Annotated in this window: 47 protein-coding genes and 1 pseudogene (1 of these 48 running past the window's edge); 23 read left to right on the plus strand and 25 right to left on the minus strand. The window is 69.1% G+C overall.

Annotated elements, in window-relative coordinates:
• A protein-coding gene (locus tag QSK35_RS06940; RefSeq protein ID WP_285743386.1) for a TetR/AcrR family transcriptional regulator crosses the window boundary here: on the minus strand, positions 1 to 341 show its 5' portion. 274 nt of this gene lie to the left of the window's left edge; the window shows 341 of its 615 coding nt (coding positions 1–341); the start codon lies at positions 339 to 341; the stop codon falls past the left edge of the window.
• A 399-nt stretch (positions 342 to 740) separates the two neighbouring features.
• Here QSK35_RS06940 and QSK35_RS06945 point away from each other — a divergent pair, with 399 nt between their 5' ends.
• Positions 741 to 1,514 carry an AfsR/SARP family transcriptional regulator gene (locus QSK35_RS06945; RefSeq protein ID WP_285743387.1) on the plus strand — a complete coding sequence of 258 codons (774 nt, stop codon included), beginning with the start codon at positions 741 to 743 and terminating at the stop codon, positions 1,512 to 1,514.
• Here the strand turns inward: QSK35_RS06945 and QSK35_RS06950 are convergent.
• From QSK35_RS06950 to QSK35_RS06960, 3 genes are read right to left on the minus strand one after another with little or no spacing between them, the layout of a single operon-like run.
• Positions 1,509 to 1,976: a MaoC family dehydratase gene (locus QSK35_RS06950; RefSeq protein WP_285743388.1), complete on the minus strand. Its 468-nt coding sequence runs from the start codon at positions 1,974 to 1,976 to the stop codon at positions 1,509 to 1,511. The two genes, QSK35_RS06945 and QSK35_RS06950, sit on opposite strands and share 6 nt — an antisense overlap.
• On the minus strand, positions 1,948 to 2,394 hold the full coding sequence (locus QSK35_RS06955) for a hypothetical protein (protein ID WP_285743390.1): 447 nt from the start codon (positions 2,392 to 2,394) through the stop codon (positions 1,948 to 1,950). Before QSK35_RS06955 ends, QSK35_RS06950 begins: the two co-directional genes overlap by 29 nt.
• A gap of 45 nt (positions 2,395 to 2,439) precedes the next feature.
• Positions 2,440 to 3,948, minus strand: a complete 1,509-nt coding sequence (locus tag QSK35_RS06960) for a DHA2 family efflux MFS transporter permease subunit (protein WP_285743392.1) — start codon at positions 3,946 to 3,948, stop codon at positions 2,440 to 2,442.
• Between the two features lie 118 nt (positions 3,949 to 4,066).
• On the opposite strand from QSK35_RS06960, the gene aepY reads away from it, so the two are divergent.
• Genes aepY through QSK35_RS06980 form a run of 4 tightly spaced genes read left to right on the plus strand, consistent with a single transcriptional unit; the run spans position 4,067 to position 8,816 of the window.
• Positions 4,067 to 5,188 (plus strand): phosphonopyruvate decarboxylase, encoded by a 1,122-nt coding sequence (aepY, locus tag QSK35_RS06965; protein WP_285743394.1) that lies wholly within the window; start codon positions 4,067 to 4,069, stop codon positions 5,186 to 5,188.
• The gene (locus QSK35_RS06970; RefSeq protein WP_285743396.1) at positions 5,185 to 6,261 is read left to right on the plus strand and encodes a pyridoxal-phosphate-dependent aminotransferase family protein; all 1,077 of its coding nucleotides are present in this window, start codon (positions 5,185 to 5,187) and stop codon (positions 6,259 to 6,261) included. The genes aepY and QSK35_RS06970 overlap by 4 nt, the downstream gene beginning before the upstream one ends.
• The gene (locus QSK35_RS06975; RefSeq protein WP_285743398.1) at positions 6,258 to 8,120 is read left to right on the plus strand and encodes an FAD/NAD(P)-binding protein; all 1,863 of its coding nucleotides are present in this window, start codon (positions 6,258 to 6,260) and stop codon (positions 8,118 to 8,120) included. Before QSK35_RS06970 ends, QSK35_RS06975 begins: the two co-directional genes overlap by 4 nt.
• 12 nt (positions 8,121 to 8,132) lie before the next feature.
• Positions 8,133 to 8,816: a lysophospholipid acyltransferase family protein gene (locus QSK35_RS06980; protein ID WP_285743399.1), complete on the plus strand. Its 684-nt coding sequence runs from the start codon at positions 8,133 to 8,135 to the stop codon at positions 8,814 to 8,816.
• A gap of 161 nt (positions 8,817 to 8,977) precedes the next feature.
• Here QSK35_RS06980 and QSK35_RS06985 read toward each other — a convergent pair whose 3' ends face one another.
• The 4 genes from QSK35_RS06985 to QSK35_RS07000 are packed head-to-tail and all read right to left on the minus strand — an operon-like array spanning position 8,978 to position 13,675.
• On the minus strand, positions 8,978 to 9,418 hold the full coding sequence (locus tag QSK35_RS06985; RefSeq protein ID WP_285743401.1) for a TetR family transcriptional regulator: 441 nt from the start codon (positions 9,416 to 9,418) through the stop codon (positions 8,978 to 8,980).
• Positions 9,415 to 11,364, minus strand: a complete 1,950-nt coding sequence (locus QSK35_RS06990; RefSeq protein WP_285743403.1) for a carbamoyltransferase family protein — start codon at positions 11,362 to 11,364, stop codon at positions 9,415 to 9,417. The genes QSK35_RS06985 and QSK35_RS06990 overlap by 4 nt, the downstream gene beginning before the upstream one ends.
• An 11-nt stretch (positions 11,365 to 11,375) precedes the next feature.
• The gene (locus QSK35_RS06995) at positions 11,376 to 12,590 is read right to left on the minus strand and encodes a cytochrome P450 (protein ID WP_285743406.1); all 1,215 of its coding nucleotides are present in this window, start codon (positions 12,588 to 12,590) and stop codon (positions 11,376 to 11,378) included.
• Complete coding sequence (locus QSK35_RS07000; protein WP_285743408.1) at positions 12,563 to 13,675, minus strand: cytochrome P450; 1,113 nt, start codon at positions 13,673 to 13,675, stop codon at positions 12,563 to 12,565. Before QSK35_RS07000 ends, QSK35_RS06995 begins: the two co-directional genes overlap by 28 nt.
• A 153-nt stretch (positions 13,676 to 13,828) precedes the next feature.
• Here QSK35_RS07000 and QSK35_RS07005 point away from each other — a divergent pair, with 153 nt between their 5' ends.
• The 4 genes from QSK35_RS07005 to QSK35_RS07020 are packed head-to-tail and all read left to right on the plus strand — an operon-like array spanning position 13,829 to position 18,509.
• Positions 13,829 to 14,794 (plus strand): polyprenyl synthetase family protein, encoded by a 966-nt coding sequence (locus QSK35_RS07005; RefSeq protein WP_285743410.1) that lies wholly within the window; start codon positions 13,829 to 13,831, stop codon positions 14,792 to 14,794.
• 1 nt (position 14,795) lies between these two features.
• Positions 14,796 to 15,716, plus strand: a complete 921-nt coding sequence (locus QSK35_RS07010) for a UbiA family prenyltransferase (protein ID WP_285743411.1) — start codon at positions 14,796 to 14,798, stop codon at positions 15,714 to 15,716.
• A complete protein-coding gene (locus QSK35_RS07015; RefSeq protein ID WP_285743413.1) occupies positions 15,713 to 17,296 on the plus strand; it encodes a prenyltransferase/squalene oxidase repeat-containing protein in 1,584 nt (527 codons plus the stop codon). The genes QSK35_RS07010 and QSK35_RS07015 overlap by 4 nt, the downstream gene beginning before the upstream one ends.
• Entirely contained in the window at positions 17,289 to 18,509 is a 1,221-nt protein-coding gene (locus QSK35_RS07020; protein ID WP_285743415.1) for an FAD-dependent oxidoreductase, read from the plus strand. Before QSK35_RS07015 ends, QSK35_RS07020 begins: the two co-directional genes overlap by 8 nt.
• On the opposite strand, the gene QSK35_RS07025 is transcribed toward QSK35_RS07020, so the two are convergent.
• Positions 18,457 to 19,689, minus strand: coding sequence for an MFS transporter (locus QSK35_RS07025; protein WP_285743418.1), 1,233 nt, complete (start codon positions 19,687 to 19,689; stop codon positions 18,457 to 18,459). The genes QSK35_RS07020 and QSK35_RS07025 overlap by 53 nt on opposite strands.
• A gap of 113 nt (positions 19,690 to 19,802) precedes the next feature.
• Between QSK35_RS07025 and QSK35_RS07030 the strand changes: the two genes are divergently transcribed.
• Complete coding sequence (locus tag QSK35_RS07030) at positions 19,803 to 20,696, plus strand: LysR family transcriptional regulator (RefSeq protein WP_285743420.1); 894 nt, start codon at positions 19,803 to 19,805, stop codon at positions 20,694 to 20,696.
• A 21-nt stretch (positions 20,697 to 20,717) separates the two neighbouring features.
• On the opposite strand, the gene QSK35_RS07035 is transcribed toward QSK35_RS07030, so the two are convergent.
• The 10 genes from QSK35_RS07035 to QSK35_RS07080 form a co-directional block, all read right to left on the minus strand.
• Positions 20,718 to 20,912, minus strand: coding sequence for a tautomerase family protein (locus QSK35_RS07035; protein WP_285743422.1), 195 nt, complete (start codon positions 20,910 to 20,912; stop codon positions 20,718 to 20,720).
• A complete protein-coding gene (locus tag QSK35_RS07040) occupies positions 20,885 to 21,784 on the minus strand; it encodes a DUF6282 family protein (RefSeq protein WP_285743424.1) in 900 nt (299 codons plus the stop codon). The genes QSK35_RS07035 and QSK35_RS07040 overlap by 28 nt, the downstream gene beginning before the upstream one ends.
• A complete protein-coding gene (locus QSK35_RS07045) occupies positions 21,777 to 22,427 on the minus strand; it encodes an RraA family protein (RefSeq protein WP_285743426.1) in 651 nt (216 codons plus the stop codon). The genes QSK35_RS07040 and QSK35_RS07045 overlap by 8 nt, the downstream gene beginning before the upstream one ends.
• Complete coding sequence (locus tag QSK35_RS07050) at positions 22,424 to 24,526, minus strand: isocitrate/isopropylmalate family dehydrogenase (RefSeq protein WP_285743428.1); 2,103 nt, start codon at positions 24,524 to 24,526, stop codon at positions 22,424 to 22,426. Before QSK35_RS07050 ends, QSK35_RS07045 begins: the two co-directional genes overlap by 4 nt.
• Positions 24,523 to 25,209 carry an alpha/beta fold hydrolase gene (locus tag QSK35_RS07055; protein ID WP_285743430.1) on the minus strand — a complete coding sequence of 229 codons (687 nt, stop codon included), beginning with the start codon at positions 25,207 to 25,209 and terminating at the stop codon, positions 24,523 to 24,525. Before QSK35_RS07055 ends, QSK35_RS07050 begins: the two co-directional genes overlap by 4 nt.
• Positions 25,206 to 26,135 carry a hydroxymethylglutaryl-CoA lyase-like TIM-barrel protein gene (locus QSK35_RS07060; RefSeq protein WP_285743431.1) on the minus strand — a complete coding sequence of 310 codons (930 nt, stop codon included), beginning with the start codon at positions 26,133 to 26,135 and terminating at the stop codon, positions 25,206 to 25,208. Before QSK35_RS07060 ends, QSK35_RS07055 begins: the two co-directional genes overlap by 4 nt.
• Positions 26,136 to 26,440: 305 nt before the next feature.
• Complete coding sequence (locus QSK35_RS07065) at positions 26,441 to 26,869, minus strand: lasso peptide biosynthesis B2 protein (RefSeq protein WP_285743432.1); 429 nt, start codon at positions 26,867 to 26,869, stop codon at positions 26,441 to 26,443.
• Positions 26,866 to 28,635 carry an asparagine synthase-related protein gene (locus QSK35_RS07070; protein ID WP_285743434.1) on the minus strand — a complete coding sequence of 590 codons (1,770 nt, stop codon included), beginning with the start codon at positions 28,633 to 28,635 and terminating at the stop codon, positions 26,866 to 26,868. Before QSK35_RS07070 ends, QSK35_RS07065 begins: the two co-directional genes overlap by 4 nt.
• A 44-nt stretch (positions 28,636 to 28,679) precedes the next feature.
• Positions 28,680 to 28,787, minus strand: a complete 108-nt coding sequence (locus QSK35_RS07075; RefSeq protein WP_285743436.1) for a lasso RiPP family leader peptide-containing protein — start codon at positions 28,785 to 28,787, stop codon at positions 28,680 to 28,682.
• Positions 28,788 to 28,976: 189 nt separating this feature from the next.
• Positions 28,977 to 30,785 carry a discoidin domain-containing protein gene (locus tag QSK35_RS07080; protein WP_285743438.1) on the minus strand — a complete coding sequence of 603 codons (1,809 nt, stop codon included), beginning with the start codon at positions 30,783 to 30,785 and terminating at the stop codon, positions 28,977 to 28,979.
• Between the two features lie 865 nt (positions 30,786 to 31,650).
• Between QSK35_RS07080 and QSK35_RS07085 the strand changes: the two genes are divergently transcribed.
• Together QSK35_RS07085 and QSK35_RS07090 are read left to right on the plus strand one after the other, a co-directional pair.
• A complete protein-coding gene (locus QSK35_RS07085) occupies positions 31,651 to 32,910 on the plus strand; it encodes a lipase family protein (protein ID WP_285743440.1) in 1,260 nt (419 codons plus the stop codon).
• Positions 32,911 to 33,032: 122 nt separating this feature from the next.
• Positions 33,033 to 34,109 carry a hypothetical protein gene (locus tag QSK35_RS07090; RefSeq protein ID WP_285743442.1) on the plus strand — a complete coding sequence of 359 codons (1,077 nt, stop codon included), beginning with the start codon at positions 33,033 to 33,035 and terminating at the stop codon, positions 34,107 to 34,109.
• A gap of 233 nt (positions 34,110 to 34,342) precedes the next feature.
• On the opposite strand, the pseudogene QSK35_RS42685 reads toward QSK35_RS07090, so the two are convergent.
• From QSK35_RS42685 to QSK35_RS07110, 5 genes and pseudogenes are all read right to left on the minus strand, one after another.
• Positions 34,343 to 34,594: pseudogene (locus tag QSK35_RS42685) on the minus strand (pyridoxal-dependent decarboxylase); the annotation flags it as partial.
• 257 nt (positions 34,595 to 34,851) lie between these two features.
• Positions 34,852 to 35,700, minus strand: coding sequence for a fumarylacetoacetate hydrolase family protein (locus tag QSK35_RS07095; RefSeq protein WP_285743444.1), 849 nt, complete (start codon positions 35,698 to 35,700; stop codon positions 34,852 to 34,854).
• A 3-nt stretch (positions 35,701 to 35,703) separates the two neighbouring features.
• The gene (locus QSK35_RS07100; protein ID WP_285743446.1) at positions 35,704 to 36,615 is read right to left on the minus strand and encodes a 3,4-dihydroxyphenylacetate 2,3-dioxygenase; all 912 of its coding nucleotides are present in this window, start codon (positions 36,613 to 36,615) and stop codon (positions 35,704 to 35,706) included.
• A gap of 1 nt (position 36,616) precedes the next feature.
• Positions 36,617 to 38,095, minus strand: a complete 1,479-nt coding sequence (locus QSK35_RS07105) for an aldehyde dehydrogenase (protein WP_285743447.1) — start codon at positions 38,093 to 38,095, stop codon at positions 36,617 to 36,619.
• On the minus strand, positions 38,092 to 38,898 hold the full coding sequence (locus tag QSK35_RS07110) for an acetoacetate decarboxylase family protein (protein ID WP_285743449.1): 807 nt from the start codon (positions 38,896 to 38,898) through the stop codon (positions 38,092 to 38,094). Before QSK35_RS07110 ends, QSK35_RS07105 begins: the two co-directional genes overlap by 4 nt.
• 129 nt (positions 38,899 to 39,027) lie before the next feature.
• Here QSK35_RS07110 and QSK35_RS07115 point away from each other — a divergent pair, with 129 nt between their 5' ends.
• Genes QSK35_RS07115 through QSK35_RS07140 form a run of 6 tightly spaced genes read left to right on the plus strand, consistent with a single transcriptional unit; the run spans position 39,028 to position 43,753 of the window.
• Positions 39,028 to 40,506, plus strand: coding sequence for an aldehyde dehydrogenase (locus QSK35_RS07115; RefSeq protein WP_285743451.1), 1,479 nt, complete (start codon positions 39,028 to 39,030; stop codon positions 40,504 to 40,506).
• A complete protein-coding gene (locus tag QSK35_RS07120; protein ID WP_285743452.1) occupies positions 40,503 to 40,655 on the plus strand; it encodes a hypothetical protein in 153 nt (50 codons plus the stop codon). Before QSK35_RS07115 ends, QSK35_RS07120 begins: the two co-directional genes overlap by 4 nt.
• Positions 40,652 to 41,332: a gamma-glutamyl-gamma-aminobutyrate hydrolase family protein gene (locus tag QSK35_RS07125; protein WP_285743454.1), complete on the plus strand. Its 681-nt coding sequence runs from the start codon at positions 40,652 to 40,654 to the stop codon at positions 41,330 to 41,332. The genes QSK35_RS07120 and QSK35_RS07125 overlap by 4 nt, the downstream gene beginning before the upstream one ends.
• On the plus strand, positions 41,329 to 42,675 hold the full coding sequence (locus QSK35_RS07130; RefSeq protein WP_285743456.1) for a glutamine synthetase family protein: 1,347 nt from the start codon (positions 41,329 to 41,331) through the stop codon (positions 42,673 to 42,675). The genes QSK35_RS07125 and QSK35_RS07130 overlap by 4 nt, the downstream gene beginning before the upstream one ends.
• Before the next feature lie 54 nt (positions 42,676 to 42,729).
• Positions 42,730 to 43,587 (plus strand): helix-turn-helix domain-containing protein, encoded by an 858-nt coding sequence (locus tag QSK35_RS07135; protein WP_285743458.1) that lies wholly within the window; start codon positions 42,730 to 42,732, stop codon positions 43,585 to 43,587.
• Positions 43,562 to 43,753, plus strand: a complete 192-nt coding sequence (locus QSK35_RS07140; protein WP_285743460.1) for a DUF397 domain-containing protein — start codon at positions 43,562 to 43,564, stop codon at positions 43,751 to 43,753. Before QSK35_RS07135 ends, QSK35_RS07140 begins: the two co-directional genes overlap by 26 nt.
• On the opposite strand, the gene QSK35_RS07145 is transcribed toward QSK35_RS07140, so the two are convergent.
• Positions 43,724 to 44,233: a MarR family winged helix-turn-helix transcriptional regulator gene (locus QSK35_RS07145; RefSeq protein WP_285743461.1), complete on the minus strand. Its 510-nt coding sequence runs from the start codon at positions 44,231 to 44,233 to the stop codon at positions 43,724 to 43,726. The two genes, QSK35_RS07140 and QSK35_RS07145, sit on opposite strands and share 30 nt — an antisense overlap.
• Before the next feature lie 1,375 nt (positions 44,234 to 45,608).
• Here QSK35_RS07145 and QSK35_RS07150 point away from each other — a divergent pair.
• The 5 genes from QSK35_RS07150 to QSK35_RS07170 all read left to right on the plus strand — a co-directional run.
• On the plus strand, positions 45,609 to 45,941 hold the full coding sequence (locus QSK35_RS07150) for a type VII secretion target (RefSeq protein WP_285743463.1): 333 nt from the start codon (positions 45,609 to 45,611) through the stop codon (positions 45,939 to 45,941).
• Positions 45,938 to 46,402, plus strand: a complete 465-nt coding sequence (locus tag QSK35_RS07155; RefSeq protein ID WP_285743465.1) for a YbaB/EbfC family nucleoid-associated protein — start codon at positions 45,938 to 45,940, stop codon at positions 46,400 to 46,402. Before QSK35_RS07150 ends, QSK35_RS07155 begins: the two co-directional genes overlap by 4 nt.
• Positions 46,396 to 51,297 carry an RHS repeat-associated core domain-containing protein gene (locus QSK35_RS07160; RefSeq protein WP_285743467.1) on the plus strand — a complete coding sequence of 1,634 codons (4,902 nt, stop codon included), beginning with the start codon at positions 46,396 to 46,398 and terminating at the stop codon, positions 51,295 to 51,297. The genes QSK35_RS07155 and QSK35_RS07160 overlap by 7 nt, the downstream gene beginning before the upstream one ends.
• 9 nt (positions 51,298 to 51,306) lie before the next feature.
• On the plus strand, positions 51,307 to 51,660 hold the full coding sequence (locus tag QSK35_RS07165; protein WP_285743469.1) for a hypothetical protein: 354 nt from the start codon (positions 51,307 to 51,309) through the stop codon (positions 51,658 to 51,660).
• On the plus strand, positions 51,660 to 53,066 hold a 1,407-nt coding region (locus QSK35_RS07170), incomplete at its 3' end, for a hypothetical protein (protein WP_285743470.1). The genes QSK35_RS07165 and QSK35_RS07170, both read left to right, overlap by 1 nt.

Below are 53,066 nucleotides of genomic sequence, written 5' to 3' on the forward strand. Positions count from 1 at the left end.
GCGTCGCCGGCCGTCCGGCCGAGCACGACCGGGGAGAGCGGGTCGTCGTAGAGATGGTCGACCCAGGCGATGACGCGGGCTCGCTCGCGCTCGTGCCAGGTGTCGCCGGCGAACTCACGGTTGGTGGCCGCCTCTTCGAGCCGGTCGTAGAACGCCGAGATGATCGCGCTCAGCAGACCGCTGCGGGTGCCGAAGTAGCGGTACGGCAGGCCGACGCTCACCCCGGCCCGCCGCGCCACGGCGGCCACCTCGACGTCGCCGGTCTCGGCCATCTCCTCGGCCGCCGCCGCGAGGATCCGCTCCCTGGCCGCCGAGCCGCGGGCGGACCACTGCTGTGTCATGGGCGCCAGTGTAAGTTGAGCTCAACTCAACACACAAGTGCGAGCATTCCGGAAACAGCTCAGAAACGACACGCATAAGTACATTAATTTGTACATTTGGCCCACCCGAAAAGGTCAACTAAAGCGCCACTAAAGCACGGCTAAAGCGAAACAGGACTTGTTGTCCACACAAGGACACCCGGCTCAAGTCCATGTCAAATCAACCGTGGCCGACTTGACTGTGCTACGCACGTCAAGCAGACTCGGACGCCTGGGGCTCGGGGGTTGTTCACACGTTTACGCCGGTTGGGGAACCGGCGGCGAACGTGTTCTGGGGATGAGTAACTTGCTGGACTTCCGGCGCGAGCCGGACCTCCGCGCCCCGTCACCACTGCTTGACACAACAGAGGGGGCGAAGGGGTGCACGTACGAATACTCGGTCCGCTCGAGCTGGCGACCGACGAGGGACGGTCGCTCACACCGAGGGCGTTGAAGCTGCGCTCACTGCTCGCGTTGCTCTCGGTCAACTCCGAGCGCGTGGTCTCCGCGGACACGCTCATCGACGCGCTCTGGTCCGGCGCTCCCCCGCGGACCGCCGGCACGGCGTTGCAGGTGTACATCTCCAAGCTGCGCAAGCATCACGAGGACCTGGCCAGCGACCTGCAGACCAAACCTCCCGGCTACTTGTTCGACCTGCGGTCGCACCAGCTCGACCTGCGTGACTTCGACTCACTCATGGCGCGGGCGCGGCAGGCCGAGACCAGCGGGCTGACCGAGGAGGCCGCCGAGCTCCTGCAGGCGGCTTTGGACCTGTGGACCGGTCCCGCGCTCGCGGACATGCGGTCGCTGCCGGTGCTGGACAGCTTCGCCCGCCAGCTCGACGAACGGCGCATGGTCGCGCACGAACGGCGGTTCGAGCTGGAGCTGACGCTGGGCAGGCACAACACCATCATCAGCGAGCTGCACGGGCTGATCAGCGAGCACCCGATGTGGGAGAACCTGCACTACCTGCTGATGCTGTCGCTGTACCGCAGCGGCCGCACGGCCGAGTCGCTCAAGATCTACAACCGGGCGCGGACCACGCTGGTCGAGTCGCTCGGCATGGAGCCCAGCCTGCGGGTGCAGCAGCTGCACCGGGCCATCCTCGCCAGGGCGGCGTGGCTGGACAACCCATCGCTGCTGCACGCGTCATGACCGGGTCTTGAGGAAGTTCAGGACGGTCAGCCGGAGTACGACGACATCGTCCTGGTTGACCATCTCGGCGAGCGTGCGGACGAGTCCGCGGTCGGGCTTGGACTCCGACCGCCGCGTCTCCAGCACGGTGACGCGAAGACCGAGCACGTCGCCGGGACGCACCGGCGCGAGCCAGCGCAGCTCGTCGACGCCCGGTCCGCCGAGGCTCGCGTTCTTCGACAGGTAGTGGTCCGCGAACAGCCGCATCATCAGCGCGGTCGTGTGCCAGCCGCTGGCGATCAGCCCGCCGAACGGGCCGGTCGCCGCGGCCTCGGCATCGACGTGGAACGACTGCGGGTCGAACTCCTCGGCGAACTCGATGATGCGCTGTTCGTCGACCTTCACCGAGCCAAACTCGTATTTCGCACCGGGCACGTAGTCCTCGAAGTACCGGTCATCGATCGGCACGGAAAAGTCGCTCACGACGACGCCCTCTCGCCGGAATCAAGACCGGATCGATGTTAGCAAATTGCGCAATACCGCCTCCGGAACGCCGCAGCAGAATTGCCATCGCGGGACCGGTCATCATCATCGTCACGACCGCCATGACGACCATCAGCGAATAGAGCTCGCCGTCGAGCATGCCGAGCTCCGGCCCGACCGCCAGAATCACCAGCTCGGTGAGCCCCCGCGTGTTCATCAGGGCGCCCACACACCGTCCACTTGAGACGGACCGCTCGACCGCCGCGCCGCACGCACGGCGAAGTGGTCCCAGATGGTCGGCCAGAACCCGGAGACGTCGTCGACCGGCCAGCGCCAGGGCGCGCTCGGTTTTCAGCCAGTCCGAACAGGTGCCGATGCGCGAGTCCTGCCCCGCCGGCTCCCCCAGCTGATCAACCATGTGTCTCAGTGTGCCGACGGACGCTTAATCCAGAACAAAGCCGAGCTATCGCCCGGACCTGGTCAGCAGCCCGGCCGCCGCGCCGACAAGTCCCACGACGCACGCGACGGTCAGCGTGAGCGACATACCGCTGACGAACGACGAATGCGCGGCCTCGGCGACCTTCGCCGCGACATCGCTGGGCAGCCCCGCGACATCGGGGATCCGGCCGACCGACACGGCGTCGGAGGCGTCGGGCAATGTGGGAGCGCCCGCCTCCGCGAGCCGCCCCGGCAGCACGGCGTCGACGCGTGACCCGACGATCGCGCCCAGCGCGGACGTGCCGAGGCTCGCGCCCACCTGCATCGCGGTCTGCTGCAGTCCACCCGCGACGCCGGCGTACTCGGGCGGAGCGTTGCCGATGATGCTCTTGGTGGCGCCGATCATCACCGGGCTGAAACCGAAGCCCAGCACCAGGAAGCACAGCCCGATCTGGAGCACGGACGACCGCGCGTCGAGCTGTGCCATGCCGAACGTCGCCGCCGAGGTCGCGAGCATGCCGCAGACGACCGGGATGCGCGTGCCCACGCGGTTCATCCACAACGCGACCAGCGGCGCGCCGACGATCATCGTCACGGTCAGCGGCAGCACGACGACACCGCTGCGCGACGGCGACAGCCCGAGCACGTTCTGCAGGTAGAACGTGAACACGAAGGACGCGCCGAACATCGTGAACGCCATTGTGATCATCAGCACGACCCCGGCCGACAACGGGGCCGACCGCCAGAGACCGGGCGGCATCAACGGATCCGCCGCCCGCCCCTCCCACAGCACGAACCAGGTGCCGAGAACGACCGCCGCGCCGAGGGTCGCCACGGTGCCCGCGTTGGTCCAGCCGTGGTCGCTCGCCGCGGTGAGTCCCCAGATCAGGGTGAACAGCGCCCCGCACAACAGAAAGACGCCCAGCACGTCGAAACGTCGCGCGACGTGCTGGTCGGCCCGGTCGCGTACCACGAGGAGCGTCAGCACGATCGCCAGCAGGCCGAGCGGCGCGTTGAGGAAGAACACCGACTGCCAGCTGACGTGCTGCGCGAGCAGGCCGCCGATGATCGGGCCCGCGGCGGTGGACGCGGCGATCACGCTGCTGCGCACCGCGATCGGCATGTTCATCCGGTCGACCGGGAACACCGCGCGCAGCAGCCCGAGCGTGGCGGGCTGCATGACCGCGCCGAAAACACCTTGCAGGACCCGGAAAACGAGCACCCAGCCGATGTCGTGCGACAGCCCGATCGCGACCGAGGTGGCGACGAACCCCGCCGTGCCCACCAGGTAGGTGGTGCGGTGGCCGAACCGGTCGCCGAGCTTCCCCGCGGTGATCAGGAGGGTGGCGAGCGCGAGCAGGTACCCGTTGGTCATCCACTGGATCTGGGTGAGGCTCGCCCCGAGGTCCGCCTGCAGCACGGGCTGCGCCACGGTGACGATCGTGGTGTCGAGCGACACCATCATCGCGCCGATGGCGATGGTGACCAGCGTGAACCAGGGGTTGCTCAGCCGGGTGCTCGTGGTGGTGCTCATCCGGTCAGTGTGCCGTGCCCGCCGTGGTGGGTTGCGGGGTTTCGCACAACCGTGTTCGCCGCTAAAGGCCGGCTAAACATCGCCATCACGTCACCCCGGCCGGAGGTAGGTTCGCCGGATGCAGGCTGGAAGTGTGACGGCCGCCGTCGACCCGGCCGTGCTGGTGGACGCGCTGCTGGACAACGGCTTCGGGCCGTTCACCGGCGTGCCGTGCTCGTTCCTCGGGCCGGTCATCAGCTGCCTGGAAGACCGTCACACCGGCACGTACGTGACAGCGGCCAACGAGGGCGAGGCCGTCGCGATCGCGGCGGGCACGCGGCTCGCGGGCCGGCGCCCGGTGGTGATCCTGCAGAACTCCGGACTGGGCAACACCGTGAACCCGCTCACGTCGCTGTGCCACACGCTGCGCATCCCGGTACTGCTGCTGGTGACGTGGCGCGGCGAACCCGGCCGCCCGGACGAGCCACAGCACGAGCTGATGGGCCGGATCACCCCGGACCTGTTGTCCGCCATGGAGATCCGGCACGAGCCGTTGCCCGGCGAGGTCTCCCTGCCCGAACGCCTGGCGGTGGCGACCGAGCACATGGAGGCGACGGGCCTGCCGTTCGCGTTCATCGTCCCGAAGGGATCCGTCGCGCCATATCGCGACGGCCCGGCCTCGCCGTCGCGCGGCACGGGGACGATGCTGCGGGAGGAGGCGATCCGGCACGTCATGGGCGGCCTCGGCCCGCGGGCGCTGGTCGTCGCCACGACCGGCAAGACCGCGCGCGAGCTCGAGCGGGACTGGGACCGGCCGGAGAACCTGTACGTCGTCGGTTCGATGGGCTGCGCCTCCAGCGTGGCGCTCGGCGTCGCGCTGGGCGCGCCCGACCGGCGGGTCGTCGTGCTCGACGGCGACGGTGCCGCGCTCATGCGGCTGGAGGCGATGGCCACGATCGGCCACCGCCGCCCGGCGAACCTGCTGCACGTGCTGCTGGACAACGAGGCCTACGAGTCGACCGGAGCGCAGGCGACCACGTCGGCGTCCGTCGACTTCGCCGCGATCGCCTCCGCTTGCGGCTACGCCAGCACCGCGGACGTGGCCGACGCCGCCGCGCTCCAGGCAGCGGTGGCGAGCCCGGCGCCCGGTCCGCGGCTGATCCGCGTCCGGATCTCGGCGGGGTCCTCGCCGTCGCTCGGCCGTCCGGCGCTGGCCCCGCCCGCGTCCGCGCAACGCTTCCGCCGGGCGGTGACCTCATGACCGAACGCCTCGTCCTGATGAACCCCGGCCCCGTGACCACCGACCCACGGGTCCGCGAGGCCCTGGCCGGGCCGGACATGTGCCACCGCGAACCGGAGTTCGGCGCGCTCCTGTCCCGCGTCCGCACCAAGATCACGGCGATCTGCGGCGGTACAGCCGGGCACACCTCGGTGGTGCTCACCGGATCCGGCACCTCGGCGGTCGAGGCCGCGATCGCCTCCGTCGTCCCCGCGGACGGCGGCCTGCTGACCGTCGACAACGGCCATTACGGCCAAAGAATGCACGACATCGCCACCGCGTACGGCATCAAGAGCCACCGGCTGGAGCTGGGCTGGGCCACCCCGGTGGACCTCGCCGCCGTCGACCGGGCGCTGGCCGACCCGTCCCTGACCCACGTCGGCCTGGTGCAGCACGAGACGAGCAGCGGCATGCTCAACGACGTGCGCGCGGTCGCTGAGATCGCGCACCGGCACGGCAGGCGGCTGATCCTCGACGCCGTGAGCAGCGTCGGCGCCGAGGACCTGGACCTCGAGCACGTGGACTGGCTCGCCGGCTCGGCCAACAAGTGCCTGGAGGGCGCACCCGGCCTGGCGTTCGTCGCCGGTCGCCGCGCGGAGTTCGAGCGGCTCGGTGGCGGCCGTGGCTACTACCTCGACCTGCACCGGCACTTCCGCGCGCAGGAGGCGGAGTCCCCCGCGTTCACCCCGGCGGTCCCGGCCTTCTACGCGTTCGACGTCGCGCTGGACCTCGCGCTCGCCGAGGGCGTGCCCGCCCGCGGCGCCCGGTACCGCGCGCTCGCCGGGCGGTTGCGCGACGGGCTGGAAGACCTGGGACTGAAGCTGTTGCTGGCACCCGAGCACCGCGCCGCCGGGCTCACCGCCGTGCATCTGCCCGACGGTGTTGGCTATCCCGAGCTGCACGACCGGCTGCGGGAGGCGGGTTTCGTCGTCTACGCGGCGCAGGAACACCTCGCGGCCGAGTACTTCCGGCTGTCCACCATGGGCGACATGACGGCGGCCGACATCGATCGGTTCCTCCACACGCTGGGCGATGTGTTGCGAGGTGCACGATGACGTTCCGCCTGGCGATCGTCGGTGGCGGGCCGCGCGCGACCTATGCGCTGGAGCGGCTCTCCGCGACCGCGGACCGCCTGCGTGGCCGGGATCTGGAGGTGCGGATCTTCGAGCTGAGCGGCGAGTTCGGCGCCGGGCAGGTGCACAGCGCGCGGCAGTCGAAGACCAGCTACCTCAACCGGATCAGCAGGCAGGTCGGCTTCAGCGCGGACGAGACCGTGACGGACGCGGGCCCGCTGCGCCCGCCCGGCCGGCGGCCGACGTTGTACGAGTGGAGCCGGCGCCGGTTCGCCGAGACCGGCGACCCGGACTTCGACCTGCGCCCGGAGGACTGGCCCAAGCGCTACGTGCACGGCACGGCGTTGCGCGAGATGTTCGCCGAGTTCGTCGCGGACCTGCGGGCGCACGCGACCGTGCACCTGCACGCCGAGGAGGTGACCGACGTCGTCCGGGAGGCGGGCGGCCTGCGCGTGGTCACGCCGCGGGACTCCTACCCCGCCGACCACGTGCTGCTGCTCACCGGCCACTCCCACCACGACCCGCTGCGCTCCCCCGAGACCGCGCGGCTGGCGGAGTTCGCGCACCGCAACGGACTCGCGTATGTGCCGTCCGCATACCCGCTGGAGACGGCGCTTGCGGTGGACCAGGGCGCGGTCGTGGGTTGCGCGGGTATGGGCCTGACCGCGATCGACGTGGCGCTGCACCTGACCGAGGGGCGCGGCGGCCGGTTCGAGAGCGTCGGCGGCGAGCTGGTGTACCGCGCGAGCGGCGCTGAGCCCGCGTCGGTCGTGGCGTTCAGCCAGACCGGTCTGTTCACGTATGCGCGGCCCGAGAACTTCAAGGAGGCCGACCCGGCCCGGTTGGAGCACAAGGGTGTCTTCCTCACGACCGAGGCGATCGACCGGCTGCGGGAGAGCGTCGGTGTGCCGGTCGAGCACGACGGCGGCAAGGTGCGGCAGCTCGACTTCGAACGCGACGTGCTGCCGCTCGTGCGACTGGAGATGGCCTACCTGCACTACACCACGCTGCTCGGTCCCCTGCCGGTCGATGAGGTTCGACCGTCCTATGAGGCCTTTCTCGACGGACGGCCGGCCGATCCGCTCGGCGCGCTGGAGCGAGCGGTCGACGTGACGCCGCGGTTCTCCTGGCACGACACCATAAACCCGATGTCCGATGTGGACAACTATCGTGAGGCCGTGCTGGCGTTCATGCGCCGCGATCACCGCTGGGCGGCCGAGGGCAACCTGGCCAACCCCCACAAGGCGGCGGCCGACGGCGTGTGGCGCGACCTGCGTTCCGTGCTGTCGTATGCCGTGGATGACGGCGGCCTGACGCCGGCGTCGCACCGGGTGTTCCTGAGCACCTACACCCGCCACCACAACCGGCTGGCGAACGGCGCCGCGCTGGTCGTCATGGAGAAGATCCGGGCGCTGATCGAGCACGGAATCCTCGATGTCGGTGCCGGGCCGGACGCCCGCGTCGCGCTCGAGTCCGGGCGCTTCCAGGTCGTCGGCCCGCGCACGGGGTTCCGCCGGCCGGTCGACACCCTGGTCGACGCGCGGGTTCACCCGTTCGACCCACGTCGCGACGCGTTGCCGCTGTACCGCGCCATGCTCGCCGCGGGCACCGTCACGCTGTGGAAGAACGGCACGTTCACACCGGGTGGCCTGAACCTGTCGGACAGATTTCATCCCGTACGATCCGACGGCGTCGTCGATCACCGGATCACGATCATGGGGCCGGCCACCGAGGGGCAGAAGTCGTTCCTGCTGGCCGCCCTCCGTCCGTGCCAGAACCACTACGTCATGCGCGACGTGCTGGTGTGGCTCGAGGACTTCTGGCGGATGTTCGAGGTCTAGGAAGGGATCGGCTTGTCACTCGCGTACTCGGCGCTGCGGATCGTCGCGGTGCCCACCCTGCGTGCTCTTTGGACGTTGCGCGCCGAAGGCGTTGAGCACCTGCCGCGCACCGGCGGCGCGATCGTCGCCGCGAACCACCTCTCGGTGTCGGACCACCTGTTCCTGCCCGCGGTGTGCCCGCGGAAGGTGTTCTTCATGGCGAAGGCCGAGTACTTCCGCGGCACCGGCCTCAAGGGCGCCTTCACCGCGAAGTTCATGCGCGCCGTGGGCCAGATCCCCGTCGAACGCGTCGGCGGCGCGGCGGCGCGGGCCGGTCTCGACCAGGCCGAGGAGCTGATCCGCTCCGGTGAGCTGTTCGGCATCTTCCCGGAGGGCACCCGCTCGCCGGACGGCCGGCTCTACAAGGGCAAGACCGGGGCCGTCCGGCTCGCGTTCGCCACGGGCGCGCCGGTCATCCCGGTCGGCCTGCACGGCACCGACAAGGCTCAGCCCATCGGGGCGCCCCGCCCGCGGCCCGGTCACGAGATCACCGTGAAGTTCGGCGCGCCGATGGACTTTTCGCGGTTCGCGGGCAAGGAGCCGGACCACGCGGTGCTGCGCGAGGCTACCGACGAGATCATGGCGCGGATCCGGGAGTTGAGCGGGCAGACCTACGTCGACGACTACGCCCCCAAGCACGCCACGCTCCGGGACTAGCGGGAGACCGCAACGTCCCGGTGCGCGTTGAGAGGTCATTGGCGCGGTCGTGATGTTGTCCGCGGCGATGGCGCGGTGTTCTGGGGGCAGGGCGCTGCGGTGCTTGCGAGTGCGCTGCCCACCAGACGCGCCACTTCTCGGATCAGCCGAGCTCTTCCAGGTCAGGTGGGCGGAACCGGCAGTGCTGCCACTGCGGCCACGACCCGGCTGATCCGGTCCGCCGCCTGATCTGGATCGGGCTGCCCGACGTCGAGCCAGGCGAGCACGGCCTCGAACGTGACCGTGGGCAACAGCCCGGCGACCGCATCGGAGAACTCCGCCTCCCACACGGCGTGGCGGAACAGCACCCGGAACCCGTCCGGATCAGCGGCAGCCGCCGGCACCAGCCCCGGAACACCGTCCAGCCCTTCGAGACGGGCACGGGCGCGCGCCAGGACCGCCCGGTACAGATCACTCTTCGACGAGAAGTGCCGATACAGCAACGCGCGGGTGACACCAGCGGCAGCGGCGACATCCTCGAGTCCGGTGGCGGCGTAACCGCGGGCAGCGAAGGCACGCGTCGCCGCGCCAATAATCTGCGCGCGACGCTCAGCCCGCTTCACCGGGGCCGCAGCACGAAGAACCGCTGCTGCCACAACTCGATCAGCTCAGGAAGCAACGTAGAGCTGAACCCGAGCTCCCCCAACGACGTCCGACCGTCCGCGCGAGCGAGCAGCTCATACATGCCAAGAGACACCTCGGCACGCGGCCCGGTGGCATAGTCGAGATGGATCTCGTACGTCACCCCGGCGGCGGATCCGCACCGCACCAGCTTGGTGACCGGACGGAACTCCAGCACAAAGTCCGCCAACGACGGAAGTGAACGCTTGCGCACCACCCAGTCCTCGACCACGAGCACGTCGAGGTCGGTCGTGAGAAAGCAGGTGAGAACGTCCGAAATGGACTGCACGATCGGCTCGGCGTTGTTGTTGAACGAAGTGTTGAGCAGCACCGGGGTTCCGGTGAGCTCGCCGAACCGCGCGACCAGCCGGTGAAACCGCGACCCCGCCGAAACGACCTGGACGCGAGCGCTGCCGTCGACATGCGTGACCGCGCCCAGCGAAGAGCCGCGGACCGGCACCACGAACGACATGAAGTCGTGGTAGCCGACCGCATCGGGCAGGTCGAACCAGTCCGCGGCGGCCTCGGCCGTCACCACCGGCGCGAACGGCCGGAAGCTCTCGCGTTTCTTCACCATCGCGTTGATGCGGGTGCGGTTCGACGCGGGCCGCGGGTCGGCGAGGATGCTGCGGTTGCCGAGTGCGCGCGGGCCGAACTCCGAACGGCCGTGTGCCCAGCCGACGACGTTGCCGTCGGCGAGCAGCCGGGCGGTGGTGTCGATGATGTCGTCGGGGCGTTCGAAGTCGACGAGTGCGCTCCACGCCTTGAGCACGGGCTCCGGGTCGCCGAGGCCGGGGCCCAGGCTCGCGCTGCGCAGCCGGGGTTGCGGCCACGCGCGGTCGCCGCGTTCCCACGCGACGGCCAGCGCCGCACCCTCGCTGGAACCCGCGTCGTGCGAGGCCGGGTGGACGAACACCTCGTCGAACAGTCCGGAGGCGAGGATGCGGCCGTTGAGGGTGGAGTTGTGCGCGACGCCGCCGCCGAACGCGAGCCGGTGCAGGCCCGTCGCCCGCGCCCAGTGCCGCAGCACGTGCATCGCGATCTTCTCGGTGGTCTCCTGCAGCGCGGCGGCGATGTCCTGGTGCACCTGGCTGAACGGCTCGCCCTTGCGGCGCGGCGGAATGCCGGCCGCGTGGAACGCCTCCGCCAGCCGGTTGATCACCGGCATGCCCGCGCTCAGCTCGTACCGACCGTCTGGCGCCAGCGTGTAGAGCGTCTCGAAGATCCCGCGGTACACGCCCGGGTCGCCGTGCGGCGCCAGGCCCATGACCTTGTACTCGTCGCCGAACCCGTAGCCGAGCAGCCGCGTGCCGTCGAGGTAGAACAGGCCGAGCGAGGAGCGGATCGGGTACGTGCACAGCTCCGTCAGCTCGGGACCACGGCCGTGGAAGATCGTGATCGAGCCCCGCTCGCCGGCGCCGTCCATGATGACGACCAGCGCCTCGTCCATGCCCGACCGGACGTACGTCGACAGGCCGTGCGCGAGATGGTGTGGCACGTAACGCAGATCGGCGTCGCCGAGCTCCCACCCGAGGTCGGCGCGCAGGCGCTCGTGGATCAGCTCCCGCGAGTACCGCACCGGCACGCCGGGCCGTTCCAGGTAGAGCCGGTGCAGAATTCCGTCTACAAAGGACTCGGGGAAGTAGTAGCCGACGGCGTCGACGTCATGCGGTGTGGCGCCCGCGATGTCGAGACACTCGCGGATCGCGGCGGCGGGGAACTTCGTCGTCTTCTTGATGCGGTTGAGGCGCTCCTCCTCCACGGCGGCGACGAGCTCGCCGTCGCGTACGAGGCAGGCAGCGGCGTCGTGCAGGTACAGCTCCGACAGGCCGGGCACCACGTCGGCGCCCGCGGCGGACAGGTTGCCGTTCAGGCCGAGCACCAGCATGCCGATTCCCCTTACCAGGTAACGGGAATCGCGGTCGCGCCGGAGCCCATGAGCCGGTAGCTCCAGCCCACCTCGCTCTCGGGCACGGCGAGCTCCAGCGCGGGGAACCGGTCCATCAGCGCGGTGAACGCGCACCGCAGCTGCAGCCGGGCGAACGCCGCGCCGATGCAGAACGAGTGGCCGTAGCCGAAGGCGAGATGGCGGTTCGCGTTGGTGCGCTTGATGTCGCACACCTCCGGCGCCTCGATCCAGGTGTCGTCCTGGTGTGCGGACTGCCGGACCACCAGCACGGTCGCGTTGCGCGGGATGAGCACGCCGCCCACCTCGATGTCCTCGGTGGCGAACCGCGGCAGGCCGGTGTAGATCGGGGTCACCCGCAGCAGCTCCTCGATCGCGCCGGGGAGCAGGTCGCGGTCCGCTCGCAGTGCGGCGAGCTGGTCCGGGTTGCACAGCAGGGTGAACACGCCCTGCCCGATCTGCTGCGCGGTGCTGATGTTGTTGCCGACGATCAACGCCATGAACGACAGCACCAGCTCCTCCTCGGAGAGCTTGCCGTCCTCTTCGTCGTGCGCGGCGATGAGGCTGGTGACCAGGTCGTCACCCGGCTCGTCCCGCTTGTACGCGATCAGGGACGCCCCGTACTCCCACATCTCCCTGCCCGCCTCGGCGCGTTCCTCGAAGTCGGCGGCGCTGCTCGTGCCGAGTGCGTCGACACATCGGCGGATCTTGGCCCGGTCGAGCGGCGGGATGCCGAGGAACACGCAGATCGCCTCGACGGGCAGCCGCGTGGCGTAGGCCTCCAGGAGGTCGACCGGAGGGGTCATCGCCGCCATCTCGGCCGCCAGCTCGTGGGCGATCTCCTGGATGGGACCGTGCGCGCGTTCCACCACACGCGGGTTGAGCCCGAGCGCCATCAGCCTGCGCCAGCGGATGTGCCACGCCCGGTCGTCGCTGAACGGGTTGCTGAGGTTGCCGTCCGGCCCCTCGCGCAGCCGGGCCGCCTCCGGCCGGCTGATGTTCGCGCTGAAGCGGCGGTCGGCGAGCACGGCCTGCGCGTCGGCGTACCGCGTGATCAGGTACGCGGGGTCACCGCTGGGCAGCACCACCCGTGGCACGGGGTTGTTCGCGCGCATGTCGCCGTAGCCGTCGGACAGGTCGTTGAGGTGGTTGACGGCGAACGGGAACGGGCACGAGTCCTTCACCATTCGACCGGGAGCGAGACGCATCGCGGCATTACCGTGTTCTTCCACTCGATCTCCTCTGCCGGAACGGCAAGACGCAGTTTCGGAAGTCGTGACAGCAGGGCCGTGAAGCTCACCTGGAGTTCCATCCGCGCGAGCTGCGCGCCGATGCAGTGGTGCGGGCCGTGGCCGAACGTGAGGTGCGCGGCGGCGTTGGGCCGGTCGAAGTCCACGGTGTCCGGGTCGGGGAAGACGGTCTCGTCGCGGTTCGCGGCCCCTGGATCGGCGACCACCGCCTCACCGGCGCGCACCAGCGTTCCGCCGAGCTGGACGTCCTCTCGGGCGACCCTGGCGAACGTCCCGCCCGCCGCACCGAGCGGGACGAACCGCAGCAGCTCGTCGATCGCGCGCGGGATGCGGTCCGGTTCGTCGAGCAACGCGCGGAGCAGTTCCGGCTCGGTCAGCAGGAGGTGGGCGATGCTGCCGATCTCGCTGGCGACGGTCTCGAACCCGGCGGCGAGCAGGGTGGTGCCGAGCTTGACGAGCTCCAGGTGGTTCTGCCCGTCCCCGGCTTGCACCATCGCGCTCAGCAGGTCGTTCTCCGGGCAGGCCTTGCGTTGTGCGAGCAGGGTCGCCAGGTACCTGCCGAGCTGCACGCGGGCCTCCGCGGTCTGCTCTGCGGGTAGCTCTTCGGCGGTCGACAGCAGGGAGTCCGTCCAGCGCCGGAACTCCGCCTGGTCCGCGCCGGGGACGCCGAGCAGCTCGGACAGCACGGTGATCGCCATCGGCACCGCGAAGTCCTCGACGAGGTCGGCCGGCGGGCCGAGGCGTTCCATCTCGTCCAGCAGCTTTGCGGCGATGTCCTCCGCCTTGGCGCGCAAGGACTCCGCCCTCCGGGCGGTGAACCCGTGCTGGACGACGCGGCGCAGCGCGGTGTGCTCCGGCGGGTCCATGGCCAGGATCGAGAGCTGCGTGCCGACCCTCGCGAACACGCGCGGCTCGTCCTCGCCGACCGCGAGCGCACGGCTGAACCTGGTGTCCGCCAGCACGGCGCGCACGTCCGCATAACGGGTCGTCCGCCAGGCCGGTCTGCCGTACGGGAGCTGGACCCGCACCAATTCACCGCTCATGGCGGCGACATTAACCCAGGAATCCGATAACGCCGCTCCCGTCTCAGTCCCGTTGCGTCTCGATAAGACACAACATTCCCACGAATACGGTATCGCCGGTATCGTCGCCTTCCCGCCGTTAATCCGCATGCACAATGACGGATGGAGTTGGTGGTGCTCGACCAGAAAATCAACGACGAGCTGGCGTCTCGCTGGCCGGCCGAGGCCGACCTGCTGGACGGCATCTGCCGCTATGCGCTCATGCCCACCGGCAAGCTGCTGCGCCCGGTACTGCTGGTGGAGTCCGCGCTCGCCGTGGGCGGTCGCGCCGAGCAGGTGCTACCGGCCGCGATCGGAACCGAGTACGGCCACACCGCAAGCCTTGTCCACGACGACATCATCGACAACGACGAGCTGCGCCGGGGCCGCGAGTCGGTGTACCACCGGTTCGGCGTCGCGAACGCGATCGTCGCCGGCGACGCCCTGATCTTCCACCTCTTCCGTTGTCTGGCCGAATGCCGCAATGCCGGGGTTCCGGCCGCACGGGTGGTGACCGCACTGGAGGTCGCCGCCCAGGCGGGAATCGACCTGTGCCGGGGACAGTGCCTCGAATCGGAAATCACCGAGAACTCCTTGCTGGACGTCGACACATATCTGCGGATGATCGAGCTCAAGTCCGCCGCGCTGTTCCGGAGTTCCTGTCAGTGCGGTGCCATTCTCGGCGGCGGCGACGCCGAATCCGTGGCGAAACTCGGGCAATACGGACGCGAGCTCGGAATCGCTTTCCAGATCGTCGACGACCTGTTCGCGTTCACCGGCGACAGTGAGACGACCGGCAAGAAGCCCGTCAGCGACGTCCGCAACCGGCGGCTCACCCTGCCTGTGCTGCTCGCGCACGAGAAGGGCGACGACGCCGACCGCGCGCTGCTCGACGAGGTGTTCGCCGGTGCGGTCGATGCCGAGGAGGCACTCCCCGCGGTCACCGAAGTGCTGGTCCGCACCGGCGCTCTCGATGCCGCCCGCTCGGTCGCCTGGGAGCACGCGACGTGCGCTCAGGAGGCGTTGCTGGAACTGCCGGAGTCGCCGAGCCGCGACCACCTGTACTCGTTCGCCACCCGCGCGGTCGATCGAGTGGCCTGACGTGACAAGGAAACTGATCGCCCACGTCGAGACGTGGCGCCCCTACACCGCGACCTACGTGGGCCTCGTCGGGTTGGCCGGAGCCACCCTGGCCGATGACGGCGCCCCGGCCTGGCGGTTGCTGGGCGCGTGGGCCGTGCCCACGCTCGGCTGGCTCGCGGGCCTCTACGGCGGCGACTACTTCGACCGCGAGCTCGACGCCGTCGCCAAGCCGCACCGGCCCATTCCCTCCGGCCGCCTGCCCGCACGCGAGGCGCTGGCCGCGATGGTGCTGTGCGCGACGGCCGGCGCGGTGCTCGGGCTGCTGCTCAACTGGCGCACGCTGCTGCTGGTCGTCGCGGCGCTGGTCATGGGGATCTCGTACAACACCTGGTTCAAGGCCAGAGGGCTCACCGGCAACCTGGTGCGCGGCGGCCTGACGGCGTTCGCCTTCCTCTTCGGCACCATGACGACCTCCACGTGGCCGCCGGTCGAGCTGTTCGCGGTCGCCGCGCTGTTCTGGCTGCACGACGCGGGGACGAACCTCGTCGGCGCGTTGCGCGATCTCGACGGGGACCGGGCGGGCGGGTACGCGACGCTGCCCGTGCGGCGCGGCGTGTCCGTGTCGCTGGCCTGCGCGGCCGTGCTTTACCTGCTGTGGCTGGGAATCGCGGTGTGGACGCGGATGCATCCGTTGTTGCTCGGCGTCGCGGCGATCATGGGTGCGGTGGCGCTCCTGGTGGTCCTGTGGGCGCCTCGGCCGTTGTCGCGCCGGACCGCGTTGCGCGCACACGAGATCCTGGTGCTGGAACGGGTCGTGCTCGCGTGTGCCCTGCTGAACACGGGTCTAGCCGTGCCGCTGGCGGTCGTGGCACTGAGCTTCACCTGGCTGACCCAGCACTTCATGCGGCACCGCTACGAGTTCGCGGGGGCGACCGCGTGATCGATCAGGTCATCACGCGCGCGATCGACGGCCTCCTCGCCATCCGGCGCGACGACGGGTCGTGGCAGGACACCCTGCCGTCCGCGGCGGTCGCGACCGCGTCGGCGATCGTCGCGTTGCACTTCGCGGACCCCGGCTCGGATCTCATTGCCGCGGGAGCGCGATGGTTGCGCGAGACGCAGAACGCCAACGGGGGCTGGGGTGACGCGGTCGGCGCACCGTCCACATTGAACGTCACGCCGTATGCCGTGGGAGCGCTGCACTTCCTGTCGCCCGAGGAGTCCGTCGAGGCGGTCCGGCGCGGGCTCGAGCGCATCGATCGGTTCGGCGGCATGGCCGCGGTCGGCGACCGCGAGCGGTGCAAGCTCTTCGTGATGTGCCAGCAGTTCCTGGCGTTCGCCGGGCTGTACAACGAGTCACGGATCATGCGGCTGCCGATAGAGGTGATCCTGCTGCCTCGGCGGTTGCGGCAGAAGGTGTCGTTCACGGTCCCTTTCCTGCTGTCGTGGGGCCTGATGCAGGGCCGGACGCGCGTGTTGCGCAGGGTGATCACCCGGCGTGCGCTGGCCTACCTCGACGAGCTGCACGAGTTCGAAGGCCCTGGCGGCGGCTACCAGGAGTCGCCGTTCATGGTCGCGCTGGTCTGCATCGGGCTGGCCAGGGCGGGTCTGCGGCCCGACATCGTGCGGCGGTGTGTCGACTACCTGCGCGCGACCGTGCGCCCCGACGGCTCGTGGCCGGTCAACCGGGACCTGGAGTTCTGCGGCACGTCCTACGTCGCGCAGGGCCTGCAGGAAGCCGGCCACACCTCGGAGCTCGAGCGCACGCGCGACTGGATCCTGTTCTGCCAGCGTGATGTCGCCTTCCCCGCCACCGGTTGCCCGCCCGGCGGCTGGGGCTGGTCCGCGCGCTGCGGCTGGCCGGAGGCCGACGACACCGCCGGTGCCCTGACCGCGCTGGCCGGGTTCGGCTACTACGGCGACCCGGTGCGCCGCGGCGTCGACTGGCTGCGCGCCATGCAGAACCGCGACGGCTCCTGGAGTTGCTTCTGCACCAACAGCTTCGTCGACCTGGACGGCCCGTGCTCGGTGATCACCGCGCACGTCGTGACAGCACTGCGCTCGGTGGGCGCTGCCGGCGAGCCGATCGCCAGGGCCGTCCGCTGGTTCGCCTCCGCGCAACGCCCCGACGGTTCCTTCACCTGCCGGTGGTACAGCGGCCTCACCGCGGGCACTGCGGCCGTGCTGGACGCGCTCGGCGGGCTCGGCCTAGCGGGGTCTCCGACGGCTACGGGATGCCGGAAGTGGTTGCTGGCGAACCAGAATCCCGACGGCGGCTGGGGTTCACCTTCCACCGCCGAGGAAACGGCGTGGGCGGTGCTCGGCCTGCTCAGCGTGGGCGAAACGTCCGCGGCGCGGCGTGGTGTCGCGTGGCTGACCGAGCACCAGCGCCCGGACGGCCTGTGGGAACCAGCGCTGATCGGCGTGTACTTCCTCGATCTCATGTTCTCCAGCGACCTGTTCGCCACCGGGTTCGCCCTCCAGGCCGTCGCCCGGTTCCGGAGGACCGTCGATGCCTGACTACGACGTGCTGATCTGCGGCGCGGGCGCCGGCGGCCTGTCCCTCGCGCACTTCCTGAGCCGGCAGGGCCGGCGGGTTCTGGTGGTGGACAAGCAGTCCAGGCCACGCGACCAGCACAAGGGCGAACTCCTGCAACCGCGGTCCGTGCAGCTGCTCTCCGCGGCCGGCCTGATCGAGCCGCTGACCCGGCAGGGTTCCCGGACCGTCAACCGACTGGTCTGCCGCACCGCGCACGACGCCGAACTGGTGGACCTCGACTTCGGCCTGCTCGACGGCCCGTTCAACTACGGCCTGCTGCACTTCTACCGGGACTTCCGCGAGGTCCTCGGCGCGGAACTCGCCGCGGACTACCGGCAGGGAACAAAGGTCGAAGGACTGCTTCGCTCTTCGGACGGCCGCGTGACCGGCGCGCGCCTGGCGTGCGGCACCGAGGTCAGCGCCGCGCTCACCGTCGCGTGCGATGGCCCCCGGTCCCGGCTGCGTGCCGGAATCCCTTCTTCGCAACGACGATACGGCCACCAGCTGGCGGCGTTCGAGCTCACCGGGGTTCCCGAGCTCGGCACCGACATGACCATGTACCTGACCTCCGCGGGCCTGCGCCTGCTGTTCGGCATGCCCGGCGGCCGGGCCCGGCTCTACGTGCAGCTTCCGGTCAACCGGTTCCGGGACATCGGGCGGGCGGGGCTCGCGGACTGGATCACCACGCTGCTGCGTGAGGTGCCCGCGCTGTCGAAGGTCGAGTCTCCCTTGCGGGCCAACATGCACAGCGTTCAGGTGCTTCCGGCATGGCGTGCCTCGGTCTCGGCGTGGCAGGTGCCCGGCATGGTGCTGCTGGGCGACGCCGCGCACACCGTTCACCCCGTCGTGGGTCAGGGCATGAACGCGGCCATCGGTGACGCGTGGTCGCTCGCGTCAATATTGTCCACTGTGGACGTATTGACGCCCGGTGCCGTCGACTCGGTGGCCGCGCGCTACGAAGCCGAACGGCGGCCGGTCATGGCCTACGTCGCACGGTTGAGCCACGTGCTGGCCCGGTTGTTCACCACCACGTCCGCTGTGGCCACGTTGGTCCGGCCACACCTGCTGCGGCATAACCGCGACAATGCCGCACTGCGGCGGAGAATCGTGCACAACATGGCCGGGTTCGGTTCCGACCCGTTCACCGCGTGGGCGGTGATGTCCGCGGTTCGCGGCCGGTCAGCTTCGTACTGACCAGAGTGATCAGCGCGACCACCGCCATCACGGCGGCGAACACGTAGAACGTCGCCGACAGCCCGATCCGCGTGGTCACCACACCGGCACCGATCACCGGCACCGAGATGGCGAGATAGGCGACCACGAAGAAACTGGCGAGCACCTGCCCGCGCTGGGCGGCGGGCGCCGCCTGGGTCACCAGCCGCGTCCCGCCCATGAACGCCAGCCCGAACCCGGCACCGGTGATCACGTCGCCCAGCAGGAAGAGCGGCGCACTGGTGAGAAAGACCGACAACGCGACCGTGGCCATACCGGTGATCAAAGCGACACAGCCGAGCACAGACGCATCGCGACCGGACAGGTGAGTCAGCGCCAGCTGCGACAGACCCCCGACGCCCTGAACGGACAGGATGACGATCCCGGCCACCAGGTGGTTGTCGATGTGCAGCAACTCCTTGGCGAGGCTGCCACCGAGCGCCAGGTACAGACCGCCGACGGACCACGCGGCGAGCACGCCGAGGCAGCCGATGAGGAACGTCCCGCGCATCGACGCGGGCACACCGATCCGCTGCGGGCGCAGCAACCGGACCTTCTCCCGATGTGGCACCGTCTCGGGAACCTTCACAACGACCACTGCCAGCAGCACCACACCGAGAACCATCAGCAGCGCGTACGGCGTCACGAGCGGCCAGGGCGCCCACTGCGCGAGCGCGCCGGACACCACCGCGCCGACCGCGATGCCCATCGACGTCGACGTGCTGTTGACGAGCGCGGCGATCCGGCTGTCGCGCCGCGGGTGCAGATCGGTCAGCGCGGCGCTCGCGGCGCCGGTGAAGACGCCGGTCGCGAGGCCCTGCACCAGGCGCGCGACGCACAGCCAGACGGCGTTGTCCGCCAACAGGAACAGCACCAGGCTGCCCAGCAGACCCAGCACGCTGCCGATCAACACCGGCCGCCTGCCGATCCGGTCGGACAGGCCGCCCGCGAACAGCAACGTGATGACGACACCGCCGGCGTACAGCGCATAGACGACCGTCAGGGTCGTGGCCGAGAAGTGCCAGCGCGCCTGGTAGTCGACGTAGAGCGGGGACGGCGTGCCGCTGGCCGCCAGGGCGAGCGCGATCGCCGCGGTGACGGTCCAGAACGCGAACGGGGAGCGGGTCGGCTGCGATGTCCGCTCGGCGAGCAGGGCTGTCATGCGCATTCTTCCTTTGTGGGGATTCGACTCGACTTTAGGGCGGAAATGCCGCCACGTCGAAGACCTGCGGCACTATGCTGCCTATAAGCGCTGGGCTATACCTGGGGGAGAATGTGGACGAACTCGACGGCCTGGAAATCCGGCACCTGCGGTATTTCCTGATGGTCGCGAGGGAGGGCAAGATCCTGACCGCGTCGCAGGAGCTGAACATCGCCCAGCCCAGCCTCAGCCAGTTGATCCAACGACTGGAGCGCAGGCTCGGGTTGGTGCTGTTCAACCGCACCGCACGTGGGATGGAGCTCACAGCGGCGGGCGAGGTGTTCCGGCGCGGCGCGGAACGGATCCTGGCCGAGCTCGACGAGGTGCTCGCCGAGGCCGGCTCGACCGCGCGGGTCGTGCGGGCCGGGGTGTGCGCGGGCGTGGTGCCCGCACTGCTCGGCGACATCGAGAACGCGATCATGCGCAATTCCGAAAAGCCGGTCTCCCCAAAGTTCTCGGCGGAGAGTTCCAGCAGGCAACTGGAACTGCTCAGGACCGGCGAACTCGATTTCGCAATCGTGCGCCTGCCGTTCGACGCGGCCGAGTTCGAGGTCGTCACCGTTGCCGACCAGGAACTCGGTGTCGTCCTCCACACCGGCCACCCGCTGGCCGGCCGGACCGAGCTGGAGTGGGCGGACCTGCGCGATCAGTGGCTGCTCTGGTTCGACGCCCGCCGCGCACCCGGCTACGCCCAGGGCCTGCTGGCCTCGCTTGCCACCCACGGCTGGCGGCCGCGGCTGCACACCATGGACAACGACCGGCACGCGCTGTTCACGCACACCCTGCGCTCGGTGCCCGGCCTGGTCGCGCTGCGGCCGCGGTCGACGGCCGCCGGTGATCCGCAGCTCACCTGGATCCCGATCTCCGGGGGCGGGCCCCGCGAACAGCTCGGTCTCGCCGCGCTACGCGAGGGCGGTCACGGCGAGACCCTGCGACGGATGGGTCGTGAGTGGTTTCCGTCGTCATAGCAACGGAAAACACTCACGACCTCACTTGGCGGTGCGGGCGGCGATCGTCTCGCCGGCGATGCCCCAGTTGTCCTTGGAGGTCTCCTCGATGGTGACCCACACGGACTCGGGCTTCGCACCGGTCACCCGCACGTAGGTGTCGGTGAGCTCGCGGATCAGCTCGGCCTTCTGCTCGACGGTCTTGCCGGTCACCTGGTTGACGTTGATGAGTGGCACAGCGGTGTCTCCTGTTCGTGTTTTCCTGGCAGGGCAAGCAGTTTGCCGGGCGTGCCGGCGGTGATCGCGGCGACCCGCGCCGGGGTGAGCCCGGCCTCGGCGAACCACGACGAAGCCAGCCCCAGCCATTCGGAGACGTCGGGCTGCTCGGGCTGCCCGAGGTCGGAGCTGTGGACCACCCGCGGGTGCGCATGCAGCACCTCGGCGAACCGCGGGCCGTCGTGGTGCCCGAGCAGCCGGGTGAGCGCGGTCAGCTCGACGTACACCTGCGGCACATCGGCCAGTGAGGCGAGATCGGCGAGGGTCAGTCCGCACATCGGATGCGTGGGATGGGTCAGCAGCAACCGATCCAGCCCCAGCGAGACCGCGCAGTCCACCACGGTCAGGATCTCGTCGCGAGTGGCGTGACCGGTCGCGACGACCACCGGCAGGTCCCGCGCCGCCCGCAGAATCTCGCGAACCGCGGGCAGCGACGAGCTGACGGACGTGCCGCGCAGCGAAGGCACGTCCAGCAACGGGTGGAACGGAACCCTGGTGAGCCGCGACGTGTGGTGTGAACCGACCAGCGTCGGCAGGTACACGACGAGGCGGGCCGGGCCGTCGTCGCCGTGCTCGAACACGGCCCGCTCCATCGTCCGGACCGAAAGACCGCCGCCGATGTCGTTCAACGTCACCGATCCCGAGACCGGCAGCCCTTCCTGCCTGGCCTCCCACGCGGCCGCGGCGGTCGACCCGAGGTGGCTCTTGACCACCACCCAGCCGCCCAGTTCGGCGTAGACGCGGCCCGTGGCCAGCACCGACCGGCGCCGCCGGTAGAGATCGGCGCCGGCGTGGTGGTGCAGGTCGACGAACCGGGCCAGCGGTTCAGGCATGGGCCCAGGGAGCGGCGTACCCGTGTACCGAACGGGCCTCGTCGAGACGGCTGCCCGCGGCGACGGCCGCCGCGATGCGGCGCTCGGTGCCCTCGACGCGTTCCGCACGGTCCGCGACCTCGTCCGCCAACGACGCGGGGATCACCAGAACTCCGTTGTCGTCGGCCAGAATCACGTCGCCGGGCCGCACGACGGTGCCGTGCACGTCGACGTCCGCCCCGACCCCGGCGAGCTCGACCCGGTTCTTGCCGCTGACCATGGTCACGCCCGTGCTGAACAACGGGTAGCCGGCCGCCCGGACCTCGGCGATGTCGCGCGCCGAACCGTGCATCACGGTGCCCCGCACACCCCGAGCCTGAGCCACGGCGGTCAGCAGCGATCCCCAGTTCGTACAGGACGTGCTGCCACCGTTGTCCACCACGACAATCGAACCCGCCGGCACGTCGTCCAGGTAGTTGGCGGCGTTGCGGAACCTCGGCCCATCGGCACCGACGGGCTGGTAGGTCACGGTGTAGGCGAACCCGCAGGTCCTGCTGCCCGGCACCCGAGCGGACACACCGGGGAGCACGCCGGTCACCCCCAGGCTGTCCAGCGCGTCGGAGACCGCGGCGGTGTCCAGCGCGGCCAGTCGGTCGATGATCACTTCTCCCCCTCGTCCAGTGCGCGGATCGCGCTCCACGCATAGAAAGCCGCGGCGTGGTCGGCGACCTCCGGTCCGCGCTTGGGCACGGTCAGCTCGAACGGGTGCGTCCTGCCGGAAACCTCCACCGAAGCGGTCAGCGTCAGGGTTCCGGAGTACTCGGTCGGACCGCCCGACCACGACGACCGTCCGACGATCGCCAGCGGCGGCCCGTCATTGCCGGCCACGCGGAAGTCGCCGAACGACAGGTCTACTGTGGACAGACTGAACGACCGCGTTGCCAGCTCGGCGAAAGCATCCCGGCCGTCGCGGCTGACGGTGTGCGGGGCCAGCACGTCATCGAGTCCCTCGGGCACCGGCCCGGTCACCGTGACATCGACGTACGGGTAGTTCCACAGGTAGGAGACCTTGTCCTGGACCAGAGCGTCCACGGACGCCGCGATGTCGCTCTCGATCACGCCCAGCAGCCGCCAGGAATGCGACTCCTGGCGCGGCACAGCGGGCAGCGAGGCCACCGCCGAAGCAGCCATCGGCAGGCACTCCTTCGGCGGGCCGGGCAGCATCAGCACGGTCGTGCCGGGCAGGTCGACCCTGGCACCCCACGCGGTCCCGTTGTCGTTGGGCAGCAAGGTGCTCCCCGCGGGGAACAGCGCCTGGCGCCGGTTGTCCTCGTGCACGGCGAGGCCGAACGACTCGAGCCGGGCGCGCACCGCCTGCCACGCCGGCTCGTCGTGCACGAGCGGCAGGTCGCAGGCCGCCGCCACGGCGTCGCGCGTGACGTCGTCGGACGTGGGACCGAGGCCACCGAGCACCACGACCACGTCGTCGGCGCCGATGCGGGACCGCACGGCGTCCTGGATGTCCGCGAGCGTGTCGCCCACGGTCAACCGGCCGCGTACCTGATATCCGGCCGCATCGAGCAGCTTGCTGACCGCCGTGCTGTTGGTGTCGGTGACGGTGCCGCTGAGCAGCTCGTCGCCGACCGCGATCACCGATGCCTGCCGCGCGACGGAAACGCCGCCCAGCGCAGTCTCCACCGCGGCGGCGGCGACCGGCGTGGTGGCGGTGCCGCCGAGGTCGTACGTGACGGCCCGGCGGGCCCGGACCACCGTGCGCACCGCCGACCGGATCTGCTCGGCCGGGGCCGGCAGGTCCAGGTGGCGCAACAACATCGACACAGTGAGGAACAACGCGAGCGGGTTGGCCTTCTGCTGCCCGGCCATGCCCGGCGCGCTGCCGTGCACCGGCTCGAAGTAGCTGCCGCGCTCACCGATGTTGCCGCTCGGCGCCAGTCCCAGCCCGCCCATCACGCCCGCGCCGAGGTCGGACAGGATGTCGCCGAACATGTTCTCGGCGACGATCACGCCGAACCGCTCGGGCCGGCGGACCATCCACAACGCCACCGCGTCGACGTTCAGGATCTCCGGCTCGATCTCCGGATACTCCGTCGCGATCCGCTCCAGCCGCTCGCGCAGCGCGTTGCTGCTGTTGCGCAACACGTTCGGCTTGTCGGCCAGCGTCAGCCGCCGGTAGCCGCTCGAGCGCGCGTGCTCGAAACCGAAGCGCAGCAGGCGATCCACGCCGAACCGCGTCTGCAGCCGCAGCGTCGCGCTGGTCGCCTCCGGACCCGACGCGGCCGCGTTCGGATGGTCGGAGACCACGTCCCACAACGCGGGCGTCAGGCCGTGGAAGTCCAGTCCCGCATAGAGCCCTTCGGTGTTCTCCCGGATCACGGAGAACGCGAACCGGTCGGCGCGCACATCGGCGACCGGCCGGACGTTGGCGTACAACGAAAGCCGCTGCCGCAGCTGCACCACCGGTGAGACGTAGGACAGACCGGTGCCGCGCAGGTGCTCGGCCAGCTCCGCCTCGGCCTCGCGCACCGGCTTGCTGGTGATCGCGCCGAGCAGGCAGGTGTCGGTCTCGTCGAGCAGCTTCCAGGTCTCGGCGGGCATCGCGTCGCCGTGCTCGCACCAGGACGACCAGCCGACCTCGCCGAACCGGAACTCCAGTGGCAGCCCCATCCGGTCGATGACCGGCAGCACCGTGTCGACCACCTCGGGGCCGATGCCGTCTCCCGGCAGTACCGCAACGCTCTTCATCGGCTGAGGTTCTCCTTCACGAACCGGTTCAGGTGATCTGCGACGAACTCGGGCCGGTCGTAGTGCGGCCGCATTCCCGCACCGGGCACCACAACGGCGTCACTCACGTGATCGCTGGTGACGAGCTGGGACCGCTCGCCCACGAAGTGCAGCAGCGGTCCGGCGTGAGCGCTGACCTGTGCGGTCAGGTCGATGTCGAACAACAGCCGCAGCCCGCCCGCGATCCGGCGGCACGCCACCTCGTCGGTCGGCACCGCAGGCGCCTTCGGTACCTCAACACCTTCTGGTGCAACGAGTTCCGTGAGCCGCCGCAACGACCGGGTGAGGTCCCCGGCCGCGGCCGGCTCGGCGACGGAGGACAGTCGGCTCTTCAGCACGTGGTCGGTCCTGGTCGGCGCGGACACCAGCAGCACTGGCACCGGTCGCAGCGACGGCAGCAGTGCCTGCACAACCGCACCGCCCAAAGCGTTGCCCGCCACCAGGTCCGCGGACTGCGCCTCCGCAGCCCAGCGCTGTGCCAGATCGGCCACGCCGGTCACCGAGTCGTCCAGCCGCGACAGGGTGTCGAACACCTCGACGCGACAGCCCAACTCGGTGAGCAGCCGGATGATCGGGGTGAAGAAGCGGCCCTCGTCCCAGTGCGGCAGCACCGGTGCGAACACCACCGCACGCGGCTCGCTCATCCCGCGGCCAGGCTCTTGGCGGTGTGCACGGCCAGCCGGTGGTCGTCGTGCTCGACGATGTCGCCGCGCAGCTCGACGGACAGGTCGAAATGCCCCAGCACCAGGTCCGGCAGCGGCAGCGACGGCGCCGACTCGGGCACGCTGCGGCCGAGCAGGTCCGCGAGGTGCAGCACGGTGCCCAGGTCGTAGCCGGTGACCAGCTTCGTCCGTTCCAGGTATGCGATCCACTGCTCGGCCACGAGGTTGCCCGGCCCCTTGCCCATGCCCAGCACCGAGGAGTCCATCCACGTAGCGCCCGCGTCGACGGCCGACATCGCGTTGGACATCGCCAGCCCCAGGTTGTTGTGCGCGTGCAGGCCGACCTCGACGTTCGCGACGGACTTCACCAGCGTGGTGAGCCGGGCCGTCTGCTCGGGCAGCATGCTGCCGTTGGAGTCCGCGAGGTACACCACCTCCGCGCCGGCCTCGGCCGCGGCGACGGCCAGGTCCACGACCTTGCGCGCGGGCAACTGCGTGACCCTGGTCAGGTTCACACAGGTGGTGAACCCGATCTCCCTCGCCCGCCGGACGGCGTCGAACGCGGGCTGCGGGTCGCCGGCCGCGACGCAGACCCGCACGAGGCGCGCGCCCGCGCGGTACATAGCGGGCAGATCGGTGTCGTCGATGTTGCGCGGGTGCAGGATCAGCCCCACGTGCTCGGCGCCGACCTCACCGGCGATCGCTTCGATGTAGTCGTCGTCTCCCCGGCCGGTCAGACCGAGCTTCGGGACCGGCTTGAACGAACCCTTGCGATACGCGATCTCGACCCAGTCGAAGCCGGCCGCGAGGCTCAGCCTGGCGTGCGCCCGCGCGTAATCGAGGTCGAAACCGAAACCGTTGCGGTAACCACCGTCCCGCAATGTGACATCAATGTTGACGAGCGACACAGTTCCCCCTTTTTGTATGTCCAAAAGCAGCGAAACGGACAGACCTCCCCCGAAACTCCCCAGCCCCAGGTCACACGGAGTCGTCGCGTTCAAGACGAAATTATTTGGCCACGATTCGGCACGTCAAGGCAACCGACGGCTATAGCCGATATAGGGCGTCGGCTATCCCGATCGATTCCGAACAGGTCAGGACCACACCCTCATGGCGCGCCGCATCGACCGTTCGGGTAATTATGAGCGGCCTCACAACGTGCGATCCCGACATACCGACGGGTAATATCAACAGCAGGTTAATTCACGCTGTTTCAATTAGCGGCGTCGGCCGGCGGCACCGCCAGCAGCCGCCGGTAGTAGCCGGCCGGGAACGGTTCACCGACCGGTGCCCCACCGACCTCGACCCAGGCGTGCGCGCTGAACGGCGCCGTCCGCACACCGGTGCACCACGTCGGCCACGTTCCGCGCAGGCGGCACAGCAGCGCTGTGGCGATCGAGCGCTGCAGGCACCCCTGCTCACCCGCGCACCGCAGGCTCACGGACACCACCGCGTCCCTGGCCGCCAACGCCTCAACGGAGGTGGCGGGCCGGGCGCCGGCGCGAACTCGTTCCAGCACCAGGCGAAGGCGCTTGGGACGCAACCTGGCCAGTCCGCGGGCGACGGCGACGGCGGCCAGCGGCGTGACGCGGCGGTGCAACGCCAGGCGTCGCCGCTCGGGCAGCGCACCGGGGGCGCTCACGTGGTCACCAGGCCGGACACGGCACGCAGCCACAGCTCGGTGGAGAGGGTGGCGTCCAGCGCGAGCAGGCCGTGGTTGTCGCGGTGCGCGCCGAGCAGCCGCGTCCGCAACACGCCGACGTCGATCAGGCCGCGTTCGGCCAGCATCGAGTCGGCGAACAGGTCCATGATCCCAGGAAGATGGTCGCGCAGGCCACTGTGCGCGTCCACGCTGAACTCGCCCTTGGTGCGGCGGGCCAGGACGGCATCGGGTACGACTCCGCGCATCGCCTCGACCAACAGGGGCTTGTACCGCCACGGCGTGGTGCGCTCGGACAGTCGCACGGCCAGGACGGCCTCCGCGACCCGGTCGTCGAGATACGGCAGGCGCAACGCCAGGCCGCCCGACCGGAAGGTCCGCGCCATCATCCGGTAGCTGTGGCTGTAGGCGCGCAGGTTGGCCAGCGTCCCGTGCTGGCCCCGATCATCGTGGAACGGCTCGGCGTCCCCCGCAGCCTCGGCGAACAGCCGCCGCGCCGTCGCCACCAGGTCCGGTGCCGCCCACGCCGGGGCACGCAGCGGCAGCAGCCAGTCGAGGTGCGGCCTCCGCGGCATCGGGCGCGGGCCGTCGAGAGCGTCCGCCAGCCGCTTCCACGACTCGGCCAGACCACGGTCGCCGACGAGCGCCGCGAACGTCTCGCGCCGCGACCATCGGTACCGCGCCCGATATCCCCGCACGTGGCTGAGGGCAGTGCGGGGCGCCTTACGGGTGAGCGTGTGCAGGTACGACAGTGGCGCGGTGAACAGCTGGTCGCCGCCGTGACCGGCGAGGTGCCGGCGGACGTCCCGCGTGGCGAGCAGCTGCGCGTACCTCAGGTTCCGGGCCGCCGTGCGCATGTTCAGCACCGGCGCCTCGGTGTCGACGACCGTGCCGAGTCCGCCGAACATCGCGGGCAGATCGTCTCGTGGGATCACGACGTGGTCGGCCGCGGGCAGTTCAGCGGCGGCGAGCGCCGCCCACTCCGGGTCGTCGTTGCCGGGGTCGCCGTTGAACATCCTGGCGGTGACCAGGTCTTCGCGGCCGGTGAGAAAACACAGTGACGTGGAGTCGAGTCCTCCGGACATGTCCGCGGACAGTCCTCCGGGCGTGGCCGTCGCCTGGCGCAGGGCGGCCCGTACGACCGGTGCCCCCTCGGCGAGGCTCAGCTCGGGTTCCGGTGCCCGCCACCACCGGGTCACCCTGGCCGGTTGCAACGTGAGGTAGCTGTCCGGTGGAACCGCGCGCACACCGCGCCACACGCTCCGTTCACCAAGTGGCGGCGGGAGTTTGACGCTGATCAACCGCACGGCGAGCACGTCCTCGTCGAGGCCGGCGCCGATGAGGCGGGCCAGCACGTCGGCGCGGTCGGCCGCCACGGTCAGGCCGTCCACGTTCGCGTGGAACACACCGCGCAGACCGGTGATGGTGCCCTGGACCCGGACGACACCGCCGACGTCGGCGATCAGGTGAGCGCTTCCTGGGAGCGCTCGCGCCAGTGCGTCGACATCACCCGGTGTGCGGATCTTCGCGGCCAGCTCGGCCAGCCGGGTGGCGCCGACCGGACACCAGCCGATCAGCGCCACTCGCACCGAACCCGAGCTCACCTGGATGAACTCGTCGGCTCGCCAGCGTCCGGCCAACCAGGGCCGCCCGGACGGGAACCGCACGATTTCCGTTGCCTCGAAAGGCAAAGACTCGACAACGCGAGCATTGTCGACGTCCGGGAGTACGACGAACCCGTCCTTCATGCACCAGTCCTCGTTGTTCGGTCACCACACGAGCGCACACCGGTTTACGGGAACTCGTCCTCCAGGTCGTATCCGCTGATACCCCAGCCCTGGGTGTCGTCGTTGAACTCGCCGACCTCGTCCAGGGACGGGGGCACGTAGACATCCGCCATGGCACTGCACCTCCCTCTGTTCCGCCAGGCGGCAACGTTAGGAGGTCGGTGGCGGCACGAAAGTCTCTATCACGCAGCGAATCGCGCATCCTTTGATCGCCGCGTTACGCCGAAGAACCGCCCGTCCCAACAGGAAGGTCGTGAGTGGTTTCCGTCGTCATGGCGACGGAAACCACTCACGACCTCTGGTTAGTAGGTGATTTGCGGGAAGGTGGCTCGAGCCTGGTCGAACTGGGCCCGGTTGAAGCCCGAGTTGAACGCCTTCTCCGCCATGGAGCTGAGATCCCGGCCCACGGCACCGCTCATGAAGTGGACGAACTCGCCCGCGTTCATCCGCCTCGTGTAGATCAGGTTGCGGTTGTTGTTCTCCTGTCGCTTCGGGAAGTACTGGTTCAGCAACCCGAAGAAGCGCTCCATGAACTTCATGTCGCTACCGGTCTCGGTGTACAGCGGGTGGAACCAGTCGCGGAACCAGGCCGCCTGGCGGGCGCCCTGCGGGAGGTCGTCCCGGTTGTTCGTGTACTGGTTGAACACCCGAGTGGCGTCGGCCGTGCGGCCGGTACGGCGGTAGAAGTCGTACTGGCAGATCTCGGCCCACTTGCTGTCGCCCCAGATCTCACCGAACGCCGGGGACTCGTGCACGCCCTGGCTCGCGCCCTCGACGATGTGGCACTCCTCGTGGGTGATCACGTCGCGCAGCGTCTCGTTGCTGGAGCTCCACCCGTTGTCACCGACGTCGATCGTGTTGCGGAACCCGGAGAACTCGTCGAACCGGTTCGCCACCGTGCCGCCGTGGTAGCGGTCCTGGTGGAAGAACGCGATCAACGGCTTCGGGTGCCCGAACCTGACACAGCCCGGCCCGATCGGCGCCGGCAGCGGCCGGTCGACGGCACAAGCCCCGTAGGTCTCGCGGTAGTGGCGCCACACGTCCGTGACGAATCCCGGCGCCCACGCCGTCTGACCGGGCGGAAGGGCGAGCAGCGCGGGGTCGAAGTAGACGGCCGCGTCGGCGTTGCACGACACCCTGGTCATCTGCGCGGCGTGGTCGGAGATGTAGTCGCTCAGCGTCGGCGGCGCGTCGGGGTGGCACGTGCCGGGGTCTCCACCGACGGGCGGCGGGTCGAGGTACACCTCGAACTCGTAGATCCGTGCGGTGGGGTCGCTGACGTTCAACCGCACATAGCGCGCGCTGCGCTGGGTCCACGTGTGCCGGGTGACGTTCGCGGTGTTGCCGCTGACCGTCGCCACCGTCGTGAAGCTGGTGCCGTTCGTGGACACCTGGATGGTGAACGCGGCGGTGTTGTAGCTCGCCGACTCACCTCCGGCGCCGGCGTGCCGGATGATCGCGCCACCCACGGTCCGGTTCGCCTGGAGGTCGACCTGGAGGAACTTGGTGCTCGCGGAGGAACACCACTTGTCGCTGTTGCCGCCGGAAACGCTGCCGTTGACGGCTTTCTCCGGTCCCTCGCTCGCGGCGCACGCGGCACTGCCGGTGGCCGGGCGGTTCAGCGCGAGGTTGCCCGGCGGCTGCTGCCCGCCACCGGTGTCGTACACCTCGAACTCGTAGATGCGGGCCGTGCCGTCGCCGCCCTGCTCCGCCTGCGTGACGGAAAGCCGCACGTATCGGGCGCTCGTGGCGGCGATGTCATGGGTGGACACGTTGGCCGCGTTGTCGGTGACGGTCACCGCGTCGGTGAACGACGTGCCGTTCGTGCTCACCTGAATGGTGAACGCGCGGGTGTTCATGTCGGCCGACTCGCCGCCCGCCCCCGCGTGGCGGACCACGAACTGCCCGATGGTGACCGGTGCGCCGAGGTCGACCTGAAGGAACTTGGTGCCCGCATAGGAACACCACTTGTCCGTGTTGCCACCGGAAACGCTTCCGTTGACCGCCTTCGCCGGTGACTCGTCCGGCACACACGACGCCGACCCCGTCGTCGGCTTGCCGAGCGCCACGTTGGTCGCCGCGGCGGCTTCCGGCGCGCTGACCACCGTCATCCCCAGGACCACTAACAAACCGACCGCACAGCGGGAGAAACGACGACGTGGTGATCTCCGCATGGTTAGAGCTCCCATCCGTCCTGACAACGTTGTCAAGCGGCGGCACCAAAAACGCTACTCCCGCGCCTCGAAACGGACATGCGCTCAACGGGTGAACGGATTCGCCGAATATTCGGCATGTCAGCCGACCGGCGGAGCCATCCCGAACCAGTTGTAGCCCTCCGCCAGCTGCACGGTGGCTCAGAGGAGCCGGACGCCGTGACCATGCCCCCTAGTCGGACTGCTCCATGGGGTCGAGACGATCGCGGGGCAACAGAACCCTGTGGCTGCACTCGATCCTGACGTAGTCCGGAGCGGTCCACAGCTACGTCTTGGGTCCAACTAGAAACGCGGCTGGCGTGTCGAAGCCGGATTCCCATCCGCGAGCAGCAGCTGACACCGTCAGCACTAGTAACGGCGTGGGCGCGCGAACCGCCAGCAACGTGACCAGTCTGTCTCAGAATCGCGCTTCGCGATCTTTCAGCCGCACAAGTCGTGCATGCCACCGAGCTCAGCGGCATTTGCGCCAGCGGCAGCGTCGCCACCCGAACGGACATGCAGCCGGATCGACCGGCCCAGTCCGCTCACCGATCATCATCCCTGACATCGGCATCGCACGTCGCCTTCGGCGTCGCCGGACACGGCCATGAAGTAACACACCTCGAGCCGTCCGCGACAGACAAGACTACGCACTACAGCGCCGGGAGTCGCTATGTCCCATCAACAGAACCCACCCTCCCAGAAACAGCTTCCTCCCGTTGTGCTTTTCCTGCCGGGAGTATTGCCTTCAGCAGCGAATTCCGGCGCTAGAGTCACGGAACTCATGAATTTGAAGGCCAACCGGGGGCCGGGCCAGTTCATCGTTGAGAACATCGGAAGCCCTTCTGGGCATCTCACCGAAGGACGTCGTATCGTGCGGATCGACGGCGACGAGCCGGTGCCCGAGGTCGACGTCTACACGCTGGACTACCAATCCCGGCTCGATCCGCTGAAAGCCAACGACAGCGCACTGAGACGTGGTTTGTTAGCGATCGGTTACCTGATTCACACGATCATTCCGGTGCGCGCGGCGATCAGACGACAGGGAAATGTGACCGTCAAGTCATGGGCCGCGAAGGGATGGCGTGCAAAGATCCAGCTGCTGCTAGGTTTTGCTGCAATCGGGTTGACTCTTATGGCTGCGGTGGCGTCGATCTGGACCGTTCTCGAGACCGCCAACCTCGTCGACACCGGTCCGGTGCCATCATCGTGGTCTGCAGCATTGAAGCTCGGCGCCGCCGGGGTGACTTCATTTCTGTTCTTCAAGCTTCGACGGATCGCGGCCACAGGAGCTGGGTTCGTCCAGCAGTTCATCGAATACACGAAGAACGAATTGCACGCAGCCAGCGTCGCCGCCGTTCTTGCTGATGCCGTCGACGAACTGATCGAGCAGGACGGCAAGCGGTCCATTCATCTCGTAGCTCATAGCTTCGGATGTCTCGTTGCATTCGACTTCCTGTACCCGTACGAAGACCAGCACTTGCCAGCCGACGCTCGCCACGCCAGAGCCATCACGACGTTGTTCACGATGGGGTGCCCACTGGACTTCGTCCGATTCTATGAGCCCGGCTATTTGCGAGCGCCTCGCAACTCACGGATCAGCGAGCTCAAATGGACGAATGTGTTCATCCCGGCCGACGTATTCGGCTCAAATCTGGACGATCACGATGACCGCAACGTCAAACACGGAACCGATACGCTCGGCATCAACGCCACGGTGAAATCGATTCGCTACACAGATGAAAAGCTCACATTGCTCAGCACCCTAAGACGTCGAGGCTTCCTCAGTCACAACGATTACTGGAGCGAGCCCGAGCGGGAGAACTGCCTCCACCTCGTCATGAAACATACCTGGGCGCCAGACATCCATGACTTCCCAGCTAAATCACCGGGCGCCACCCGGAAGCAACGCAACGGTCAGCCAAGCGGAAACGCAGCGAAATCAGCTGCCAACTCAACTACCCAAACCCTGACTATTTCTTCGAGGATGGCAATAACCTCAGATCAAACAGAATCAGCGCGATCCCCTTCCGAAGACCTATAAGCGAGGTAGACATGGTCGCTCAGCGTTCAACCCGTGAACCCGTCGATGAAGTCGGATCTCAAGGTACTCGATCCCGACTCACGACCGTCATCTGGACCATCCTTACAGTGTTAGTTACCTTCTTGATCGGAGTTGCCGTCCTACTGCTACTCAAGTCGAACCTGTTTGCCGGCGACAAGCTGTCCGCCGATGATACGAAGAGCCTATGGACGTTCCTTGGTGTCGCATTCGGCATAGTCGGCACCCTGATCGGCGCCTTGCTCACCGCCCAGCACAACCATCGCACACACATACTGGCTGAACAAGTGAAGATCCAGGAGCAGGAGCTGGCGCGAGAAACAGAAGAGCGACTGAAGGTCGATACGGTCGCGAAGATACTTGAACTCGTAACGGTTGACGGCGGTTATGCTCCCCGCGCACGCGTTGCCGGCGCAATAGCAACACTTATGCAGCTCCATGGCGGCGCGGTGAGCATTCGCATCCTTGGCGAGCTTTGGGCGGCTGACGCCGTCGACTCTTCGACCGCAGTTTGGCTGATCGACCGCACCCTCCGTGACAGTTCTGCGACGGAGGACGAGACCGGGCAGGCCGCGGACGTGCTTGCATTGCAGGTGAAACACCTGGTGCCTTCACACCAGGACATCCACCAGGAATGGTGCCACTGGCCAAAGAGCTTGACCGAGTCATGGCCATCCGACATGGCATTCGGGACCAGGAACGCACTAATCGCTGCTGTTACACAGATCTTACTGGTGAGAGAGCTTGCCTGGTGGGAGTTGGGCGCCCTTCGCACTCCTGTGCGAACCATGGTCAACGCACTTCACGACCCCGAGCTCGGGAAATGCTCCGCATTGATCCTCAAGACGCTTCTCGACAGTGGAGCGCTAAAAACGGTCCGCCTGAGCGAGGACGACACTGCAAGAATTAACACGATGTCCAGCTCTGTAGAACCGACGGCGTGGTTCAGGACTATCCTGGACAAACTTGGCATCTGGGCATCCGGACAGCCGACGGAGAAATCTATTGTTCCAGCAAGCACCTTGGGCCCCTCTCCTCTCACCAGCAAGAAGCCCCGATCGACAGAAGATTCCGAGCTAGCAGCCCGGACAGCCTTAACATCCGCGCTAGAGGGAAAGACGACGAAAAGCAGCCGCAGGAAACGGAAGGCTAGAGGTGCATCAGCGGCGAAGCGCGGGTGAGTTCAGGCGCCGTTGGGACGACCGGAGTTCCCGTGTGTTCCGCTGCATTTCAGCCACGAAAGCCAAAGATGACCTGTTCCAACTGCTGGTCGAAGTACGTAACGATGTCGATCTCGGCGGGCTGGTACACGGCAATGGGCTCCGACTGCTCGATCCGCCGCTTCACGTCCAGCGCAGCCCGGCGGCACGCGGCCACGAGATCTTGCCCAGTTACGGTTCCGTCGGAGGTGAAGCACGTGTGTGGGCTGTCGTGCACGTAGTGCCGACCGATGGGTCGCGATCAGCACCGCGCCACACGCGTAGGGCTGCAGGCCATGTTTGTGCGGATCGACGACGATCGAGTCGGCGTCGGCGACCGCGTGCCACGGCGAAGGTTCGACCAGGTCGCCCGCCAGCAACGTGAACAAGCCGCCATAGGCCGCGTCCACGTGCACGCGCGCACCGAAAGACCACGCGAGCGGCACGATGTGCTGGATCTGGTCCACCGATCCCGGCCCCCGTCGTCGGACGGCACCGCGATCGCTTCCACATCAAAGGGGCCGCACATCGGTGAGTGCGTCTAGTGCCCCTCGGCACTGAACGCCACGGCCCGCCCGGATGCGTCCCGCGGGCCACGAACAACGCCTCGACGTTCGCGATTGTGCCGTTGCTCGTGACGTGGCCGAGATGGTTGGTGAACCCGAGGGACGGATGTCGTGTCACTGGACCGAGTTTGGCTCCCACGCGCGGGCCTTCTGGTCGCTCATGACGTCCGCATCGGCTTGCGGATGCCGCGGAACTCCCAGTCGCCGCCGAGCGCCGTCGACAGCACCTCCTCGCTCTCGGTGGGCTGCGCGCCCACGTCGGAGCGAATCGGCACCGGGCCGGTGACGATGTGGTTCGTCAGAACGCCGAGCCCCTCGACCTCGACGGACACCACATCGCCCGGATACACCGTGCGGGACACGGCCGGAGTGCCCGACAGCAGGACATCGCCGGGCAGCAGCGTGATCGTGCGGGCGATGTCGGCGACGAGATAGTGCATGTCCCACATCATCTCTTCGGTGTTGCCGTCCTGGCGCACCTCGCCGTTGACCAGGGTGCGCAGCCCCTTGCCGCGGAAGTCCCAGCCCTCGACCAGCCCGGGACCCAAGGGGCACAACGTGTCCGCGCCCTTCACCCGCAGCATCGAACCGGCGTCGGTGTCGCGGAAGTCGTGCAGGCCGTAGTCGTTGGCGATCGTGTAACCACGGATGTACTCGCCCGCCTCCAAAGGCGAGATGTTGCGGGCCGTGCGGCCGATCACGATGGCGATCTCGCCCTCGTAGTTGAGCCACTTGCACCCCTCCGGCCGGACGACCGCGCCACCGTGGGCGTTGAGCGCGGTCGTCGGCTTGTGGAAGTACGTCGGGGTCGACGGCAGGGATATACCGAACTCCTCGACGCGGCTGCGGTAGTTCAGGTGCACCGCGATGATCTTGCTGGGTTGCACGGGAGGCAGGTGGACCGCTTCGGCCACACCGGTTTCCCGGCCGTCCGGGGCGACCAGGGTGTCACCGCGGCGGACCACCTCGGTCGCGTTGCCGTCGAGCAGGATGCGCCGGATCTCCACTACTCAGACCTCCATCAGGCCGGTGCGCCGGGGAACGGGGAAGCCGCCCTCGGGACGGTCGAACCACAGGTGCACCTGGCCGGTGCCGATGGCGTTCTCGTACTCGCCGTACTGGCGTGAGGTGGCCTTGCAGTCCTCCTCGCCGAGCGCGCCGATCATCATCAGGTAGTGCCCGAACCGGGCTTCCGGCTTGAACCTCAGGTACTCCGGCATCGTCTCCAGCACCTGGGCGTGGTCGCCGCGGGCGAACCAGTCCAGCCGTTCCGCGTCCGCCGCGGCGGCCTCCTTGCTGAAGATGTGCGTCACGTCGGACGCCTCGTGCGCGCGCAGTTCCCGCAACGGCCAGAACGTGTGGCTCATCGCGCCGGACGCGATCAGCACGACCTTGCGGTCCGACTCGGCGATGGCCGCGCCGAGTGCCCGGCCGAGCCGCAGGTTGTCCTCGGTGTCGGCGGTCTGGCACATGCCGATGGAGATCCACCGCTTGTCCGGCAGGCCCTGGCCGAGGAACTCCCAGAGGTTCGTGGTGGCGTAGAAGATCGGCAGGTGCTGGTCGTCGATGGCGGTGATCCAGGTGCCGTGCCGGTCCGCCTGGGCCGCGATGCCGTGCGCCAGTTCGGGATCGCCCGCGAAATCGTACGGCCGGCGCTGCATCCCGCGCGGCAGTTCCTCGGAGGTGTAGAGGCCCGAGCGACGGGCGTGCGCGGTGACGACGAACTCCACCGTGGTCGCCCAGTGCGAGTCGAGCACCACGACGGTGTCGTAGTCGATCGTCTCGAAGACCTCGCGGCGCAGCTGGTGCAGCCCGGTGACGAGCGTGATCTCCTTGCCGTTGTTGAGCTCCCGGCGGGTCTGCTCCGGGAGCACGATTGTCGGGACGTGCGCGAGCAGGCCCGCGCCCACGATCTCACCCATGTCAGCCCTCCTTGTCTCCACCGGCAGCAGCCCAGCCGTCCGGCGCGAAAACGGTGTTCTTGACGTCGCAGTAGAAGTCGAACGACCAGACGCCGCCCTCCCGGCCGATGCCGGACTGGCCGTTGCCGCCGAACGGGGCGCCGAGGTCGCGGACGAAGAAGCAGTTGACCCACACGGTGCCCGCGTTGAGCCGGCCGCTGACCCGCTCGGCCCGCTCGGGGTCGCCGGTGACGAGCGTGGCCGCGAGCCCGAACCGCGTGGAGTTGGCCTGCCGCACCGCTTCGTCCTCGGTGCGGAACGTCTGGATGGTGAGGACCGGCCCGAAGACCTCCTCGGTGAGGATCTCGCTGCCGTCCTCGGCTCCGACGAGGATCGTCGGCCGGTAGAACAGCCCGCCCAGCTCGTCGTTGGGGCCGCCGCCGAGCACCGCGCGGGCCCCGGCGGCCTTGGCGCGCTGGACGAACCCGTCGACGCGCTCGAAGTGCGGGCGGGAGATCAGTGCGCTCACGTCGGTGTTCTCGTCGCGGGGATCCCCTTGTACTAGCCGGAAAGCCCGTTCGACGACCCGCTCTTGGAACTCTTCCGCGATGCTCTCGTGCACCAGGATCCGGAACGCGCCCAGGCACACCTGGCCGGCGTTGTCGAACTGCTCCACCGCCAGCCGCACGGCGAGGTCCAGGTCGCAGTCCTCGAACACGACGAGCGCGGACTTGCCGCCCAGCTCGAACGACAGCGGCACGATCTGCGGAGCCGCGGCGGTGGCGATCAGCCCGGCGGTCGGCACGGAGCCGGTGAACGCCAGCCGGTCGATGCCGGGATCGGCCGAGAGCGCCGCACCGGCCCGCGCGCCCGTTCCCTGCACCACGTTGAACACCCCGTCCGGCAGGCCCGCTTCGGCGGTGATGTCGGCCAGCAGCGACGCGGTCAGCGGCGCCCACTCCGGTGGCTTGAGCACGACGGTGTTCCCCGCGGCCAGCGCCGGGCCGATGCGCCAGGTGGCGAGCATCAGCGGCGCGTTCCACGGCGTGATCACCGCGACCACGCCGGCCGGGTCGTAGGTGACCCGCTGCCGGTGGCCGCGGATGTCCTCCAGCGGGTGGTCCAGCTTCTCGAGCAGGTCGGCGAAGTAGCGGAAGTTGTTCGCCGAACGCGGCATCACGCCCCGCCGGTGTGACCGCAGCAGCGCGCCGTTGTCGCGGGTCTCCACCTTGGCCAGATCCTCGGCGCGGGCGTCGATGCCGTCGGCGACCCTCCGCAGCACGTCCGCCCGTTCCTTGCGGGGTAAGGCGGCCCAGTCCGGGAAGGCCGCGCGCGCGGCGTCCACGGCGGCCTCGGCCTCGGCGGTGTCGCCCGACGCGATCTCGGCGATCGGCTGCTCGTCGATGGGTGAGACATCGGTGAAGGTGGTAGCGGACGCGACGCGGCGGCCGCCGATCCAGTGGCGGGTGTCGACCTCGACACCTTCGACGACGGCCTTCATCGGACGCTCGTCTGGTCGCGGGCGAGCAGCTCGCCGCCATTCCACTCGACACCGACCTGGCGGTAGTACGCGCCGATGATCTCCTGTGGCCGCAACAGGCTCAGCTCCTCCGTCGGGGATTCGAACAGGGCAAAGTGATCGACCCGCGCCCGCCACGGCGTGCCGCCCTCGAACCCCGCCGCCGAGGTCGAGATCAGCTCGTCGAGCGCCAGGCGGTCCGGCCGGTCGATGGCGGGCAGCCACCGGTGGTGCGCCATCGGGTGCGCGTTGACGAAACCGTTGTGCTCACTCGGTTCCAGCAACGTCACCCGCAGCTCGGCGAGCCGCCGGTCGGCTGCCGCGAGCGTCGCGCCGAACCGGGCGCCCTCGGTAAGCCTGGGCGCCGGGCCGTAGGGGTGCAGGCGGGTCTGGTGGATCGACCCGAGCTTCTTCGGGTAGCCCTGGTGGAAGCCTCGGGCCACGGCGAAGTCCTTGTCCACCCAGATGTAGGCGGCGCGACTGTACGTCTGTCCTTCGTGGACACAACGCACGACGAGGAACGCCTCCCGGTACTGCGAGAGCACCGGGTCGAGCAGCTCCTCGCCGCCGGTCGAGCAGGACTGCCAGTCCGCCCAGATCAGGGCGACCGCGCCAGGGTCGTCGGGCGCCGGACGCAGGGGATCCGGCAGCAGCTCGGCGACCCTGGCGGGGTCGGTGCGGTACTCCACGGTGAGCAGGTCACCGCTGTAGTACCACGGCGGAGCGGGCACGAGTGACGACCGACCGCTCGCGGTCTTGGGATGGAAGAACCCGGCGACGCTCACGACCCCTCCTGCATTTCGTTTCGTTCATTTGTGGACGAACTGTAGCTAGCGTCGCAGATTATGCAAGTAGTTCACGGTTCTGACAGGAACTGTAGACCGTTCACGGCTGAACGAATATGGTTTCGAGCCATGAACCCGACCGCGCAGGAGTGGGCCCTACGGGCCGCCGGCGTCCGCCTGCCCAGTGCCATGCTGATCGGGGGACGTCCGCACGACGCCGCCGCGCACTGGGCCCTGACCTCGCCACGGGACGGCGCCGAGCTGGTCGTCCTGCCGGACGCGGACGAGGCCGACGTCGACCTCGCGGTGCGCCGGGCCCGGCAGGCGTTCGACTCCGGGCCTTGGCCCACGCTCGCGCCGAAGGAACGCAAGCGGGTGCTGCACGCGCTGGCGGACGCCGTCGAGGCGCACCGCGAGGAGCTCGCCCTGCTGGTCAGCCTGGAGATGGGCAAACCGGTCGGCGACGCGCTCCTGATCGAGCTGCGCACCACCGTTGACACCTACCGCTGGTACGCGGAGTGGGCGGACAAGCTCACCGGCGAGACGCCCGAGGTCGGCCCGGACGCCCTCGCGCTGGTCACCAGGGAACCGGTCGGCGTGGTCGGCGTCGTCGTGCCGTGGAACTTCCCGATGACATTGGCGGCGTGGAAGATCGCGCCCGCGCTGGCCGTCGGCTGCACGGTGGTGGTCAAGCCGAGCGAGCAGTCGCCGCTGTCGGCGTTGCGGCTGGCCGAGCTCGCGACCGAGGCGGGGCTGCCGGACGGCGTGCTGAACGTGGTGACCGGCAACGGCCCGCGCGCCGGGCGGGCGCTCGGCCGCCATCCCGGGGTGGACACCATCGCGTTCACCGGGTCCACCGAGGTCGGCGCCGCGTTCCTCGGCTACGCGGCCGAGTCGAACCTCAAGCGGGTGTGGCTGGAACTCGGCGGCAAGTCGCCCAACATCGTGCTGCCCGACGCCGATCTCGACCTCGCGGCGTCGACCGCGGCGTGGGGCGTCTACTTCAACCAGGGCCAGATGTGCACCGCGCCGTCACGGCTGATCGTGCATCGCGACGTGCACGGCGAACTGCTGGACCGGATCACCGCCCGGCTCGCTTCGATCCGGATCGGCGATCCGCTCGACCCGGCCACCGAGATGGGCCCGTTGGTCAGCGCCGCCCATCGCGAACACGTCGAGTCGCACATCGCGCTGGCCCAGGCGCAGGGCGCGCGGCTGACGTTCGGCGGCGACCGTCCCGACTCGCTGCCGGGCGCCTACCTGCGGCCCGCGGTGTTCGACGATGTCGAACCCGGTACGGCATTGTCGCGCGAAGAGGTCTTCGGGCCGGTCCTTGCGGTGCATCCGATCGACAATGTCGAACAGGCCGTGGCCATGGCGAACGACTCCGAGTACGGCCTCGCCGCCGGCGTGTGGACCCGCGACCTGGCCACCGCACACCGCGTGTCCCGGCGGCTGCGCGCGGGCACGGTGTGGGTCAACTGCTACGAGGAGGGCGGCCTGAGCGTGCCGTTCGGCGGTTACAAGCGCAGCGGCAACGGCCGGGACAAGTCCGTGCACGCGCTGGAGAAGTACACCGAGCTCAAGACCACCTGGGTGCAGCTGTGAGGCGGCCGCTGATCGCGATCCCCGCACGGATCTCCGCCACCGCCTCCGCCCTGCGCCACCACGCCGACATGACCACCCGCGCACTGGCACAAGCCGTGCACGCACTCGAGAAGTACACCGAACTCAAAACCACCTGGGTGGCGCTGTGAAACGGCCACTGATCGCGATCCCCGCACGGATCTCCGCCACCGCCTCCGCCCTGCGCTACCGCGCCGACGTGACGGCCCGAGCGCTGGCACGAGCGGTGTACGCGGCGGGCGGCGAGCCGTTGAGCGTGCACGTCACCGAAGGCGATGTGGCCGCACGACTGGGTTTCGCCGACGGACTGCTGCTGCCCGGCGGCGGCGACGTCATGCCCTCGCAGTACGGAGGCATGCCACACCTGGAGGTCTACGACGTGGACGCCGAGCAGGACTGGTTCGACCTGACCGCCGCGCGCTGGGCGTTGCGGGAAGCCGTGCCGCTGCTGGCGATCTGCCGCGGCGCCCAGGTGGTCAACGTGGCGCTCGGCGGCGATCTGGAGATTCACATGGAGAACCCGCATCGGCATGTGAACATCCCGGTGGACATCGCCCCCTCGTTGCGGCCGATCATCGGTGCGTCCACAGTGGACGTCAGTTGCTTCCACCATCAGCGGATCGACCGCCTTGGCCACGGAGTCACCGCGGCCGCGCACGCGCCGGACGGCACGGTCGAGGCGATCCAGGCGGCCACCGCGGGCTGGTTCCTGGGCGTGCAGTGGCATCCGGAGGACACCGCGGACTCCGACCCGCACCAGAAGTCCGTCTTCGCCGCGTTCGTCGAGGCAGCAGGGAGTTCCCGATGACCGTCACCGACAGCGAGATCGAGCTCAAGCGTTTCCTGGAGGACCTGGAGGAGAAGCAGGTCGACATCGTCCGGGTGATGTGGTCGGACCTGCACGGCGTGGCCCGCGGCAAGGACATCGCGCTGGAGGACTTCGGCCGCGACGGGATCGCGTTCTGCCAGACGTTGCTGCACACCGATCTCGCCGCCCACCCACGGGCGTCCTCCGACCCGGCGGAGATCGGTTATCCGGACACCCGTGCCGTGGCGGACCTGTCGACCGCCCGCGTGACGCCGTTCAGCTCCGGGGTCGCCGTGGTGCTGGCGGACTTGGAGGACCCGCTCACCGGCCGGCCGCTGCCCGAGTCTCCGCGCGACCTGCTCCGCCGGGTCGTCGGCGACCTGATCGCCGAGGTCGGCCACCCGGTGGTCGGGCCGGAGCTGGAGTTCTACCTGGCGCACCGTGACAACGTTGGCGCGCTGCGTCCGTACGTCAACCGCGACACCGCCGGGTACGTCGTCGGCGCCGCGAACGACGACCTGGCCAGTCGCGACGTGTTGCTCGGGCTGTTGCGCCAGTGCCGCGCGATGGGGCTGGGGGTGTTCGCGGCGAACCACGAGTTCTCCGGCGGCCAGTTCGAGGTGAACCACCACCACTCCGACGCGCTGGACGCGGCCGACCGGGCGTTCCTGTTCAAGTACGCGGTGAAGGAGATCGCGGCGGTCGTCGGCCTGCACGCGACGTTCATGGGCCAGCCGTTCAACGACAAGGCGGGCAACGGTTTCCACCTGCACGTCAGCCTCGTCGACGAGCTCGGCGTCAACCTGTTCGACGAACCGGCCGCAGAGCACGGGCTGAGCGAGCTGGCGCTGCACTTCCTCGGCGGCGTCCTGGAACACGCGCCCGCGCTCACCGCGCTGCTCAACCCGACCGTGAACTCGTTCCGGCGGCTACACCAGGGCGGGCTGGTCGCCTCGATCGCGAACTGGGGACTGGACAACCGGTTCGCTTTCGCCCGCGTACCAAGGGATCGGGGCCGCGGCACGAGGTTCGAGGTGCGCAGCGGCGACGGTGCGGCCAACCCCTACCTCGCCGTCGCCGCACTACTCGCCGCCGGGCACGACGGCGTCAGACGGTCGCTCACCCCGCCCCCGCCGGCCGAGGGGCGCCACCCCGGCCAGGGCGCCGTGCTGCCCCGCAACCTCGAGGAGGCGCTCGACCACCTGACCGCGGACGCACCGCTCGTCACCGCGTTGGGCGAGACGTTCGTGGATGCCTTCACCGGCCTCAAGCGACAGGAGCTCGCGCGCTACGAACGACACGTCAGCGACTGGGACATCCGGGAATACTCGTGGATGCTGTGATTCCACCCGTTCGGGGCCACTGCAGGATCTGCTGCACCGGCTACCGTCGAGTGAATGAACGGCGATCCGTCCACTCCGTACAGCCGCGACCTGGGCGATCAGTTGCGCACGATCCGCGAGGTTTTCACGACGTTCAGCGCGCGGCGGATGGCGCGCATGCTCGGCTGGGACCACTCCAAGGTCACGCGCATCGAGAACGGCCAGGTGCGCGCGACCGAGATCGACGTGGTGCAGTATCTGGGGAGGTGCGGGCGGACCCAGCAGTTCATCGAGGGTTTCTTGGGCTTGTATCGCAGCGCCTTCGACAAGTACTACGTGCAGACGCCCGAGAACCTGCGCACGATCGCGCTGTCCGAGGCGCAAGCGACCAAAATCAAGACCATCGATCCGGCCACGATCCCCGGCCTTCTTCAGACCGAGGACTACGCGAGGGCTCTGTTCGTGGAGGGCGGCTGCGTCCCGGCGGAGCGGATCGAGATCAATGTCGAGGCTCGGATGGCGCGCCAGGCGATCCTGCGTCGGCCCAACCGTCCCGACTACACCTGCTACATCCATGAGAACGCGCTGCGCCTGCGGATCGGCGACGCCCTTGTGATGGAGGAGCAGTACTACCGACTGCTCTTCCAAACCCACTCCATCCGGATCATCCCCGAGTCGAGTGGATCAGCGGGTGTCGTGTCGTCGTACTACGCGCTGTGGGAGTTCGAGAAGCAGGCGTCCGTAGCCGTGATGGAAAGCGAACTCGCGCAGGTCTTCATTCAGGATGACCTGGGTGTCCAACGGTGCAAGGCTATATTCAATCAAATGGACCAAGTCGCATGGAGTGAGGAAGAATCCCGGAGCACGCTGGCCGACCTGGCCAGCCGAGCGCGGGAGAACCTCACCAATGTCACGAGAATCCACCTGGCGTAAGAGCAGCTACAGCAGCAACACCGACGGCAGCTCGTGCGTCGAGGTGGCGTTTGCGCAGGTCGTACGCGTGCGTGACTCGAAGAACACCGGGGGCTCGTCGCTGGCGTTCAGCGCGGGGGCGTGGCGGGCGTTCGCGTCACGGGTTGGTGCCCAGCAGCAGGTGTAGCAGGCCCGCGAGCTCCTTCTTCTGCTGGGACGACAGGGCGTCGGTGAACGTGCCCTCGGCCCGGTTGAACCGGGGGAACAGGCGTTTCATGAACGCCTCCCCCTTCTTCGTCACGCTCAGGTAGACCCGCCGCCGGTCGGCCGGGCTCACCTGCCGCTTGACCAGAGCGCGCCCCACCAGCTGCGTCGCGATCACGGTCATGCCCGACTTGGATATCCGCAGCGCCTGGGCGACGCACCGGCTCTCCTGTTCGCCGAACAGCCACAGGTGCCACATCACGTCGAACTGCGACCACGACAGGTCCGACTCCAGCAGCGCGTGCTCCTCGAGGTGCCTGCGCGCCGCGTCGGCCGCCTGGTTGAGCAGCCACACCGCTTGGAACGACTCCAGGTCCAGCTCGGGCGCGATCGGGCGCAGCCGCTCCTCCGCGGCGGCCTCGAAATCGGCCTGGCTCAGCTCCGGGCAGCTCACGAATGCCATCCCTTCGTCGTTCTACCTGGTCAAAATATCATTCACGAGTGGACGATTCAGTGAGGTGGAAGACGTGGCCGCCGCGATCCCGGGCATGGGCTCTCGCCGGCCTCATCGCCCTGTCGCCGCGGTGCTGATCGGCGCCTGGTGGCATTTCAGGTGGGGAGGTGCGCCCGAGCGCCAGAACACCGGATTCACCTGTGCGGCTTGGGACACCGGCCAGGACGACTAGTGCAACCTCGCCGCAGCCGACGCCACCCGACGGCTTCCCCTTTCCGAGGCCCAGCGATCGGCGGCCGAGGTGGCATCCAACGATATCGACCGTCTCCTCCCGCGAGATGGCCGGTGCATCACCCTGGATGGCGTCCCTTGTAACGGTTCGGTTGTCGTCCACCCGCCGACGGACGCCGATGCCGACGCTGTGGCCCAGGCGCTCAGAGCAGCCGGCACCCGGACACCACGGCCCGACTGGCCCGCTCGACCGACCCGACTCCGGTCGGCACCCTGCTCTACGCCGTGAGCGTCGGCGACGAGGCGTGCGTTATCGGATACATCCACGACCTTCCCGGCGGCGCGGGCGGCCGTGCCGTCTTGGGCAGACTGCCCGGCGGCCTCTGCCTGGAGCACTAGGTGTGTCCGCGGGCGCCTGGTGCCCGAATTCCGGCGATTCTGTTTCGGCGGGCTACTTGATCACTGTTGGGAGCGTTCTCACGTTTTGCGAGGGGCGAGTTTGTGACGCTGGACGTCCCGAATGTTCCCTTCGCGAAGATCAACGATCTCAGTCGTGCCCGATTTGCCTGATGAGAGCGTGGCCATCGGGTCGTTCTTAACGTGGTGTTCGACTCGGGTGATCAGCTGGGCTGGGATGTGCGGCCTGCGGCCGACACATCACGTTTTCTCGCCTGGCGGCTCGAAAACGCGACGTACCGAGAAAAGCCGGCTGGCCGCCGTCGTGGGTCCCGATCCGTCCCAGACTCCCGTCGTCTGCTGCGGCTGCGGGCGTGGCCGTGATGAGGTGGGTTGGCTTCCATGCGCTTTTAAGAACAACGCAACTCAGCCCACCTCATGCCGACCACGCACGCACCCGGACCCACGCAACGCAGGTCTGGACCGGCCTGGGACCACGACGGCGGCCAACCGAGCTTTTCCGGTACGAGCGCGCCGACGAAGGAGGCCCGCTCGTACCGCCGCGCAGCGGCGTTTCCGGCCGCAGGCCGGCGTCCTTCCGCCGCGCAGCGGCGTCACCGGCCCGACGACTTCGCCGGACCCGGACGCGGTCGATCGGGCCAGAGCCGTGTCCGAAGGGACAAAGGACCGCTCGACGCACCCCACCGCGGCGCCACGAGATGGGAGCGTGGCCACACGGACGAGGGAGGAAGTGCACATGTCAGCGGGCGGATTCGGCGCCGCGCCTGAGGAGTTGCGGGCGCACGGCAGCCATTTGGACGGACTGACGGACCGGCTCAACACCGTGGTGGACGCGGCGCGGATCGCGAGCATGCCGGGCGATTCCTACGGCCTGCTGTGCGGGTTCATGCCGTTGGCCATCAGTCCGATGGAGGAGAAGGCCGCCGAGGCGTTGTCCGCCGCCGTCGAAAGTTTCTCCAAGACCGCCGGCAGCATCCGCGACACCGCGGCCTCGTACGACGACCAGGAATCCGCGCACCGCCAGACGATGACGGCGCTGCGCACTCAGTCGCTGGGAGATGGCTCATGATCGGCTTCGGCGAAGTGGTCCGCGACCCCGAGGAGGCCGAGGCGCGGATGGCCGCGTGGGCCAAGGGGTTCGAGGAGAAGGCGGCGCGCTACCGCGCGGTGGGTGAGCAGACCGAGGCGTTGCGGCTGACCGCCTCCAGTCCCAACGGCGCCGTGCGCGTCACCGTCCGGGCCGACGGCAGCCTCACCGGCATCGAGTTCGGTGACCGCGCGCGCACCATCCCGTTGGAGCACCTGCCCTCGATGATCATGGACACCGTGCACCGGGCGCAGTCCGGCATCGCCGGCCGGGTCGCCGAGGTGATGGCCGAGGGGCTCGGCGACGAGGACCTCCAGACCCGCTCGATGATGCTCGACAACCTGCGCGAGCGGTTCCCCGAACTGGAAACCGACGAAAACGACGAGGAACCCGCTCAGGTTCGTGACGACGTTCGTGACGACGAGGAGAACGAGCCGTGGTGAACCCGTTGGTCGCGCAGCCGCAGGACTCCACCAAGGCTTACAGCGGCGCGACGATGGTCGAGTCCGCGATCGAGCTCAAGTCGGCCATCGAGAAGGGTGACTGGGCGGCGACCGCGCTCGGTGCGGTGGACGTCGGGCTGACCGCGCTGGGCATGGTGATGGACCCGTTCGGCTCCATCCTCGCCGCCGGGGTCGGCTGGCTCATGGAGCACGTGGGCCCGCTCAAGGAGGGGCTGAACCAGCTCGCGGGCAACCCGGACGAGATCAAGGCGCACTCCGACACTTGGAAGAACGTCGCCAAGGAGCTGGAGGCCATCGCGGGCGATCTCACCTCGATGTCGACCTCAGACACCCAGGGGTGGCAAGGAGCCGCGGGCGACGCGTACCGGGAGCAGGCGGCGAACACCGCGAACCTGCTCACCGCCGCCAAGGAGGGCGCGGACGGCGCGTCGGGCGGCGTGAAGACCGCGGGTGAGGTCGTCGCGGCGGTGCGCAGCCTCGTGCGCGACATCATCGCCGAGCTGGTCGGGCACCTGATCAGCTGGGCACTGCAGGTCGTCGCGACGCTGGGCATCGGCCTGACCTGGGTGGTGCCGCAGGTGGTCGCGGAGGTCGCCAAGGTCGGTTCGCAGATCGCGCGCCTCACCAACCGGCTGACCCAGGCGCTGCGGGCACTGGTGCCGTTGCTGAAGCGGGCCGAGGACCTGTTCGGTGACGCCGCGAAGGCGTTGCGCAACACCAAGCCGCCCAAGGGTTCCGCTCCGGCACCCACGCCGAAGTCGCCGCCGCCGGCCGTGCACGACCCAGGCAAACCCAAGGGCGGTGACAGCACCAACACCTCGGGTGCCGGCGCCCCGCCACCACCACAGCCGAAGGTCGAACCGCCGCCCACGCCGAAGGGCAACGGCGACAGCACCAACACTTCCGGCGCGGGCACCCCGCCACCGCCACCCAAGGCAGACCCGCCGCCACCGATCAAGAACAACGGCGACAGCACCAACACTTCCGGCGCGGGCACGCCACCACCGCCACCGAAAGCAGACCCGCCACCGCCACCGAAGAACGACACTCCCCCGCCACCGAAGTCGGACGCACCGCCGCCACCACCGCCCAAGAACAACACGCCGCCACCTCCCCCCAAGAACGACACTCCGCCCATCAAGGACCAGGCGACCCCCAGGGGAGCACACGACACCCCGGTCGACAGCCGGCCGAACTGCGGCGACCCGATCGACGTCACGACGGGCTGGATGCTCCTGCCCCAAACCGACGTCGAGCTGCAGTCGACCCTGCCCCTGATCCTGAAGCGCACCCACCTGTCGAACTACCGGCTGGGCCGGTCGTTCGGCCGCTCCTGGGCGTCCACTGTGGACCAACGCCTCGAGGCCGACGACACCGGCGTCGCGTTCGCCGCCGAGGACGGCACGCTGCTGCTGTACCCGCTGCCCGCCGACGGGCAGGAGGTGCTGCCCGAGCGCGGCCCTCGCTGGCCGCTCACCCGGACCGCGACCGGCTACGCGGTGCTCGTCGCCGAGCAGGACCGCATCCTGCACTTCGCCGGCCGCGACGGTCTGCTGAGCGCGATCTCCGACGCCAACGGCAGGCGCATCGAGTTCGGCCGCGACGAGCACGGCACCGTGACCGAAGTGGTGCACTCGGGCGGCTACCGCATCCGGGTGGAGTCCCAGGACGGCCTGATCACCGCATTCTGGCTGCGGGACGTGCTGCTCGGCGAGTTCCGCTACAACGACGCACGCCGGCTCACCGAGCACGTCAACTCCAGCGGCACGCCGACACGGTTCGAGTACGACGACCAGGACCGCATCGTCTTCTGGCAGGACCGCAACGACATGTGGTACCGGTACGCCTACGACTCGGCGAACCGCTGCGTGCGCGCCGAGGGTCCGGACGGGTACTTCAACTACTCGCTGGAATACGCGCCGGGCGTCACCCGCGCGACGAACTCGTTGGGCCACACCACGGTCTACGAGCTCAGCGAGCACTTCCAGGTGGTGCGCGAGACGGACCCGCTCGGCAACGTCACGCTGCAGGAGTGGAACGAACGCCACCAGCTGCTGTCCCACACGGATCCGTTGGGACGCAGGACTTCCTTCCTCTACAACGAGCAGGGCCACCCGGTCGCGGTCACCTATCCGGACGGCACCCAGTCGCTGGGTGAGTACGACGCGTCCGGCCGCCTGGTCACCACGGTGGACCCGGACGGCGCGGTGTGGCGGCGCGAGTACAGCCCCAGCGGTTCGCTCACCGCCACGGTCGACCCTATGGGCGCCCGCACCGAGTACGCCTACGACGAGCTCGGCAACCTGCGCACCGTCGTCGACGCCGCGGGCGGGGTGCACACCTACGAGGTGAACCTGCTCGGGCTGGTCGTGGCGGCCACCGATCCCACTGGCGCCACAACCCGTTACGCCTACGACGAACTGGGCCGCCAGGCGCGGGTCGTCGACCGCAACGGTGGCGAGACCCTGTTCACGTGGACGCCGGAAGGCCGTCCGGCCGGCCGCGTCGACCCCGACGGGTCCAGGGTCGTGCTCGGGTACGACGGCGAGGGCAACCTGCGCGGCGTGGCCGACGCCATGAACGCCGTGACGCGCATCGAGATCGGCCTGTTCGACCTGCCCGTCGCCGAGGTGCGCCCAGACGGCACCCGGCTGGAGTTCGCCTACGACACCGAACTGCGGCCGTCGTCCGTCACGAACGAGCACGGCCAGGTGTGGCGTTACACCTACGACCCGGCCGGGCGGTTGGTGTCCGAACAGGACTTCGACGGCAGGCTCGTGCGGTACGCCTACGACGCCGCCGGGCAGCTCACCGGGCGGACCAACGCGGCCGGGCAGACGGTCCACTACACGCACGACGCCCGCGGCCGCGTGGTCGCCAGGACTCACGGCCAGGTGACCACTCATCTCGCCTACGACCCGGTGAACCGCATCATCCGCGCCACCACACCGGATGCGGACGTCGCGTTCACGTACGACGCCGCCGGACGCGTCCTCGCGCAGACGGTGAACGGCCGCACCCTCGAGTCCCGTTACGATCTGCTCAGCCGCCGCGTCAGCCGGCGCACGCCGTCCGGCGCGCTGAGCGCGTGGGAACACGACGCGGCCGGACGTCCGGCCGCGCTGCACACCGCGGGCCGCACGATCAGGTTCCGCTACGACGCGGCGGGCCGTGAGGTCGAACGACGCATCGGCGACCGCGTCATGCTTGCGCAGCAATGGGATTCCGCCGACCGGCTGCGCGCGCAGAGCCTGGTCGGCAACGCCGGGACGATGCTGCAGCGGCGTTCCTACCACTACCGGCCGGACGGCCTGCTCGTCGGGATCGACGACCAGCTCACCGGCGGGCGCGCGTTCGACCTGGACGCCGTCGGCCGCGTCACCGCGGTGCGTGGCGCGCTCGGCACTGAGACCTACGGCTACGACCGGTCGGGCAACGTCGTGCACGCCCAATGGCAGCGGGGACAGGACGGCCAGGGCCCGCGCAAGTACCACGGCACGCTGGTGACGCGCGCGGGCAACGTCCGTTACGAGTACGACGCCGAGGGCCGCATGGTGCTCCGCGAGATCTCGCATCCCGGCCGGATCGACACCTGGCGGTTCGGGTGGGACGCCGAGAACCGTCTGATGTGGACACACACGCCCGACGGCGCGCGGTGGCGTTACGGCTACGACGCGTTCGGGCGCCGGGTGTGGAAGAAACGCCTGGCACCGGACGGTTCCGTGCTCGATCGGACCGACTTCACGTGGGACGGCGCGAACCTGGCCGAGGTCGTACACGGTTCGTCGGTCCTGGTCTGGGACTTCGAGCCCGGCACCCACCGGGCGATCTGCCAGACCGAGGGTGACCGGTTCCACGCGATCATCACCGACCTGACCGGTACGCCGGCCGAACTGGTCGATGCCGACGGAACCCTTGCCTGGCACCAGAACATGGCACTCTGGGGCGCCTCGCCGAACCCCGCCGGGACGCCGCTGCGGTTCCCCGGCCAGTACCACGACGACGAGACCGGCCTGTACTACAACCTGAACCGCTACTACGACCCGCTGGTCGGCCGCTACGTTTCGCACGACCCGCTCGGTCTGGCGCCGTCAGCCAACGCGCGGGCCTACGTCGGCAACCCGACGGCGGCCACCGACCCGCTGGGGCTGGCGCCCGTGCCGTGCCAGGAGTTCAACAACCAGGGCCACTACGACGGCGACAAGACGCACGCGTTCACGGGCTACAACCAGTACCAGAGTGGCTGGACGGCGCCTCCCGGCCGGTTCGACTCGGTGGCGCCCGAGACCATCATGAACAACTCCAACCTCCCGTTCCCGACGCACAACTTCGACGGCGGTGTGCCGGGCAAGTACTACGCCTCGCACGCGGAACTCCAGGCGTGGCACGCACAACCGGGCAACCCGATCGTCGTGTCGCGGCCGATGTGCAACTCCTGCCAGCCCCAGTTCCAGGATCTGGCCAACAGCAACAACACCAACATCCACGTGGGCTCGCCGGACGGCATCCACACGTTCACGCCGGGCGGCACCCCGCAGACCAGCCTGGGGAACCAGCCGGTGAACGGTGTCGACTCGCACGGCAACGCGTGGCAGATGCACACCGAGAACGGCAAGACCGAGCTGATCACCCACCGCCCCAACGGGGAGTGGACCCATTCCAACGTGCAGAACGACTACATGGGATCGCAGTACTTCCACAACCCCAACGGTTCCAGCTCGTACGCCGAGTACTACCCGAACAAGATGACGGAGATCATGACCCTGGACAACCAGGGCAACGTGGTCGGCACCACGCACGGCGGGCCCTCGGGTGGCGCTTACGACATCGTCGGCGACAACAAGCACAACATCCCGCCGAAGCACCGCGTGTAGGAGAGGCAGATGAAGAAGACCGAGCACGCGCTGCGCGCCGACGCGGTCACGCTCGACCCCGAGGCCGGCGAGAAGCTGAGCAAGGCGTTGCGCGACCAGATGAACCAGGTCGACTCGTGGCTGGAGCGCGCGGGCGAAGTCGCCCGTCCTGCTCCGTTGGGCGCGAACCCCGTCAGTGACGCCATGACGTCCAAGTTCTCCGGGCGAGCCGAGGGCGATCGGCTCTCGTTCGTCAACGTGATGACCGCGTACCGCACGGTGCTGGAGCAGACGCACTCAGCCGTGACTACCGCGATCCGCAACTTCCAGGCCGTGGATGAAGACCACCAGGTCGCGTTGCGTCGTCTCGAAGGAGGTGCGTGATGACCGAACCCGTGTTGCGGGACACGCAGAACTGGGCGTCCCGTTCCCATCCCGAGCTGTACGCCGCCGTGCATCAGAACAACGATCCGGGGCAGGCCGGCGAGATCGGCTCGACCTGGGAGAGGTTCGGCGCCGAGCTCACGGATGCGGCGCACGCGCTCACCGAACAGGTCGCGGCCACCCAGTCCGGCTGGACCGGTTCCGCGGCGGAAGGTGCGCGGGCCGCTTTGAAGGAGCTGACCGACTGGCTCCACTCGACCGCGCAGACCGCGGTCGTACTGGGCGTCCAGGTGGCCGATCAGGGTCAGGTCATGGCTTCCGCCCGTGCGAACATGCCGGAGCCCGTGGCCTTCTCCTGGCCTTCCGCGACCGGGATTCACAGCGAGGCTGGGCTGGCGGCGTTCACCGCGTCGCTCGCCGACGCGCAGGCCGCCAACGACCGCGCCCGTGCTGCGCATGATCAGGCCGTTGCGGTGATGAGTTCGATGGAGGACAACACTCGGGCGATCGACCGGACGACGCCCGTGTTCACGGCGCCGTTCAACCCGGTGACCGGGGAGACGCAGGAGCCGGTGGTCGCGATGCGTTCCACCGATGGCGTTGCGTTGCGTGGGGCGGAGGTCGCGGGGACGCGCACGCGGGCCGACTCTGCCGAGGCTGTGTCCGCGCCGGGCGGTGGTGCGGGTGATCAGGCGCGGCTCGACCGCACGGCAGTGGCCGCGGCGCCGACGCCGACGCCCACCAGCAGCGTCTCTCCTGGGAATGCCGGCGCGCCTGGGTTCACCCACACCTCGGGTAACACGGCGACGAGCCCGGCGATCGGCGGCAACACCGGCCCTGGTGCGACCGGCGGGCCCAGTCCCTTGCCGAGCACGGGACCGCTGCCGACCGGCGGACCCGTGGGCATTCGCACGCCGAGTCCGAGCCGTACCGTGCCCAGCGGAACATCCGGTCCCCGAAGCACTTTCGGACCCAGCGGCACTACCGGCCCCAGCGGCACCTCGGGCCCCGGTGGTCCGCGCATCCCCGATATCGAGCCCACCTCAGGTCCCGGTGGAACGCGCGTCGGTGCACCCGGCGCCACTTCCGGCCCCGGCGGAACACGTACTGGCGGACCCGGCGGCACCTCGGGCCCCGGCGGCTCTTCCGGGCCTCGCGGGACGCGCGTCGGCGGACCCGGCGGCACCTCGGGCCCCGGCGGCGCACGCATCCCCGGAATCGAGCCCACCACCGGTCCCGGCGGAACGCGCGTCGGCGGACCCGGCGGCACCTCAGGTCCCGGCGGCGCACGCATCCCCGGAATCGAGCCCACCACCGGTCCCGGCGGAACGCGCGTCGGCGGACCCGGCGGCACCTCAGGTCCCGGCGGCGCACGCATCCCCGGAATCGAGCCCACCACCGGTCCT

The sequence above is a fragment of the Lentzea sp. NBRC 105346 genome, assembly GCF_030269605.1.
Classification (GTDB): Bacteria; Actinomycetota; Actinomycetes; order Mycobacteriales; family Pseudonocardiaceae; genus Lentzea.

Bases quoted from the DNA above. Each gene is read 5' to 3' on its own strand.
- QSK35_RS06955 (WP_285743390.1), bottom strand. From the start codon at position 2,394: ATGGTTGATCAGCTGGGGGAGCCGGCGGGGCAGGACTCGCGCATCGGC.
- QSK35_RS06960 (WP_285743392.1), bottom strand. From the start codon at position 3,948: ATGAGCACCACCACGAGCACCCGGCTGAGCAACCCCTGGTTCACGCTG.
- aepY (WP_285743394.1), top strand. From the start codon at position 4,067: ATGCAGGCTGGAAGTGTGACGGCCGCCGTCGACCCGGCCGTGCTGGTG.
- QSK35_RS06970 (WP_285743396.1), top strand. From the start codon at position 5,185: ATGACCGAACGCCTCGTCCTGATGAACCCCGGCCCCGTGACCACCGAC.
- QSK35_RS06975 (WP_285743398.1), top strand. From the start codon at position 6,258: ATGACGTTCCGCCTGGCGATCGTCGGTGGCGGGCCGCGCGCGACCTAT.
- QSK35_RS06990 (WP_285743403.1), bottom strand. From the start codon at position 11,364: ATGCTGGTGCTCGGCCTGAACGGCAACCTGTCCGCCGCGGGCGCCGAC.
- QSK35_RS06995 (WP_285743406.1), bottom strand. From the start codon at position 12,590: ATGCGTCTCGCTCCCGGTCGAATGGTGAAGGACTCGTGCCCGTTCCCG.
- QSK35_RS07000 (WP_285743408.1), bottom strand. From the start codon at position 13,675: ATGAGCGGTGAATTGGTGCGGGTCCAGCTCCCGTACGGCAGACCGGCC.
- QSK35_RS07020 (WP_285743415.1), top strand. From the start codon at position 17,289: ATGCCTGACTACGACGTGCTGATCTGCGGCGCGGGCGCCGGCGGCCTG.
- QSK35_RS07025 (WP_285743418.1), bottom strand. From the start codon at position 19,689: ATGACAGCCCTGCTCGCCGAGCGGACATCGCAGCCGACCCGCTCCCCG.
- QSK35_RS07040 (WP_285743424.1), bottom strand. From the start codon at position 21,784: ATGCCTGAACCGCTGGCCCGGTTCGTCGACCTGCACCACCACGCCGGC.
- QSK35_RS07050 (WP_285743428.1), bottom strand. From the start codon at position 24,526: ATGAAGAGCGTTGCGGTACTGCCGGGAGACGGCATCGGCCCCGAGGTG.
- QSK35_RS07055 (WP_285743430.1), bottom strand. From the start codon at position 25,209: ATGAGCGAGCCGCGTGCGGTGGTGTTCGCACCGGTGCTGCCGCACTGG.
- QSK35_RS07070 (WP_285743434.1), bottom strand. From the start codon at position 28,635: ATGAAGGACGGGTTCGTCGTACTCCCGGACGTCGACAATGCTCGCGTT.
- QSK35_RS07075 (WP_285743436.1), bottom strand. From the start codon at position 28,787: ATGGCGGATGTCTACGTGCCCCCGTCCCTGGACGAGGTCGGCGAGTTC.
- QSK35_RS07080 (WP_285743438.1), bottom strand. From the start codon at position 30,785: ATGACGGTGGTCAGCGCGCCGGAAGCCGCCGCGGCGACCAACGTGGCG.
- QSK35_RS07085 (WP_285743440.1), top strand. From the start codon at position 31,651: ATGAATTTGAAGGCCAACCGGGGGCCGGGCCAGTTCATCGTTGAGAAC.
- QSK35_RS07100 (WP_285743446.1), bottom strand. From the start codon at position 36,615: ATGGGTGAGATCGTGGGCGCGGGCCTGCTCGCGCACGTCCCGACAATC.
- QSK35_RS07105 (WP_285743447.1), bottom strand. From the start codon at position 38,095: ATGAAGGCCGTCGTCGAAGGTGTCGAGGTCGACACCCGCCACTGGATC.
- QSK35_RS07115 (WP_285743451.1), top strand. From the start codon at position 39,028: ATGAACCCGACCGCGCAGGAGTGGGCCCTACGGGCCGCCGGCGTCCGC.
- QSK35_RS07130 (WP_285743456.1), top strand. From the start codon at position 41,329: ATGACCGTCACCGACAGCGAGATCGAGCTCAAGCGTTTCCTGGAGGAC.
- QSK35_RS07135 (WP_285743458.1), top strand. From the start codon at position 42,730: ATGAACGGCGATCCGTCCACTCCGTACAGCCGCGACCTGGGCGATCAG.
- QSK35_RS07140 (WP_285743460.1), top strand. From the start codon at position 43,562: ATGTCACGAGAATCCACCTGGCGTAAGAGCAGCTACAGCAGCAACACC.
- QSK35_RS07145 (WP_285743461.1), bottom strand. From the start codon at position 44,233: ATGGCATTCGTGAGCTGCCCGGAGCTGAGCCAGGCCGATTTCGAGGCC.
- QSK35_RS07150 (WP_285743463.1), top strand. From the start codon at position 45,609: ATGTCAGCGGGCGGATTCGGCGCCGCGCCTGAGGAGTTGCGGGCGCAC.
- QSK35_RS07155 (WP_285743465.1), top strand. From the start codon at position 45,938: ATGATCGGCTTCGGCGAAGTGGTCCGCGACCCCGAGGAGGCCGAGGCG.
- QSK35_RS07165 (WP_285743469.1), top strand. From the start codon at position 51,307: ATGAAGAAGACCGAGCACGCGCTGCGCGCCGACGCGGTCACGCTCGAC.